The organism is Kitasatospora sp. NPDC024654 (assembly GCF_055559155.1).
Map to the genome: position 1 here is coordinate 1 of NZ_JBVHLF010000014.1, position 45,880 is coordinate 45,880.

A 45,880-nucleotide genomic window follows, 5' to 3' on the forward strand; every position below is an offset into this window, starting at 1 on the left:
CCCCCCCCCCCCCCCCCCCCCCCCCCCCCCCCCCCCCCCCCCCCCCCCCCCCCCCCCCCCCCCCCCCCCCCCCCCCCCCCCCCCCCCCCGCCGTTGGTGCCTGCGTCAGCCGTCGGTGCCTGCGTCAGTCGAGACCTGGGCTCGCCGTACGGGATTCCTTGGCGACAGGTTGGAAATGTGACATATTACTGACGTGGTTATGAGACCGTCCCACGATGTCGTGGTGGTCGGTGCCGGCGTGGTCGGCGCCGCCTGCGCCTACTACGCCGCCCGCGCCGGGCTGTCGGTCGCCGTCGTCGACCGGGGGCCGGTGGCGGGCGGGACCACGGGGGCGGGGGAGGGCAACCTGCTCGTCTCCGACAAGGAGCCCGGGCCCGAGCTGGCACTGGCGCTGTTCTCCGCGCGACTGTGGCGCGAGCTCGCCGAGGAGCTGCCCGCGGCGGTCGAGTACGAGGCCAAGGGCGGGCTGGTGGTCGCCGCGGACCAGGGTCGGCTGACGGCGCTGCGCAGGCTGGCGGCCGCGCAGGCATCGGCCGGGGTGACCGCTGCGGAGGTGTCCGCCGACGGGCTGAGGGAGCTGGAGCCGCACCTCGCGCCCGGAGTGGCCGGCGGGTTTCACTATCCGCAGGACGCCCAGGTCCAGCCGGCGCTGGCCGCCGCCCACCTGCTGCGCGCGGCGCGTCGGGCCGGCGCCCGGGTCCATCTGGGCGAGCGCGTCGACGCGCTGGTGACCGGGCCGGGCGGTGCCGTGCGCGGGGTGCGGACGGCACGGCGCACGTTGGCCGCCGGGGCCGTGGTCAATGCCGCGGGTACCTGGGGCGGCGAGATCGCGGCGCTGGCCGGAGTGACGCTGCCGGTGTTGCCCCGGCGTGGCTTCGTCCTGGTCACCGAGTCGCTGCCGCGGGTCGTACGGCACAAGGTCTACGCGGCGGACTACGTCGCCGACGTGGCGAGTGACTCGGCCGGGCTGCAGACCTCGGCGGTGGTCGAGGGGACACCGTCCGGACCGGTGCTGATCGGTGCCAGCCGGGAACGGGTCGGCTTCGATCCGGCGCTGTCGGTCGCCGTGCTGGCCCGGCTGGCGGCTCAGGCGGCGGCGCTCTTCCCGGTGCTGGCCGATGTGCGGGTGCTGCGTGCCTACCGGGGCTTCCGTCCGTACCTGCCGGACCATCTGCCGGCGATCGGCGCGGATGCGCGGGCGCCGGGCCTGTACCACGCCTGTGGGCACGAGGGTGCGGGGATCGGCCTGGCGCCCGCGACGGGGCTGCTGATCAGCCGGCTGTTGACCGGGGGGCAGGTGGAGTTGGACCTCGCGCCGTTCCGTCCGGAGCGGTTCGCGGTGGGCGGGGCGAGCGGGGGACGGGGCGGGTGAGCCGGTCGGGCCGTTCGTCCGGTCGGTCCGTCCGGTCGAGTGGCTGATCGCCTGACTGCTCGCTTGCCGCTCGCTTGTTGTTCGTGTGTTTGTTCTCGTGTTCGCTTGTTCGCTTGCGCAGAACGGAGAAGCCATGGCTCGTACCCCCGCCGCGCTGGTCGCGGCCGACCCGGGGCCGGCCCACAGCATCGAGTTCGACGGGCGTCCCGTGCCCGCGCTGCCCGGGCAGACCATCGCCGCCGCGCTCTGGGCCGCGGGCATCGTGGCCTGGCGGACCACCCGGGTGGCGGGCCGGCCGCGCGGTGCGTTCTGCGGGATCGGGGTGTGCTTCGACTGCCTGGCCATCGTGAACGGGCGTCCCAACCAGCGCACTTGCCTGCTGCCCGCCGAGCCGGGCGCCGTCGTCACCACGCAGGAGGGGGACGGGCATGCCGACCTCGGGGTCTGAGCGTGGCGGGCGGCGGCGGGCGGGTGGTGCGGTGGTCCACGACCTGGCGGTGATCGGGGCAGGTCCGGCCGGGTTGGCGGCGGCGGTGGCCGCTGCCGACCTCGGGTTGCGTTGTGTTCTGCTCGACGCGGGTGCCCGGGCGGGTGGGCAGTACTACCGGCACCCGGCACCCGAACTGAGGGTCGCCCGTCCGGACCGGTTGCACCACCACCGGCATGCCTTCGCCGACCGTGCGGACCGCCTGACGTCCCACTGCCGCTCCGGCCTGGTAGACCAGTTGACGCACCATCATGTGTGGGCGGCCGAACCGGGCGAGACCTGGCGGTTGTTCGCCGCTACCGGGCCGGATGGCACGGGCGGCGCTGTCATCGCCGCTCGGGCCGTGCTGCTGGCAACCGGTGCCTATGAGCGGCAACTCCCGTTCCCTGGTTGGACCTTGCCCGGCGTGGTGGGCGCGGGTGGGGTGCAGGCGATGTTGAAGTCGGGGTTGGTGCTGCCGGGGCGGCGGATCGTGGTGGCGGGGAGCGGCCCGCTGTTGCTCGCGGTGGCCGCGTCGCTGGCGGCGGCCGGTGCCCGGGTGCCCGCCGTGGTCGAGGCCGCCGACTACCTCGGCTACGCTCGCCGACCGGATGTACTCGTCGGCGTCCCGGGCAAGTTGGCGGAGGGGGCGGCGCACGGTACGGCGTTCCTGCGGCATCGCGTGCGGTTGCTGCGAGGCGGCGCCGTGGTCGAGGCGCACGGGGACGAGCGGGTCACCGCGGTGACGGTGGCACGGCTGGACGGCGACTGGCGCGTGGTGCCGGGGACCGCACGGCGAATCGCCTGCGACGCGCTCGCGGTGGGGCACGGGCTGGTCCCGCAGATCGAGCTGGCCGTCGAGTTGGGCGCGGCCACGCGGGTCACCCCGGACGGCGCGGTCGCACTGCGCGTCGACGGACGGCAGCGCACCAGCGTGCCCGGTCTCTGGGCGGCGGGCGAGTCCTGCGGTGTCGGTGGCGCTGAACTGGCGTTGTGCGAAGGTGAGTTGGCTGCTCGGGCGATCGCCGGGGAAGTCGCCGGTCGGTCTGTCGATCCGCCTTCGGAACTGCTCGGCAGGCGGCGGCGGTTGCGGGCCTTCGCGGAGCTGATGGCCGCGAGCCACCGGCCGGGGCAGGGGTGGGCCGACTGGCTGCGTCCGGACACCGAGGTCTGCCGCTGTGAGGAGGTCACCGCCGCGGCGGTCTGGGCGGCCGTCGATGACCTGGGGGCCGGAGACGTCCGGACCGTCAAGTTGCTCACCCGGGCGGGGATGGGGTGGTGCCAGGGGCGGATGTGCGGCTCGGCCGTCGGTCTGCTCGCGGAGGGCGCTGGTGCTGCCGCAGGGGCGGGGGATGGGGCGGGGGCTGCTCCGGTGGCCGACCGCCGGCCGCTGTCGTGTCCCGTGCGACTGGGGGAACTGGCCGCGCTGGCCGAAAGGGGCGTGGAGGAGTGAGAGCGCTGCTCTCTGTTGCGACTGGCGATCTGTTGACGGAGCGGTGATCGGCAAGGTGGCCGGCGCTCTGCATGAAGAGCAGTGCTCCCGCCCGTGATCAGCGCTCCTCGACGGGAGCACTGCTCTCACCCTTGTCGCCCGCCCGACGAACGATATAAAATGTCACACCTCATTAAGGAGAAGCTCGTGGTCAACGCTTCGCTCGACCGCATCCGCCCGTGGCACGGCATCATGGTCGCCACCGCGCTTCCGTTCCGGGCCGACCTCTCGGTCGACTTCGACGCCTACGCCCAGCACGTCCGCTGGCTGGTCGACTCCGGCTGTGACGGGGTGGTCCCCAACGGTTCGCTCGGCGAGTACCAGACGCTGACGCCGGACGAGCGCGCCCGGGTGGTCGTGACCGCCGTCGAGGCGGCCGGCGACGGGGCCCGGGTGATGCCGGGGGTGGCGGGATACGGCAGCGCCGAGTGCCGCCGCTGGGCCGAGCAGGCCGCCGAGGCGGGCGCCGGCTCCGTCCTGCTGCTGCCGCCGAACGCCTACCGGGCCGACGCCGCAACCGTCCGGGAGCACTACGCCGAGGTCGCGAAGGCCGGGCTGCCGGTCGTCGCCTACAACAACCCGTACGACACCCGGGTGGACCTCACGCCCGACCTGCTCGCCGCGCTGCACGCGGACGGCAGCATCGTGGCGGTCAAGGAGTTCAGCGGCGACGTCCGGCGCGCCTACCAGATCGCCGAGTCGGCACCGGGCCTGGATCTGCTGGTCGGCGCCGACGACGTGCTGCTCGAACTCGCGCTGGCCGGCGCGGTCGGGTGGATCGCCGGTTTCCCCAACGCGGTACCGGAAGCGACCGTCGCGCTCTACCGGGCCGCGGTCGCGCACGACCTGACCGCCGCGCTGCCGCTCTACCGGGCGCTGCACCCACTGCTGCGCTGGGACTCCAGGACCGAGTTCGTCCAGGCGATCAAGCTCTCGATGGAGCTGGTGGGTCGGCCCGGGGGACCGACCAGGCCGCCGCGCGGTCCGCTGCCGGCGGAGGCCGCCGCCGAGGTGCGCGCCGCCACCGAGCATGCGTTCGGTCAGGCGTCGGGCCGGCCGGCAGCGGGTCTGCCGGCGGGTCTGCCCGCGGGCCGGCCCAGCTGACCGCGGCAGCGGCGGATGACAGCGGACGGACCTCGCCCCGCCGCGGGGACCGCCGACCCCACCACCGACGAAGGGTCACCGATGCGCACCCGTCATGTCTTCCACGCCGTCGACTCGCACACCGAGGGCATGCCCACCCGTGTGATCACCGGTGGGTTCGGTGTCATCCCGGGCGCCACCATGGCCGAGCGGCGAGTCCACTTCCAGCGGCACCTCGACCACTTCCGCACCCTGCTGATGTGCGAGCCGCGCGGCCACGCCGCGATGAGCGGCGCCGTGCTGCAGCCGCCCACCCGCCCCGACGCGGACGCGGGCGTGCTGTTCATCGAGGTCTCCGGTCTGCTGCCGATGTGCGGCCACGGCAGCATCGGCGTCGCCACCGTCCTGGTGGAGACCGGCATGGTCGAGGTGGTCGAACCGGTCACCACCGTCCGGCTGGACACCCCAGCTGGCCTGGTCACCGCCGAGGTGCAGGTCCGCGACGGCGCCGCCACCGCCGTGACGATCCGCAACGTCCCGTCCTTCGCGGTCGCCCTCGACCAGAAGGTCGGGCTGCCCGGTCGCGGCACGGTCGGCTACGACCTCGCCTACGGGGGCAACTTCTACGCGATCCTGCCGCTGGCCGCGCTCGGGCTGCCGTTCGAGCGCGCCCGCAAGCAGGAGATCCTGGACGCCGGGCTGGCCCTGATGAGGGCGATCAACGACGCCGCCCGGCCGGTCCACCCCGAGGACCCCGGGATCAGCGGCTGCCACCACGTCCAGTTGCTCGCTCCCGGTGCCACCGCCCAGCACTCCCGCCACGCGATGGTCATCCACCCCGGCTGGTTCGACCGCTCGCCCTGTGGCACCGGGACCAGCGCCCGGATGGCCCAGCTGCACGCCCGCGGCGAACTCCCGCTCGACCGCGACTTCGTCAACGATTCGTTCATCGGTTCGCGTTTCACCGGCCGCCTGGTCGCCGAGACGTCCGTGGCCGGCCGCCCCGCCGTGGTTCCCACGGTGACCGGCCGCGCCTGGCTGACCGGCACCGCCCAGTACTTCCTGGACCCCACCGATCCGTTCCCCGCGGGGTTCCTGCTGTGAGAGAAGGGTTTCCGCTGTGACCGTCACCTCCCGCAACCCCGCCGACCCGGCCGATCTGGTCCTCGAGACGCAGACCCGCGGCGCGTTCGGCACCGCCGCGGCCGTCGAACGGGCCAGGGCCGCCCAGCCGGGCTGGCTGGCGGCCGGCGCCGCCGCGCGCTCGGCCGCGCTGGGCCGGGCCGCCGACGCCGTCGAGGCGAACGCCACCGAACTCGCCGCGCTGACCGTCCGCGAGGTCGGCAAGCCGGTCACCGAGGCCCGCGGCGAGGTGACCCGCACCGTCGCGATCCTGCGCTACTACGCCCAGGCCCCTTACGCACCGACCGGTGCCGTGCACGAGCCGACCGCCGGCGCCGGCCTGCTGCTGACCCGCCGCCGCCCGTACGGGGTGGCCGGGTTGGTCACGCCGTGGAACTTCCCGCTGGCGATCCCGGCCTGGAAGGCCGCCCCGGCGCTGGCGGTCGGCAACACCGTGGTGCTCAAGCCCGCCCCCGAGGCCACCGCCTGCGCGTTGCGGCTGGCCGAACTGCTCGACCTGCCGGCGGACGTGCTGACGGTGCTGCCGGGCGGCCCGGAGGAGGGCCACGCCTTGGTCGCGGCGGCCGACGTGGTCTCCTTCACCGGTTCGACCGCCACCGGTCAGGCGGTCATCCGCACCGCCAGCAGCCGAGGCGTCCCGGTGCAGGCCGAGCTGGGCGGGGTGAACACCGCCCTGGTGCTGCCGGACGCCGACCTCGACCGGGCCGCCGCCCACCTCGCCGCGGCCGTCGCCGGCTACGCGGGCCAGAAGTGCACCGCCACCAGTCGGGTGATCGCGATCGGTCCGGCCTACCCGGCGCTGCGCACCGCGCTGGCCAAGGCGCTGGCCGCGACCCCGGCCGGTGACCCCGCGCGGCCGGAGACGGTCTGCGGCCCGGTGATCTCCGAAGCCGCGCTGGACCGCCTCACCGGTGCGGTCGACTCCGCCCGGGCCGCCGGTGCGAAGGTCCTGGCCGGTGGCGAACGGGTGCCGCTGGACGGCTGGTTCATCGAACCGACGCTGCTCGCCGACGTCCCGGACGGGCATCCGCTGCTGACCGAGGAGTTCTTCGGCCCGGTCGCCGTCCTGCTGCCCGCCACCGACCTGGACCAGGCCGTGGCGCTGGCCAACGCCACCCGGCACACCCTGGCCGCCTCGGTGCACACCGCCGACCTGGACGTCGCGCTGGCCGCCGCCGACCGCCTGGACGCCGGGATGATCCGGATCAACGCGCCCACCAGCGGTGTGGACTTCCACCTACCGTTCGGCGGGGCCAAGACGGCCTCCTACGGCCCGCGCGAGCAGGGCGCGGCCGCGCTCGACTTCTACACCGCCGAACGGACCATCACCCTGCTGCCCGACGGCGGCCCTCGGTGATCATCGAGACCATCGACTACCACACCGCGGGCGAGCCGTTCCGGATCGTCACCGGCGGCCTGCCGGCCGTCCCCGGCGACACCGTCGCCGAGCGCCGGGCCCGCGCGCTCGGCCCGGGCGGCGGCCCGCTGGACGGCGTCCGGCAGTTGCTCACCCGCGAGCCGCGGGGGCACGCGGGGATGTACGGCGGGTTCCTGGTGCCGCCGGACGACCGTGGGGCCCAGCTCGGCGTCCTCTTCTTCCACCAGGACGGCTACTCGACCGCCTGCGGCCACGGCACCATCGCGCTCGGCGCCTGGGCGGTGGAGAGCGGGCTGGTCGCGGCGCCCGAGGACGGCGGCGTGCCGGTGCGGATCGACGTGCCGTCCGGCCGGGTCACCGCGCTGGTGCACCGGGCCGGCGGTCGCACCACGGCGGTGGGCTTCCGGTCGGTGCCGGCCACCGTACTGGCCCGCGGGGTGCCGGTCGCCACCGCGCTCGGCACCGTACGGGTGGACGTGGCGGATGCCGGCGCCCGCTACGCCTCGCTCGCGGTCCCGGAGGTCTCCCCGGCGGCGCTGCCGGAGCTGGCCGCGCTCGGCCGGGCGGTCCGGGCGGTCCTGGTGGCGGAGTACGACCTGTACGGGGTGGTCCTGTACCAGGAGCTGCCCGACACACCGGCCGGCCCGCACCAGCGCAGCGTCACGGTCTTCGCGGACGGTCAGCTGGACCGCTCGCCGTGCGGTTCGGGGACTGCCGCCCGGCTCGCCCTGCTGACCGCCGACGGGCGGATCGCCGCAGGGCAGGAGCTGCGGCACGAGTCGGTGGTCGGCACCGTGTTCACCGGACGGCTGCTCGGCGAGAGCCCGCGCGGTCTGCTCACCGAGGTCACCGGCCAGGCGTACCGGACCGGCGAGCACCGTTTCGTGCTGGACCCGGACGATCCGTTGGGCACCGGGTTCCGGTTCGGCCCGGCGTCGCCGGGGCTCGGCGGAGGAGCGGTCGGGTGAGCGCACCGGGGCCGGTGCTGCCCGTCCTGCCGGCCGATCTGACGCCGGAGCAGGCCCGGGCGGTCATCGTCGGTGTGCTGCTCGACGGCCTCGACCCCGAGCAGGACCCGCCACGCGGTGCCGTCCCGGTGCCGGCCGGCGAGCTGCTGCTGATGCCCGCGGTGGGCGCGGCGCACGTCGGCGTGAAGATCGCGGGGGTGGTGCCCGGCAACCCCGGCCGTGGCCTGCCCCGGATCACCGGCGGCTACCTGCTGCTGGACGGCCCGACCCTGCGCCCGCTCGCACTGCTGGACGCCGCCGCGCTCACCGTGCTGCGCACGCCCGCCGTGACGGCTGCCGCTCTGGACCGGCTGGCCGATCCAGCCGCCGCGCACCTGGTGCTGTTCGGTGCCGGACCGCAGGCCCACGGGCACCTGGCCGCGCTGTGCGCGATCCGCGCGCTGGACCGGGTGACGGTGGTCGCCCGCCGCGCCGGACCGGCCGCCGCGCTGCTCGCCCGGGCCCGGGCGCTCGGCCTGCGCGCCGAGGCGGGCCGGCCGGACGCGGTGGCGAGGGCCGATCTGGTGGTCTGCTGCACGAGTTCCGGCCAGCCGCTCTTCGACGGTGCGCTGGTCCCGGACCACGCGGTGGTGGCGGCGATCGGCGCCCATCGGCCGCGGGCCCGGGAGACGGACACCGCGTTGGTCCGGCGGGCCGCGTGCTACGTCGAGGCCCGCTCCGCCGCCCGGCGGGAGGCCGGGGACCTGCTGCTGCCCTGGGCGGAGGGGGTGGGGCCCGGACCGGACGGCTGGGCCAACCTGGCCGAGCTGCTGACCGGCCGAGCCCCGGTACCCGGTGACCGCCCGCGTCTCTTCAAGGGCGTCGGGATGGCCTGGCAGGACCTCGCCCTGGCGGCGGCGCTGCATCGGCGGGCGGTGGCCGGGGCGAGGGCGGCCGGGCAGCCCCGCTCAGTAGACCTTGAAGCTGCCGGTGCCGATCACGTGGTTACCGAAGCCGGGCTTCACCGAGCCGTCGAGTGAGCCGTTGAGCGCCGCGGGGAAGACGCATCCCGGGTCGGCGTAGACGTGGACCGTGGAGTCGGTCAGGTTGTCCAGCAGGTGCGAGAAGGGCGGCAGCTTGTAGCAGGTCCCCTGCTGCGGGTTCTCGTAGATGTCCAGCGGTTGGAGCTCGGTGGAGAAGACCACCACCCGTCCGGTGGCTGCTTGGGCCGGGGCGGCGGCGACCCCCAACAGGGTGGCGGTGGCGCTCGCGGCCGCGAGGGCGGCGGTGATCACGGGACGACGCATCAGGGATACTCCTGGGGCTCTCTTCCGGACAGCCGGGAGGGCCTGAACGAGCAGTCCGACGAACGGACTTGCGGTCAGTGGCGCCTCTCGGGAATGGCCCAAGTCGATCACGGGAAGCGATGTTTTGTACGCGCTCCGCGCTGCCGCGTGTCGGCGTGTCGGAACGTCTGGCACCCGGTTGGCGGATCCGGCGCACTCCGCACCGGACGCGCGCCGGAGTCGGAGCGCTTCGCCGTCTCGATGATCACCGAAACGTGACATTGTACGCTGGTGCTCCGCACCTTCCGGAGGACCGCCGTGACCGAGCCGAAGCCCCGCACCCTCATCTCCGTCCAGGAACGCCTGCGCGACCAGGTCGCCCACGCGCTGCGGGCCGCGCTGATCTCGGGCGAGCTGCGGCCCGGTGTGGTCTACTCCGCGCCGGCACTGGCCGCCGACTTCGGGGTCTCCGCCACCCCCGTTCGCGAGGCGATGCTCGACCTGGCTCGGGAGGGGCTGGTCGAGGCCGTTCGCAACAAGGGGTTCCGGGTCACCGAGCTGACCGAGCGCGACCTGGACGACTTCACCGAGATCCGGGCCCTGATCGAGGTCCCCACGGTGGCCCGGCTGGCCAGCACCGCCACGCGTGAACAGCTTGCCGAGCTGCGCCCGGTGGCCGAGGAGATCGTCACCGCCGCCCGCGCCCACGACCTGATCGGCTACCTGGAGGCCGACCGGCGTTTCCACCTGGCACTGCTCGGCCTCGCCGGCAACGCCCGGCTGGTCGAGGTGGTCGGTGACCTGCGCAAGCGCTCGCGTCTCTACGGCCTGACCCGGCTGGACCAGCGCGGCGAGCTGGTCTCCTCCGCCGAGGAGCACCTGGAGCTCTTGGACTTGCTGCTGGCGGGCGACGGCGCGGCAGTGGAGGCCTGCATGGTCCGCCACCTGGGCCACATCCGCTCGCTCTGGGCCGAGGGCCAGGAGGAGGCCAGGGCGGAGCGGCCCGCGCTGCGACTGGGCACCACCTGACCAGCCGGCAACCGGCGGCCAGCGCCCAGCGGGCGATCGCTCCGCCCCAAAGCCGCCCCGTCTCGGACGCCCGACCTCGGAAAGTCCCGCCTCAGGTCGGCTCGTTCAGCCGGCCGTCCCGCATCAGCAGCACCCGGTCCGCCCGGTCCAGCAGCGCCCGGTCGTGGGTGACCATCACGGTGGCGGTCCGATGGGTGCGGGTCACCTCGCCGAGCAGCTCCACGATCCGCGCACCGCGCTCGTGGTCCAGCGCCGAGGTCGGCTCGTCCACCAGCAGCACCGACGGCCGGCCGAAGAGCGCCCGGGCGATGTTCACCCGCTGGCGCTCGCCGCCGGAGAGCTGGTGCGGGCGGCGTTGCTGTTTGCCGCCGGACAGGCCGACCGAGTCCAGCAGCCCGGCGGCCCGCGCCCGGGCCTCGCGGACCCGTTCGCCGCGCACGTCGGCCAGTACCAGCAGCTGCTCCAGCGCGGTCAGCGAGGCCAGCAGGTTCGACTGCTGGAAAACGATGCCCAGCTTCGCCCGGCGCAGCGCGGTGCGGGCCCGGTCGCCCAGCGCACCCGCGTCCTGACCGTCTATCAGGACCTGTCCGCTGTCCGGTCGCAGCAGGGTGGCGGCGACCGCGAGCAGGCTCGACTTGCCGGAGCCGGACGGCCCGGCGACCGCGGTGAACTCGCCCGGCCCGACCTCCAGCGAGACCCGGTCGAGCGCGGTCAGCCGGCTCTCGCCGTCCGGATAGCTGAGGGTGACCGCGCGCAGCGCGAGGCCGGTGTGGACGCCGTGCTCGGCGGCGACGGTGGTGGACGGAGTGGTCATCGGTTGGCTCCCAGAGCGGCGATCGGATCGACGGAGGTGATCCGGCGGACGGCCAGCGCGGCGCCCGCCAGCCCGAGCAGGACCATCGCGAGCACCGGGACGGCGACGCTGGACACGCTGAGGTCGAACGGCACCCCGTCGGAGGCGATCAGCCCGCCCACCACCCCGGCCGCCCCGCCCAGCAGCGCGCCGGCCAGCAGCACCGCGGCGGCCTGCGCCAGCGCGTCGCGCACCAGGTAGCCACTGCTCGCGCCGACCGCCTTGAGCACCGCGATGTCGGGCCGGCGCTGCACCGTCCAGACCGTGAAGAAGGCGCCCACGACCAGCGCGCTCACCGCGAACAGGAAGCCCTGGATCATCTGCAGGCTGCCCTGCTCGGCGGTGTAGCCGTCGATCGCGCTCGGCGCGTCCGAGCGTGGTACGGCCGCGGTGTTCTGCGCCCGGTCCACGGCGGCGAGGTCGGCGCCCGGGCCGGTGCTGACCGCCAGGGCGGTCGGCCGGGTCTGCCCGCTGACCGCCTCCCAGGTGGCGATCGTGGTCCAGACGGTGGGCGCGTGCTGGTAGGAGCGGTCGTCGGTGATGCCGGAGACGGTCAGGGCGCGCGCGCCGACCGTCACCGGGCTGCCGACCGACAGATGGTCCGCCGCGGCGGTGTCGCCGCCCACCGCGACCTGGCCGTCCTGCGGCGGGCCGCCGGAGAGCATCGGTGGCAGCAGCGCGGACGGCGTGCCGAGCACGCTGACCGAGGCGGCCGAGCCCTGTGCGGTCAGCCGGGTCAGCGCGATGCCCAGCGGCGTGACCGAGCGGATCCCGGGTGCGGCCGCCCAGCCGGCCTGCTGGCCGGCGGAGATGGTGCTGCTGCTGAACGAGGCGCTCGGCGCGGCCCCGGCGGGCGCGCCGAAGACGATCCGGTCGGCCGGCAGCCCGTCCACCGCCGAGGAGGCTGCCGACGCGAGCCCGCCGGTCAGACCGTAGAGGAAGACCACGAGCGTGGTGATGAGGGTGACCACGGCGCCCATCAGGGCGAAGCGGCCCCTGGCGAAACGGATGTCACGCAGGGCGACGAACACGGGGACCTTCCCGGTCGATTGGGTTCGGGTGGGACTCCTCCACCCTGTCGGGTGCGCGGGCCGCTGCCATCGGGGAGAGGTGTGCTCCGCGGATCCGTCGGTCGGTGCACTCGGGAATACATCGAACGGTTGATGCCCGCGGGCTCGGCCCGGCCGCTGCCTGCCCGTAACCTCGGGAGGCGTGGGCACCACCGATCCGATCACCAGAGACTCGACCGCCACTGATCCGGGCGACGACGAGATGGCCGCCGACCACGCGGGCCATTCTGCGAACACCCCCGCCCTGCGGCTGATGAACCTGGCCCTGCACGGGCTCTTCTTCACCCTCCTGGCGGTGCTGCTGGCGCGCGGTCTGCTGGACGGCACGCTCGGCGGGCTCGGTGGGGCCCTGACGGTCGGGCTCGGCGCGGTGTACGCGGCGGGCGGGTCGGTCGAGCGGTTCCGTACCGCGCGGCGCTGGGCGGCCGGCTGGCTGGCCGCGGTGATCGCGCTCTGGGCGGCGCTGGTGCTGGGCCATCCCGAGTTCGGTTATCTGGCCTTCCCGCTCTACTTCCTCTGCCTGCACCTGATGGCGCTGCGCTGGGCGCTGCCGTCGGTGCTGGGCCTGACCGCGGTCGTGGTGGCCGCCCAGGCCGGCACCGTCGGCGGGCTCACCACCGCCAAGGTGCTCGGCCCGCTGGCCGGCGCGGCGGTCGCGCTGCTCACCGCGTACGGCTATGCGGCGCTCTACCAGGAGAGCCGCGCGCGAAAACGGCTGATCGACGATCTGTTGTGGACCCGCGGCAGGCTGGCCGTCAGCCAGCGCGCGGCCGGCCAGCTGGCCGAGCGCCAGCGGTTGGCCCGGGAGATCCACGACACCCTGGCGCAGGGCCTCTCCAGCATCGTGCTGCTGGCCCGGGCGGCGGAGTCGGCGCTGCCGGCCGATCCGGCGACGGCCGCGCTGCGGATCCGCGAGGTCGGGCAGACCGCGGCCGAGAATCTGGCCGAGGCGCGCCGCTTCGTGCACGCGCTCACCCCGCCCGCGCTGGACGACGCGACGCTCAGCGAGGCGCTGCGCCGGCTGGCGGCCGGTTCCGGCGCGGTGTTCCGGCTGGACGGCGAGCCCTGTCCGCTGCCGGTGGAGGCGGAGGTCGCGGTGCTGCGGCTGACCCAGGAGGCGCTGGCCAACGCGGTGCGGCACGCCCAGGCCGCGCGGATCACGGTGACCTTGAGCTACCTGGACGAGGCGGTGACGCTGGACGTGTACGACGACGGCGTCGGGTTCGACCCACAGGCCGGGCCGGCGTCCGCCAGCGGGCAGGGGGGCTTCGGCCTCCACGGCATGCGGGAGAGGATCGCCGCGCTGGGCGGCACCCTGTCGGTCGAGTCGGTGCCCGGCGAGGGCACGGCGGTGGCGGTCTCGCTGCCCCTGCGGGTGGTCGGGACGGCTGGGAACACGCACAGCCGGGCGGCCGGAACCGTGCCCGCGCCGGGCGGCGAGCGTGCCGCGCGGACCGGGGTGGTGGTCCGGTGATCCGGGTCCTGCTGGTCGATGACCACCCGGTGGTCCGGCGGGGGCTGCGCGCGATGCTGGACGAGTTGCCCGGGCTCGCCGCGGTCGGTGAGGCGGCGGACGGCGCGGCCGCGCTGCGACTGCTGGCCGAGCCGGAGGACCGGCCCGACGTGGTGCTGATGGACCTGCAGATGGGCGACGGGATGCACGGCGTCGAGGCGACTCGGCGGATCAACGCGCTGCCCGACCCGCCCGCGGTGCTGATCCTCACCACCTACAGCACGGATGCCGACATCCTGGCCGCGGTGGAGGCCGGCGCGACCGGCTACCTGCTCAAGGACGCCCCACCGGAGGAGGTCGCGGCGGCCGTCCGGGCGGCCGCCCGCGGCGAGACGGTGCTCGCCCCACCGGTCGCCGCCCGGCTGCTCGGGCGGGTGCGGGCGGGGCGGCCGACGCTCTCGCCGCGGGAGGTCGAGATCCTGCAGCTGCTCGCGGCGGGGCTGGCGAACCGGCAGATCTCCAAGCGGCTCTTCATCAGCGAGGCCACCGTCAAGACCCACCTGGTGCACATCTACGACAAGCTCGGCGTGGACAGCCGGACGGCTGCCATCGCGGCCGGTCTCGCCAACGGCCTGATCCGACCGGTCTGATCCGAGCCCCCACGGACCGACCGGTCCGGGCGGGGCCGAGTGGGCTGCCCGTCCGGCTCGCCGGCGGCGGTCAGCAGACCAGGATCAGCACGGTCAGCACGAAGCGCTGCGGCGCCGGGTCGGCCGGGGCCTCATAGATCACCGTCACCGGAACGCTGGTGCCGGGTGCGGCCGCCGGGTCGATCCGCACCGCGAAGCCGCGGTTGCTGAAGGCCCAGGTGCTGGGCACCGTGTCGTCACAGGTCGCGGTGGTGCCGTCGGGCGAGAACCGGCACGGGTTGTACGCCGGCAAACTGCTCAGGAACTTCGAGCCCGGCGGGAGCTGGGCCACCACCTTGCCGCGGAACGGGTAGTCGTCGGACGGACCGAAGGTGCTCTCGGCCACCCCGAAGTCGGCGCCGCCGCCGGAGGTGGTCGGCTTGGGGGCCGGTGGAGCTCCAGGACCGCGTCGGTGACCGGGGAGGAGACGTCCAGCGACCAGGTGCTGTTCCGGTCGGCGGGGTTCTGGTCGGGAGCCCAGTCCACCTCGGCGGTGCCGCCGGAGTAGGTGGCCGGACCATCGACGGTGCCGATCGTCCTGGCGTGGACCTGGTAGGTCGCGCAGGCGCTGGGAGCCAGGTTCTGCGCGACGGGGAAGCGGATCCAGTTCCACCCGCCGTCCACCGGGCCGGGGGTGTACGGGCCGGCGCTCAGTCGCAGGCCGGGATCGGCGGGGCCGTTGATCACCAGGGTGGCGGAGGTGGGGGGCTCGGTGCCGTGGTTGCAGACCGTGGCCAGCAACGTCCCGACCTGGCCGGGAGCCACGGCGAACGGTGGCGGGCTGACGCTGACCGACAGGTCGCGGGCGTAGGCTGAGCGGGTGTTCACGCTCTCCGATCCGGTGGTACCGATCATCGCCGCGCCGATGGCCGGTGGCGCGTCCACGCCCGAACTGGTGGCGGCGGTGAACCAGGCCGGCGGTCTCGGATTCCTGGCCGCCGGTTACCGCACGGCCGGCGCGATGGCCGAACAGATCGCGCGCACCCGGGCACTGACGGACCGTCCGTTCGGCGTCAACCTCTTCGTGCCCGCGGCCACCGACCCCGCCGCGCTGGCCGGGCTGCCCGCCTACCGTGCCGAACTGCTGCCGGAGGCCGAGCGCTGGGGTGTCGAACTGCCCGAGCGGATCCCGCCGGACGACGAGGACTGGGCGGCCAAGCTGGCGGTGCTGCTCACCGATCCCGTCCCGGTGGTCTCGTACACCTTCGGGCTGCCGACCCGTCAGGAGGCCACCGCGCTACGGGCCGCGGGCACCGCGCAGGTGGCCACCGTGACCAGTGCGGACGAGGCGCGGGCAGCGGCCCGGCTGGGGATGGACGCGCTCTGCGTCCAGGGTCCCGAGGCCGGCGGGCACCGGGGCACCCACCGAGCCGGCGACGAACCGGGGACCGAGTCGCTGCCGGAGCTGCTGGCGCTGGTCCGCGCTGCGGTGGGCCTGCCGTTGATCGCCGCCGGGGGCCTGACCGCCGGCGCCGACCTGGCCGCCGCGCTGCGGGCCGGGGCCGTGGCGGTCCAGCTGGGCACCGCCTACCTGCGCTCCGACGAGGCCGGCACCTCACCGGTGCACCGCGCGGCGCTGGCCGACCCGAGGTTCGAGCAGACCGTGCTGACCCGCGCGTTCACCGGTCGTGTCGCCCGCGGGCTGCGCAACGCCTTCACCGACCGGCACGCCGGCCACGCCCCGCACGCCTACCCAGAGGTGCACCACCTCACCGCCCCGCTGCGCACGGCCGCCGCCCGCCGCGGCGACCCCGAGGCGTTGCACCTCTGGGCCGGGACGGGGCACGCCCGTGCCGGGGCCGGTCCGGCGGCCGGGATCACCGCCGCCCTCTGGCGGGCCGCCCAGCGGTAGCGGGCGGGTCGGTCACGGGTGCGACGAGTGGAGTGATGATCGGGCCGGGCTGGGAGCGCGGAGCGCCGGGGTCCGTCAGCGCAGCAGGGTGGCCATCCACTCCTCGATGGCCGGGACGGTGCGCGGCAGGGCGCCGGAGAGCAGACGGGCGCCCTCCGTGGTGATCACCAGGTCGTCCTCGATCCGGATGCCGATGCCGCGCAGTTCGAGCGGCAGGGTCTCGTCGTCCGGCTGGAGGTAGAGCCCGGGTTCCACGGTGAGCACGTGGCCCTCGGCCAGCACTCCGTCCAGGTAGGTCTCCGCCCGGGCCCGGGCGCAGTCGTGGACGTCCAGGCCGAGCATGTGCCCGCTGCCGCACAGGGTGTAGCGGCGGTAGAGCCCGCTGTCCTCGTGCAGCGCCTGTTCGGCCGGGATCCGCAGCACGCCCCAGTCGGCCAGTCCCTCGGCGATCACCCGCATCGCCGCCAGGTGGAAGTCGCGGAACCGGGCACCCGGACGCAGCGCGGCGATGCCGGCGTCCTGGGCAGCCAACACCAGGTCGTAGAGCTGCCGTTGGACGGGGGAGAAGGTGCCGCTGAGCGGCAGGGTGCGGGTGATGTCGGCGGTGTGGAGGCTGTCGGTCTCCACACCGGCGTCCAGCAGCAGGAGTTCACCCTCGCGCAGCCGGCCCTCGTTGCGGATCCAGTGCAGCACACAGGCGTGCGCGCCGGAGGCGGCGATGGTCTGGTAGCCGGTCCCGTTGCCCTCGGCCCGGGCCCGCAGGTTGAAGACGCCCTCGATCCACCGCTCGCCGCGCGGGTGGCGCAGAGCCTCCGGCAGGGCGCGCACCACGTCGGTGAATCCGGCCGTGGTGTGGTCCACCGCGAGTTGCAGCCGGCCGACCTCCCACTCGTCCTTGATCAGGCGCAACTCGGACAACACCGAGGCGAGTTGGCCGTCCCGGTCGGCGCCGGCGGTGGGGCGTCCGGTGGCCTGGTCGAGTACCGGGTCGACGCCGGCCAGCACCCGGGTGGCCGGTTGGGCGCCGGTCAGCAGCTTGGGCAGGTCGTCGAGATGGGCGGTCCGCAGGCCGGTCAGCCGGGCGGCCTCGGCCAGGTCGGGACGGCGGCCGACCCAGAACTCGCCGTAGCGGCGGTCGCGGTAGCACTCCGGGCCGTTGCGCGGCGAGCGGGGGCGCAGGTAGAGCGCCGGTTCGTGGCCGGTGGCTCCGGCGGGTTCGAGTACGAGCACGTGCCCCGCCTGGTCCTCGCCGCACAGCCCGGTGAGCCAGGCGTAGGCGCTGTGCGGGCGGAAGCGGTGGTCGATGTCGTTGCTGCGGGCCGTGAGTTGACCGGCCGGGACCAGCAGCCGCTCGCCGGGGAAGGCGGCGGAGAGTCGGGCGCGTCGTTCGGGCGTGAGATGGTGGCCCGGGACGCGGTCGTCGGCGGGTAGCGGGGTGGCGGCCCAGGAGGTGGCCATGAAGGCGTCCAGGGCGGGGGAGACCGGCAGGTCGTGGCTGCCGGTGTGGAGCGGGGCGGGCTGCTGCGGCGACATCTGACGGCTCCTCGGGGAGTGGGCGGCCTCCTGACGCTGTGAAATTTCACATTACTATGTTACTCGGCTCTGTGGCGCCACTAGGATGAACGGGTGACTGCTGATCAACCCGCCCTGCTGCCAACCGGACCCGCGACGCTGCCGTCCGTCGTGCGCTGTCGCCGGTGCGGGCGGGTGCTGCGAGATCCGGAGGCGCGGCTGCTGCGGCTGGGCAAGGAGTGCCGCGGGCCGGAGCAGGCGGTGCGGGTGGTGCCGGGGGAGCAGGACCCGCTGCCGGGCGTGTGACCCGGGCGCGATGACCCGCCGACGTACCCGCGGTGTTGCCTGGTGGTCTCGTGGTGGGTTACAAGTAGGCAGCATGACAGCTGGGTTGCCGCTGGAACCGGTCGAACTCCCGCCCGAGCCGATCGTCGGGGCCGCGGCCCTGTTCGCACTCGACCCCGCGGTGGCCCATCTCAACCACGGGTCGTACGGCGCCGTGCCGCTCCCGGTGCAGGCCGAGCAGCAGCGGTTGCGCGCCGAGCAGGAACGGGATCCGGACGGCTTCTTCGGCACGCTGCCGGCCCGGATCGCGGCCGCCCGGACGGCGGTGGCCAGGGCGCTCGGCATCGACCCGGCACGGCTGGCGCTGGTCAACAACGTCACCGAGGCGGTGGCGGTGGCGCTGGACAGCGTGTCACTCGCGCCGGGCGAGGAGATCCTGGTCACCGACCACAGCTACGGCGTGGTGGCCCGGGCCGCCGAGCGCCGGGCCGCGGAGTGCGGGGCGGTGCTGCGGACCGTCCGCCTCCCGCTGGACCTCGCCGAGCCGCCCGACCCGCAGAGCGCGCTCGACGGCTTCGCGGGGCTGGTGTTGGCCGCGGTCGGGCCGCGGACCCGGGTGGTGATCCTGGACCGGGTCACCTCGCCCACTGCCCGCGCGGTCGCCACCGGTCCGTTGCTGACCGCGCTGGCCACCCGCGGCGTGGTCACCATGGTGGACGCCGCGCACGCGCCCGGGATGCTGCCACTCGCCCCGGAAGTCGCCCTCGCCGACTTCTGGTTCGGCAACCTGCACAAGTGGGCCTTCGCGCCCCGACCCACCGCCCTCCTCGCGGTGGGCCCGGCCTGGGCGGAGCGGATCCGTCCGCTCACCTACTCCTGGGAGCACGAGCGCGGTTTCCCGGCCGCCGTCGAGTGGCGGGGGACCTGCGACTACACGGCCTGGCTGGCCGCGCCCGGTGGACCGGCCCTGCTGGCGCGGCTCGGCCCGGAGCGGGTGCGCGAGCACAACGAACGGCTCGCCCGGCACGGGCAATGGCTGCTGGTGGAGGGGGCGGGGCTGCGGCCGTTGCCCGGCTCGGTCGGTGTCTCGATGCGGGCGGTCCGGCTGCCCGCCGGCGTCGCGGAGACCGAGGAGGCGGCCCGCGGGCTGGTGGCGACGGTCCGGCAGCGGCTCGGGGCACGGATCGCGGTGCGGCCCTGGGCGGGCGGCGGAGTGCTGCGGATCAGTGCGCAGGTGTACAACCGGGCCGCGGAGTACCAGGCACTCGCCACCGGCCTGGCCGGGCTGTTGAAGGGCTGAGCGGCCGAGCGGCAGGAAGCCGCGAGGTCACAGCTCCAGCGCGGACTCGATGCCCTTCAACTGGTGCCGGGCCATCGCCAGGTTCGCCCGGGAGCGGCTGAGCGCCAGGTAGAGGAAGAGCCCGCGGCCGCTCTTCGTGGTCAGCGGGCGGATCAGGTGGTACTGGCTGCTGAGACTGATCAGGATGTCCTCGATCTCGTTGTCGTGCAGGTTGAGCATCTCCATGGTCCGCATCTTGGCCCGGACCACGTCGGTGTTCCCGGCGGCCGCGATGTTGAGGTCCAACTCGGTGTTGTCGCCGAGTGCTCCCAGGGCCATCCCGCTGCCGTAGTCGACCAGCGCGGCGCCGATCGCGCCGTCAATGGTCAACGCTTCCTTGAGTGCCGTCTCCAGGTTCGCCATCGGGCTGTCTCTCCTGCTCGTCGGTCGATCGCGTGCTCGGTCGGGGTCGTGATGTGCACCGACTGTAGGGAGGGTGGCGACGTACGGTTGACGTTTGATCGCAGGCGACAAAACTCGGCCATCTTGTGCTCGATATCATCGGATATGTGCTCGAATCTGTCCGGGAAAACTGTGCGATCAATGTCGGTCCGGCCGGGTAACCTCTCGCTGAGATGCTGGAACACCACACCGACCGCACCAGCTGCGTCCCGGCCCCGGCGGTTGCCGGGGTGCCGCCCGCGCAGCCACAGGCGTCACCGTCTGTGCCCCACCACCACGGGAAGAACGAGGTGACGCCCATGAGCAGCGCCCTGTCCGACGATGACGCCCTGAGCCCCGCCGAGGCCTACGCGGCCGCCCGCCGGCGTGCCCAGGAGCAGGCCACCGCCCTGTACGGCTTCCAGGAGCTGTACGACTTCCCGCTCGACCCGTTCCAGCTGGAGGCCTGCGAGGCGCTGGAGCAGGGTTCCGGCGTCCTGGTCGCCGCGCCGACCGGCTCCGGCAAGACCATCGTCGGCGAGTTCGCCGTCCACCTCGCGCTGGCCGCCGGGCGCAAGTGCTTCTACACCACCCCGATCAAGGCCCTCTCCAACCAGAAGTACGGCGACCTGGTCAAGCGGTACGGCGCCGCCAGGGTCGGCCTGCTCACCGGTGACAACACGGTCAACGGCGACGCGCCGATCGTGGTGATGACCACCGAGGTGCTGCGCAACATGCTCTACGCGGGCTCCTCGACCCTGGCCGGCCTCGGCTACGTGGTGATGGACGAGGTGCACTACCTCGCCGACCGGTTCCGCGGCGCGGTCTGGGAGGAGGTGATCATCCACCTGCCCGAGTCGGTCACCCTGGTCTCGCTCTCCGCCACGGTCTCCAACGCCGAGGAGTTCGGCGACTGGCTGGACACGGTCCGCGGCGGCACCAAGGTGATCGTCTCCGAGCACCGCCCGGTTCCGCTCTGGCAGCACGTGATGGCCGGCAGCCGGATGTACGACCTGTTCTCCAACCCGGACGCGGACGGCCGCCCGAAGAACGCCCCGCGCAACCCGGCCAAGGCGGTCAACCCGGAGTTGGTCCGGCTGGCCCGGGCCGAGGCCGACCGCAACCCGCGGTTCCAGCGCGGCCGCGGCCGCTCGATGTCCAACGGCCGTCCGGGCCGGGTCTGGACCCCCGGCCGGGTCGAGGTGATCGACCGGCTGGACGCCGAGGGCCTGCTGCCGGCGATCACCTTCATCTTCAGCCGGGCCGGCTGCGAGGCCGCCGTGCAGCAGTGCCTGGCCTCCGGGCTGCGGCTCAACAAGGACACCGAGCGCGCCCAGGTGCGCGCGCTGGTCGAGGAGCGCTGCGCCGCCATCCCCGACGAGGACCTGCACGTCCTCGGCTACTTCGAGTGGCTGGACGCGCTGGAGCGCGGCGTCGCCGCCCACCACGCGGGCATGCTGCCGCGGTTCAAGGAGGTGGTCGAGGAGCTGTTCCTGAAGGGCCTGGTGAAGGCGGTCTTCGCCACCGAGACGCTGGCGCTGGGCATCAACATGCCCGCCCGCTCGGTGGTGATGGAGAAGCTGGTCAAGTGGAACGGCGAGATGCACGCCGACATCACCCCCGGCGAGTACACGCAGCTCACCGGCCGGGCCGGCCGGCGCGGCATCGACATCGAGGGCCACGCGGTGGTGCTCTGGCAGCGCGGTCTCGACCCGGAGGCGCTGGCCGGGCTGGCGGGCACCCGGACGTACCCGCTGAAGTCGTCGTTCCGGCCGTCCTACAACATGGCCGTCAACCTGGTCTCGCAGTTCGGCCGGCACCGCTCGCGCGAGCTGCTGGAGACCTCGTTCGCCCAGTTCCAGGCCGACCGCTCGGTGGTCGGCATCGCCAAGCAGGTGCAGCGCAACGAGGAGGGCCTGGAGGGCTACCGCGACGCGATGACCTGCCACCTGGGCGACTTCGAGGAGTACATGGGTCTGCGCCGGGCGCTCAAGGAGCGGGAGAACGAGCTGGCCCGGGAGGGCAGCAGCCAGCGCCGGGCCGCCGCGGTCGAGGCCGTCGAGGCGCTCAAGCCGGGCGACGTGATCCACGTCCCGAGCGGCAAGTTCGCCGGGCTGGCACTGGTGCTCGACCCCGGCCTGCCGCCGGTCAGCCGCAGTGGCCGCGGCGGACCGCGCCACCCGGACTATCAGGACGGCCCGCGTCCGGTGGTGCTCACCGCCGAGCGGCAGGTCAAGCGGCTCGCGATGATCGACTTCCCGTACCCGGTGGTCGCCGTCGACCGGCTGCGGATCCCCAAGTCGTTCAACCCGCGCAGCCCGCAGTCCCGTCGCGACCTGGCCTCCGCGCTGCGCACCAAGGCCGGCCACCTGGAGCCCGAGCGCTACCGCAAGGGCCGGGCGGCGGCCGCCGACGACCCGGAGATCGCCCGGCTGCGCGGCGAGCTGCGCCGGCACCCGTGCCACGGCTGCGACGAGCGTGAGGACCACGCCCGCTGGTCCGAGCGCTACCACCGGCTGCACCGCGACACCGAGGTGCTGGAGCGCCGGATGCGCTCGCGCACCCACACCATCGCGCGCACCTTCGACCGGGTCTGCGCGCTGCTCAGCGACCTCGGCTACCTCAAGGGCGACACCGTCACCGCGGACGGCAAGCGGCTCGGCCGGCTCTACGGCGAGCTCGACCTGCTGGCCTCGGAGTGCATCCGGGAGGGGGTCTGGAAGGACCTCTCGGTGGCCGAACTCGCGGCCTGCGCCTCGGCGTTGGTCTATGAGGCGCGGCAGGCCGACGACGCCGCGGCGCCCCGGGTGCCGGAGGGCGGCGCCAAGGAGGCGCTGGGCCGGATGGTCCGGATCTGGGGCCACCTGGACGCCCTGGAGGAGCAGCACCGGATCTCCACCGCCGAGGGCGTCGGCCAGCGCGAGCCCGACCTGGGCTTCGCCTGGATCGCCTACCGCTGGGCGCTCGGCCACGACCTGGACTCGGTGCTGCGCGACGCCGACATGCCGGCCGGCGACTTCGTCCGTTGGACCAAGCAGCTGATCGACGTGCTGAGCCAGATCCAGGACGCCGCCGGCGAGGACGCGGGGCTGCGCACCACCGCGCGCAAGGCGGTGGACGCGCTGCGCCGCGGCATCATCGCCTACTCCTCGATCGGCTGAACCACCGTTCGCCGCACGGCGGTCGGGCCCGGAACCGGTCAACACGGTTCCGGGCCCGTTCAGTTGGCCGGTGCTCAGCCCAACCGGAAGGTGGCCTGCACCGGGTAGTGGTCGCTCGGCGCGTTGGTGTCGAGCTGGCCCGCCGTCCAGCCGGCCTGCGGGTCGAAGTCGGTCCGCACGGACGGCAGCGCCGACGGCACCGGGCGGCCCGGGGCGTTGAGGTAGCCGAGGTAGTCCAGGTCGTCCTGGTAGTCCTTGGCGAAGCTCTCCACGCCCGACATGTACTGGCACCAGGCGGAGACCGGGCAGTCATGGTGGTCGGCTGGCCCGGATCGGTGGCCGGGGTGCCGAGCACACCGCCCACCGCCGCCTGGGCGTTGGCGTAGTCGCCGCGGCTCTGGCCGTGGTGGTACTCGACATTGAGGTCGCCACCGAGATTGAGGTCGCCACCGAGGAGCACCGGCCCGGTCGATCCGACGATCCAGTTCACCCAGCCCTGGATCTCGCCGAGTTGGGCGAGCCGGGTGGCCTGGGTGGTGTCGGTGGAGGTGTTGCTCTGGTCGGCCTGCAGGTGGGTGCCGACCACCCAGGTCGGGGCGCCGCCCTTGTTCACCTCGGCCAGCACCGCGCCCTTGTTGGCGTCGTAGTCCCAGGTGCCGGAGGTGGAGTTGGAGAAGACGTGGGCGTACCGGGCCGAGATCGGGTACTTGGAGAGGATCATCGTCCCGCCGTTGATCACGAACGGGGAGTTGGAGCAGTTGCCGCTGATGCCGCTCCAGCCGCCGCCCGAGCAGGTCTGGCCGACCACCGGCGTGTGGTACGGGTAGAGGTCGGCGAGCCCGCCGACGATGTCATCGGTCGAGTCGTGGTTGAACAGCTCGTCCAGGACCACCACGTCGGCGCTGTGCTGGCGGATCACCGATTCGATCACCGGGGTGCGCCGGGCGGCCTGCTCGTTCTGGCTCCAGTCGACCACGGCGGTGCCGAGATCGACGTTCCAGGCGAGGACCGAGAGGGTGCTGCCGCTCGGCGCGGCCGCGGGGGCCGCCGCGACGGCGGTCGGTGCGGTGGTGCCGCCGAGCAGGGCGGTCGCGGCGACGGCGGAGGCGAGCGCGACGGCGGTACGGCGCAGGGACATGGTGACGGCTCCTGACGACGGGTCAGCTGCGAGCGGGACAGCGGAACCGTAGTCACCGACCGGTACATCCGGAGGAAGACCAACCGATCGGACCATGGCAGAAAGATGTCTGCACAACCTTGCGCCGCACCCCTTGGCAGGCGGCCCCGGTTCAGCCCGCGAGCGCGGCCAGCACCCGGTCCAGCGAGCTTCCCAGGCCCCAGCGGGTGGACAGCTCCTCCAGCGTCATCGGGTCCAGCGGCTCGCCGGGCAGCGCCGGGTCGAGCGCCGGCAGCGGCAGGTCGGTGGCCACCCGGACCACCGTCGGCGCCACGTCCAGATAGGCCGAGCCGGCCAGCAGGTTCTTCCGCCGGGCCGGGGTGAGTTCGGAGAGCGGGTCGAGCGCCGCCTGCCGGATCCCGGCCAGGTCGCCGTACTGGGCGATCAGCTGGGCCGCCGTCTTCTCGCCGATGCCCTTGACCCCGGGCAGCCCGTCGCTCGGGTCACCGCGCAGCGCCGCAAGGTCGGCGTACTGGGCGCCGCCCACCCCGTACTTCTCGCGCAGCAGCGCCTCGTCGGTGAGCTGCGCCTGGCCGACGCCCTTGACCGGGTAGAGCACGGTGATGCCGCGGGCGTCGTCGACCAGCTGGAACAGGTCGCGGTCGCCGGTGACGATCTGCACCGGCCCGGTGGCCCGGGCGGTGAGGGTGCCGATCACGTCGTCCGCCTCGTAGCCGGGCACGCCGACCCGGGCGATGCCGAGCGCGTCCAGCACCTGCTCGATCACCGGCACCTGCGGGGCCAGTGTGTCGGGGATCTCCTCCTCGCCCTCGGTGGCCTCGGCGGCCAGCCGGTGGGTCTTGTAACTGGGGATCAGGTCCACCCGCCACTGCGGGCGCCAGTCGGCGTCCAGGCAGGCGACCAGCTGGTCCGGGCGGTGGTCCTGGACCAGCCGGGCGATGAAGTCCAGCAGGCCGCGCACGGCGTTCACCGGCACGCCGTCGGGGGACTTCACGGATTCCGGGACGCCGAAGTAGGCGCGGAAGTAGAGGCTGGCGGTGTCGAGCAGCATCAGTCGCGGTGCGGTCACCCGCCGATCATCCCGCATGCGCGCCCCCGGCCGGGCCGCACTGCGGATCGGGGAGTCGGACCGCCGCGCCGGAGACCCGGACCCGTGGGTCGCCGGCCCGCAGCCCGACCCCCAGCACGCCCGGTCGGCCCAGGTCCTCGCCCTGGTGCAGGAGCAGCTCGGCGGTGTCCGGCGCCTCGCCCAGCTCGCGCAGGTAGGCCCCGAAGGCCGCCGCCGCGGCGCCGGTGGCCGGGTCCTCCACCACCCCGCCGACCGGGAACGGGTCGCGGACGTGGAACTCCGTCGCCGAGGCGCGCCAGACCAGCTGCAGGGTGATCAGGTCACGGGCGGTCATGAGGGCGGCCAGCCGGTCGAAGTCGTAGTCCAGCCGGGCCAGCCGCTCCCGGGTGGCGGCGGCCAGCACCAGGTGCCGGGCACCGGCGTAGGCGATCCGCGGTGGCAGCGTCGGGTCCAGCTCGTCCGCCCGCCAGTCCAGGGCGGCCAGCGCCTCCTGGACGTCGGCCGGGTCGACCTCCAGCACCCGTGGCTCGACGCTGGTGAGGGTGGCCCGCAGCACGCCGTCCCGGTCGGCCGCGACGGTGACCGGCACCGGGCCGGCCGCGGTGGCGAACACCAGCTCGCCCGGAGCGGAGCGTTCGGCGATCGCGATCGCGGCCGCCACCGTGGCGTGCCCGCAGAACGGCACCTCGCGGGTCGGCGCGAAGTACCGCGCGGTGAAGTGGCCGGGCCGGCCCTGCGGGTCGGGGGTGAGGAAGGCCGTCTCGGAGTAGCCGAGCCCGGCGGCGATGGCGAGCTGCTGCTCGTCCGTCAGGCCGCTCGCGTCCGGCACCACCCCCGCCGGGTTGCCGCCGACGGGGGTGGTGGTGAACGCGGCGTACCGCAGCACTGTGGTCATGATCGGACGAACCGACCGGTGGGCGCGGGCATTCCGCCGGCTCAGTGCGAGTGCGGGCCGCTGCGGTGCACCGGGCCGTGCGAGTCCGCGCAGTGCTCGGCGGCGAGTGCCTCGGCGGCGTCGCTGATCTGCAGCAGTTGCTGGTCGTCGTCCTCGCCGACGTGGTCCACCTGGAGGGTGGCGTGGGTGATCCGGTACTCGTCGCGCAGCCGGCGCTGGAGGTCGCGGCGGACGGCGTGGCAGTCCCCGCCCGGGGCGACCAGGATGTGCGCGGAGAGCGCGGGCTGGCCGGAGGTGATCTCCCAGACGTGCAGGTCGTGGATCTCCTCCACCTGCGGGGTGGCGACCAGCCGGTCGGCCAGCGCGTCCGGGTCGACCCCGGCCGGGGCGGCCTCCAGGAAGATCCGCGCGGAGTCCCGGATCAGCCCGGTGCCGGCCCGCAGCATCAGCGCCACCACGACCAGCGAGGCGATAGCGTCGGCCCGCAGGAAGCCGGTGGTGAGCATGACGGCGCCGGCGACGGCCGTGGCGATGAAGGCGTACAGGTCGGTCAGCACGTGCTGGAAGGCGCCCTCGACGTTCAGCGAGCTGCGGTTGGCCTTCGACATGCACCAGGCGGCGGCCACGTTGACCACGATCCCGACCAGCGCGGTGACCAGCACCAGCCCGCCCTGGACCGGCGGCGGCTCGATCAGCCGGCGGACCGCCGCGTAGCCGAGCCAGAGCGACAGCACCAGCAGGGTGATCCCGTTCGCCTGGGCGGAGAGGATCTCGGCCCGCTTGAGGCCGTAGGTGTAGCCGCCGCGGGCCGGCCGGGCGGCCAGCCGCATGGCGGCCAGGGCCAGCACGATGGAGGCCGCGTCGGTCAGCATGTGCGCCGCGTCGGAGAGCAGGGCCAGCGAGTGGGCGGCCAGGCCGATCGCGACCTCGCCGGCCATGAAGACCACGATCAGGGCGAGCGCGCTGGTCAGCCAGCGCTGGTCGGCGTCGGCGGCCACGCCGTGCGAGTGGCCGTGGCCGTGGCCGTGGTGGTCCGCGTGGTCATGCGCATGATCATGAGGTGCGTGCTGGTGGTCGTGGTGGCCGGCCATCGCGGTCGTCTCCTGAACGCTGGTGGTGGTCAAGGACGGGTGCCCTGCACGGGAAGTGAACCGCAGATCGGACGAAGATCCAAAGGCTGCACTGGTGACCGTTGTCGTTCCGATCTGTACACCGACGGACCCCTTACCCAACGACCTCCGCGGGCACGGCCCGTTCGGCGGCGGCCACGCCGGCCGCCCGGACCAGGGCCTCGGTGAGCCGCGGGTCATCGCCCTGCTCCGGGTGCCACTGCACCCCGAGGACGAACCCCGCGCCCTCCACGGCCTCCACCGTGCCGTCCTCGGCCAGTGCCGAGACCCGCAGCCCCTCGCCGATCCGGTCGGCCGCCTGGTGGTGCAGGGTCGGCACGGAGAGCACGGGCTCCGGCAGCAGCTCGGCCAGCAGCGTGCCGGGCAGCGGGCGGACCGGGTGGTGGTCGTAGCGGCCACCCTCGACGGCGCCGTGCCCGTGGTGGCCGACCAGGTCCGGCAGGTGCTGCACCAGCGAGCCGCCGCAGACCACGTTGAGCAACTGCATGCCGCGGCAGATCGCCAGCAGCGGCAGCCCGGCGGCCAGCGCCGCGCGCAGCAGCGCACCCTCGAAGGCGTCCCGCTCGGGCTCCGGCGGGTCGGTGTGCGGGTCGGCCGGCTGCCCGTAGAGCGCGGGGTTGACGTCGCCGCCGCCGCTGACCACCAGGCCGTCCAGCGGGGCGAGCAGCTCCGGCGCGTGTTCCGGGGCGTTCGGTGGCAGCAGCACGGGCAACCCTCCGCAGGCCCGGACCTGGCCGGCGTAGTGCTCCGGCACCAGGACGACCGGGCGGGCCCGCCAGGACCCCCAGTTCACCGCGACGCGGTAGGCGCTGATTCCGATCAGTGGCTTCTGGTTCATACCTTCGGATCCTGTGCCGCGCGCTGACGCCACGTCAATCCGAGCCGGGTGCGGTGGGGCGAACGGGTGGACGCCGCGTCAGAAACGGGCGCGCGCCGTGCCGGACCGGCCCCGGCGCGCTCTACCGTGCGGGGGTGCCCCGGCGCTCCCGCCGGGGCGGGCCCGGCTGCCGGAGGAGCGCTCGCCATGACCGTGCTGGACCCGGGCGCGACCCACTGCCGGCGGCTGGTCGGCCGGACCGCGGTGGTCACCGGGGGTGGGAGCGGCGTCGGCCTGGCCACCGTCCGCCGATTGGCCGCCGAGGGGGCCCGGGTGGTGGTGGCCGACCTGGACGAGGACGCCGGCGCGGCGGCGGCCGAGCAGGTCGGCGGGCTCTTCGTGGCGACCGACGTGACCGAGCCGGCGATGGTGGAGGCGCTCTACGACACCGCCTACGAGACCTGTGGCGGCGTGGACATCGCCTTCCACCACCCGTCCGGGCCGGCGGCGGACGGGCACTCGATCCTGACCACCGGGCCGGCCGCCTGGCAGCGGGCCCAGCAGCTGCACCTCGGTTCGGTCTACCTCTGCTGCCAGGCGGTGCTGCCCTACATGCGGCGGCACGGGCGCGGCTCGATCGTCAACACGGCCGGCTTCCCGACCCGGCCCGACGCCGCGGCCGAGCAGATCTCCGCCACGACGGCGCGGGGCGGGGTGCTGGCGCTCTCCCGGGCGCTCGGGGTGCAGTTCGCCCGGGAGGGCATCCGGGTCAACGCGCTCGTGGCCGGCCCGGTGGAGCACGGCCAGCACCCGCGAGCCCCCGGCGAGCGGCCGGCACGGATCCCGCTCGGCCGGTTCGCCCGGCCCGCGGAGATCGCCGCGGCGGTGGCCTTCCTGGCGAGCGACGACTCGTCGTTCATCACCGCGAGCGAATTCCTGGTGGACGGCGGGCTGGCGGCGGCCGGCGCGGGGGCGTTCTAGCGGGGGGTCCGGGACGGCCGGCCGGACTCTCACCGTAATCTCATCCGAAATGGCCCGTTCGTGGGGCTCAGTTGATTTCGCGTTTATCCGTCGAGCCATACATTTTCTGCTGTGAGTGACGCGAAGATTCCGGCCGGGTGGTACCCGGACCCGCAGGACACCAGCAGCGACCCCCGGCCCGAGCGCTGGTGGGACGGCATCGGCTGGACGGCCACCACCCGTCCCGGCGGCGCGGCGGACGAGGACACCGCCGTGCTCGACGGTGCCCGGGTGATCGAGGGTGAGGTGCTGGACAGCGGCCACACCGTGCGCTTCCCGGAGCCGCCGGCCGGGGACGGGTCCACCGCCGCGGGGGCGGGGGAGCCGGGCTCGGTGCCGTTCCCGTTCGCCGACGCGGTGATCACGAAGCAGCGGCCCTCCGTGCTCAGGCGGCTGGCCAAGCCCGTGGTGGTGGCCGCCGCGGTGGCGGGCCTGCTCGGCCTCGGCATCGGCTCGGGGGTGACCTACCTGGCCGTGCACAAGGACGGTGGACGGGCGGTCGCCCAGCCCGCCCCGCAGCAGAACGGCGGCAGCGGCGGCACGGGTCCCCGGCACTTCGGCGGTGGCGGCAGCGGCGGCTCGGGCGGGTCCGGCGGTGGCGGTGGCATCCCCGGCTTCCCGGGCCTCCCGGGCGGTGGCGGCGGGGACGGCTCCGGCGGCAGCGGCGGCTCCAACGTCGCCGTGGACATGGTCGACGGCATCTCGCTGCCGGTTCCGGCCGGCTGGCAGGGCGGTACCGCCGGCGACGGCACCGCCGCGCTCACCATCGGCAGCTACACCTGCCCGGGCGGCGGCGGGAGCAGCGGGTCCGGCGGCGGTGGCAGCGGCGGCTCGGGCGGTTCCGGCGGCAACACCTGCTCGCTCGGCGGGGTCACCACCGGCAGCGTCCAGGGCACCGACCCGCAGACCGTCGCCAAGTCGGACATCGCCACCGCGGCCCAGCAGTCCTACGGCGCGATCAAGGGCCACCAGGAGCTCAAGTCCGAGCCGGTGACGGTCGACGGTCGCAGCGGCTACCTGGTGCGCTGGCAGGTCACCGCGCCGGTGGGCAACAACGGCTACGTGGAGACCGTGGTGTTCCCGGCCGCGAGCGGCAAGAACCTGATCGCGGTGCACTTCGGCTTCGACATCGCCCAGAACGCCCCCGACGTGTCGGTGATGGACACCATCGTCCAGGGCATCACCGACTACTCCGGCTCGGCCGGCGGCTCCGGCGGAGGGTCGGCCAGCTCCACCTGACGCGTCCCGCCGCGTCCCCCGAACACGCGCCCCGCCGCCTCCCCGGTGCAGCGGGGCGCGTCCACGTCCGCCCGCCCGGTGGTCTACAGGAACGCGTGGCCCTCGCCCCGGTAGGTCGGCACGGTGTCCACCACCCGGTCGCCCTCGACCAGCCGGAGCTCGGCGAAGCGCTCGCACAGCTCCCCGGCCTTGGCGTGCCGGAACCAGACCCGGTCACCGATCAGCAGGTCGTCCGCGGCCGGGCCGAGCAGCGGGGTCTGCACCTCGCCGGCGCCCTCCTGGGGGTCGTAGCGCAGCCCCGGTGGCAGGTACGGCACCGGCGAGCGGTCCGGCCCCGCCGCGCCCGAGGCCGGGTAGCCGCCGCCGAGCACGGTGACCACGCCCACGCCCGGCCGGCGGACCACCGGCTGGGCGAAGAGCGCGGCCGGACGGCCCCGGAACGCGCGGTAGTTGTCGAACAGCCGCGGCTGGTAGAGGCCCGAGCCGGCCGCCACCTCGGTCACCGCGGCCTCGGCGACCGTGCTCTCCACGCTGCCGGTGCCGCCGCCGTTGACGAACTCCAGGTCGGCCACCTGGCGCACCGCCCGCACCGCCGCCCAACGCCGGTCGGCCAGCTCGGCGCGCGCCCGGTCCTGCATCAGACGGATCACCCGGGACCGCACCGGCCGGCCCGCGACCTTGTCGCCGACCCCCGCGACGTGGCCCTCGTACGCCATCAGCCCGACCACCCGGAACCCCGCGCGCCGCTGCACCAGTTCGGCGAAGGCGGCCAGCTGCTCCGGAGTGCGCAGCGGCGAGCGCCGGGCGCCGACCCGAACCCGCCCGCCGAGCAGGTGCAGCGCGGTGTCCAACTCCAGGCAGACCCGCACCTGTTCACCGCCGGCCCGGGCCCGGTCGACCAGGTCAAGCTGCGCCGGGTCGTCCATCAGCACGGTGACGGCGGCGGTCAGCTCCGGGTCGGCGGTCAGCTCGGCGAAGCCGGCCCGGTCGGCCGACGGGTAGGCCAGCAGGACGTCCGTGAAGCCGGAGCGGGCCAGCCAGAGCGACTCGGCGAGTGTGAAGCTCATCAGCCCGGCGAAGCCGTCCATAGCCAGCACCCGCCCCAGCAGCGCCCGGCAGCGCACCGACTTGCTGGCCACCCGGATCGGCTTGCCGTCCGCCCGGCGCACCAGGTCGGCGGCGTTGGCGTCGAAGGCCGCCAGGTCGACGATGGCCAGCGGGGCGTCCAGGTGCGCGGTCGCCCGGTCGTAGCGGGCGCGGTCGGCCGCCGGGGAAACCCGGGAAACTCGGGAAACCGCCGGGGAGACCACCGGCGAGGAGGTGAGGTGGGCCATGCGCGCAGACTGCCACAGGGCTGATACCCGTGGGTAGGGTCCGGACCGGCTCAGCCGACCACGGCGGCCCGCACGCAGAGCACGTCCGGCAGGTGCGCGGCGAGCAGCGCCCAGCTCTCGCCCTCGTCCGCGCTGCCGTACACCTCGCCGTTGCGGTTGCCGAAGTAGACCCCGGCCGGCTCGGCGTCGTCGGTGCGCAGCGCGTCGCGCAGCACCACGCCGTAGTGGTTCTCGTCCGGCAGACCCTCGCCGAGCTCCTGCCAGCTGCCGCCGGCGTCCTCGGTGCGGTAGATCCGGCAGCGGCGGCCGGGCGGTAGCCGCATGAAGTCGGCCTCCAGCGGTGCCAGATAGGCCGTGCCGGCCCGCCGCGGGTGGGTCGCCACGGCGAAGCCGAACACCGCCAGCAGGCCGCCCTCGGCCGGCCGCCACTCGGTCCCGCCGTCGTCGCTGCGGAACACCCCGCCGTGGTTCTGCAGGTAGAGCCGGTCCGGGTCGGTCGGGTCGGCCGCGATCTTGTGCACGCACTGACCGAACTCCGGGTACGGATCGGGCAGGAAGCTGACCCGGATGCCGCCGTTCGACGGTGCCCAGCTGCGCCCGCCGTCGCGGCTGCGGTAGACGCCGCCGGCGGAGACCGCCACGGTGAGCGCGGCGGCGTCCCGCGGGTCGGTCAGGACGGTGTGCAGGCCCTGCCCGCCGAACCCGGCGCCCCAGGCCTCCCGCTGCGGGTGCGTCCAGAGCGGTTCGACCAGTGCGAAGGTCTCCCCGCCGTCCTCGGAGCGGAACAGCGCGGCGGGCTCGGTCCCCGCGTACACCACGCCCGGAGCCTCCGGGCCGGCCGGTTGCAGCTGCCAGACCCGGGTCAGCGAGGCGCCGGTGTGCTGGGGGAACCGCACGGCGGCCCGCGCCGGCTCGTGCCAGGTGACCCCGAGGTCGTCGGAGCGCCACACCGACGGGCCCCAGTGGCTGCTGTCGGCCCCCGCGAGCAGCCGGGTCCGCCCGCCGCGCCGGTCGACGCCGACCGAGTAGACGGCGTTCATCGGAAAGTGCGGTCCGCTGAGGTCCCAGGCCCGCCGGTCCCGGCTGCGGCCGAGGAAGAGGCCCTTCCGGGTGCCCACCGCGAGCAGTACGTCGGTCATGGCAGCCACTCTGCGCGGGCCCGCGCGCCGTAGCGGCTAGGCTCACCGGGTGGACCGCAAGAACATCCCGAACCCCGGTTTCGCCGACGACGACGGCTCGGCCGACCCGGCGTTGGCCAAGGCGCTGGCCGACTGGTCGCACGACCCGGCCGCCGAGCCCGCGCTGCTGGCCGCGTTGCCCGCCGCCCGCCTGATGGTGCCGATCGTGGCCCTGCTCGGCGAGGTGGAGGTGGACGCCGAGGGGCTGAAGCACGAGAAGACCAGCGACATGGCGGTGCCGGTGATCGAGGCACCGGACGGGCGGCGCGGGCTCCCCGCCTTCACCTCGCTGGAGACGCTGGCCCGCTGGCGGGCCGACGCCCGCCCGGCGCCGGTGGCCGCGCCGCAGGCGGTGCTGGCCGCCTACTCGGAGCGGGCCGACACGCTGCTGATCGACCCGGCCGGCCCGGTGACCTACCAGCTCACCGGTGCCCGGATGCGCGCGGTGGCCGAGAACCGGGTCTGGCTGCCGCCGGTCGAGGACCCGGACGTGCTGGCCGCGCTGCGCCCCCTGTTGGCGGCCGAGCCGCAGGTGCTTCGGGCGCAGCTGCGGCCGGGCGAGCAGACCGACGCGGTGCTGGCGCTCGGGCTGGCCGAGGGTGCGCCGGTCCAGGAGCTGGCCCAGCGGCTGGCCGGGGAGCTGGCGGCCGACCCCACGCTGCGGGTGCGGCTGGGGCGCGGGATGGACCTCGCGCTGCTGCCCGCGGGCGCCGAGCCCGCGGGGCAGCTCTTCTACCAGCGCTGAAGGTCTTCCACCAGCCCGGAGGGCGCGGCGTCAGGAGTAGACCGGCCCGGTGAACTTCTCGCCGGGGCCGGCGCCGGGGGCGTCCGGGACCAGCGAGGCCTCGCGGAAGGCGAGCTGGAGCGAGCGCAGCCCGTCGCGCAGTGGCGCGGCGTGGAAGTTGCTGATCTCCGGCGCGCCGGCGGTGACCAGGCCGGCCAGCGCGGTGATCAGCTTGCGGGCCTCGTCCAGGTCCTTGTCGGCCTCGCCGCCCTCGGCCAGACCGCACTTGACGGCCGCCGCGCTCATCAGGTGCACCGCGACCGTGGTGATCACCTCGACCGCCGGTACCTCCGCGATGTCGCGGGTCAGGTCGTCGAAGCCGATCGCGTCGTCGGCTGCGGAGTCGGCGGGGCGGTCGCCGGTGGGCTCGGTGCTCAAGGGAGGCTCATTCCATAGCGGTGGATCCGTACCCCCGGAGCGTACAAGGGCGGGTCCGGCGGGTGGGAATACCGCCCACCCCCGGAACGCTGGTATGCTTCGAGACTGACCGGCCAGGTTCCGTCATGGTGCCCGGCCAGCAAGTGGAGGCTCCACTGCGGAGGCCCGAGAGGGCAACCCGAAAGTCTCCCACCTGATCGGCCTCGCGGTCGACGGGTCCCGGTCCGCGACGGTAGCCGCAAGGCTGCGAGTCGCCAGGTGCCGCCCGGAAGGGCGCGCCCCCGGTCGTGTGGAGCCCCGCCTGTATACCGAGCGGGGCTTTTTTCGTGCCGCGCTGCGTACGCCGTAGGCAGCGCAGCACGAATGAAGCCCCGCCCAGTGGTCGAAGTCCACTACGTGCGACCGCCTGCCTGACGGCCGCATCGCAGAAGGTGCAACCGAGGAGGCCCCATCAGCACCGAGCCCCGCATCAACGACCGGATTCGCGTCCCCGAGGTGCGACTCGTCGGTCCCAGCGGCGAGCAGGTCGGCATCGTGCCGCTTGCCAAGGCGCTGGAGCTTGCGCAGGAGTACGACCTCGACCTGGTCGAGGTCGCGGCGACCGCCCGGCCGCCGGTGTGCAAGCTCATGGACTACGGCAAGTTCAAGTACGAGTCGGCCATGAAGGCCCGTGAGGCGCGCAAGAACCAGGCGCACACGGTCATCAAGGAGATGAAGCTCCGGCCGAAGATCGACCCGCACGACTATGACACCAAGAAGGGTCACGTCGTCCGGTTCCTCAAGCAGGGCGACAAGGTCAAGATCACGATCATGTTCCGTGGTCGCGAGCAGTCCCGTCCCGAGCTGGGTTTCCGACTGCTGCAGCGGCTCGCCAACGACGTCCAGGACCTGGGCTTCGTGGAGTCCTCGGCCAAGCAGGACGGCCGTAACATGATCATGGTTCTCGGCCCGCACAAGAAGAAGACCGAGGCGATGGCCGAGGCCCGCGCGGCGGCTGACGCCCGCAAGGCCGAGCGCCAGGGCCGCACCAGCGGCCAGGACGACGTTGACACCGCTGACGACGCCGTGGACGCGGCCGTCGAGGCGGAGGAGAACGAGGCGACGGACGGCGAGCAGGCCGCCCCCGCCGAGCAGCCGACCGAGGTCGCTCAGGACGCCTGAGCCCCCGGGCTCCGGACGGTCCGAGTGGTCCGGCCACCACGGTTCCGGGGCACCCGCCCCGGCGACCGGAAACACCCAGCGCCCGGGTCCGCGCAGCTGCCTGCGCGGACCGGGGCGGACCGACGAGGAGATACGGCGATATGCCGAAGCAGAAGACGCACAGTGGCGCCAGCAAGCGCTTCAAGATCACGGGCTCGGGCAAGGTGCTGCGCGAGCGCGCCGGCAAGCGCCACCTCCTGGAGCACAAGCCCTCCACGCTGACCCGCCGTCTGACCGGCAACGCCGAGATGGCCCCCGCCGACGCCAAGAAGATCAAGAAGCTTCTCGGCAAGTGATCGCCCGCCGCGGTGGCGACACCGCGGAGTCCGGCTGATCCTTCCCGACCTATTCGAATGACGGACCACGTGAAGTAGTCCGTGGTCCAACCCAAGGAGTAATGAAGTGGCACGCGTCAAGCGGGCAGTGAACGCCCACAAGAAGCGCCGGGTCATCCTCGAGCGGGCCAGCGGTTACCGCGGCCAGCGGTCGCGCCTGTACCGCAAGGCCAAGGAGCAGGTCACCCACTCGCTCGTCTACAACTACAACGACCGCAAGAAGCGCAAGGGCGACTTCCGGCAGCTCTGGATCCAGCGCATCAACGCCGCTGCCCGCGCCAACGGCATGACCTACAACCGCTTCGTGCAGGGTCTGAAGGCCGCCAACATCGAGATCGACCGCAAGATGCTGGCCGAGCTCGCCGTCAACGACACCACCGCGTTCGCCGCGCTGGTCGAGGCCGCCCAGAAGGCGCTCCCGGCCGACGTCAACGCGCCGAAGGTCGCTGCCGACGCCGCCTGATCCACTCCGGATCGCCGCTGAGCACTCCAGACCCGCAGGTTCCCCGTGAGCCTGCGGGTCTGGCCGCTTCGGCACCCGTCCCGGGCCGCACTTGCGCCGAGGGCCCGTCCGGCGGATCCTTCCGGGCCCGCGACGCCGGGCGCCCAACGCCGTGGGCCGATCCGGAGAGACCCGCCGGACAGGCCCCAGCCCCCAGATAGCGAGATCACCGCACCCCCATGGTCAGCATCGACACCCCTCTGCTCAGCTCGCTCCGCTCGCCGCGGGTGGTCGCCGCCCGCAAGCTCGCCCGGCGGGCCCAGCGCGGCAAGGACCGCCGCTTCCTCGCCGAGGGCCCGCAGGCCGTCCGCGAGGCGGTGGGCTACGGGCTGCTGCCGGGCAGCGGGCAGCACGCCGTGGTGGAGATCTACCTCACCCGCGAGGCCGCCGAGCGGCACACCGACATCACCGCGGCCGCCCGGGCGGCCGGCCTGCCGGTGCTGACCGCGACCGACGAGGTGATCGCGGACATCTGCGACACCGTGACCCCGCAGGGCATCGTGGCGCTCTGCCGGTTCCTGGACACGCCGTTCGAGGAGGTCCTCCGGGCCCGCCCGCGGCTGGTCGCGGTGCTCGCCAACGTCCGCGACCCGGGGAACGCCGGGACGGTGCTGCGCACCGCGGACGCGGCCGGCGCCGACGCCGTGGTGCTCACCGACGCCTCGGTGGACCTCTACAACCCGAAGGCCGTCCGGGCCTCGGTCGGCAGCCACTTCCACCTGCCGGTCGCGGTCGGCGTGCCGGTCGAGCAGGTGGTGACCGGGCTGCGCGCGGCCGGCGTGCGGGTGCTGGCCGCCGACGGCGCGGGGGAGCGCGACCTCGACCAGGAGCTGGACGAGGGCAGCCTGGCCGGGCCCACCGCCTGGATCTTCGGCAACGAGGCCTGGGGCCTGCCGGAGGAGACCCGCGCACTGGCCGACGAGGTGGTGCGCGTGCCCATCCACGGACACGCCGAGAGCCTCAACCTCGCGACGGCCGCCGCCGTGTGCCTCTACGCTTCGGCCCGCGCCCAGCGTTCGTCGGCAGGGTGTCGCGAGCCGGGCACGGAGCGCTAGGGTCGGACTGACCGCAGGCAGGGCACGGACGCGGGTCGGAGCGGGAGGACGCCCATGGTCGGCAGTGCGGAGGGTCCCGAGGCCGCGGCAGCCGGTCTGCTGCTGGACCCGGACGAGTTGCCCGACGGGCTGGTGATCGCCGACGGTCTCGGCCGGGTGGTCTGCTTCAACCGTGCCGCGGCCCGGCTCACCGGGATCTGCGCCGAGGCCGTGCTCGGCCTGCCGCTCGACCAGGCGCTCCCGCTGGAGGACCTGGACGGCCGCCGCTGGTGGCAGCTGACCGACCCGTACGGCGGCCCCGGCATCCGCACCCGCCAGCCCGAGCGCAACCTGCTGCTGCCCGGCGGCCGCGAGGTGCTGGTCACCGCCCAGTACGTGCGGACCGTCCCGCGCGGCCCGCTGCGCCAGCTGGTGGTGGCGCTGCGCGGCACCGAGGCGCGCCGGCGCACCGAGCGGGCCCACGCCGAGCTGATCGCCACCGTCGCGCACGAGCTGCGCTCCCCACTGACCAGCGTCAAGGGGTTCACCGCGACCCTGCTGAGCAAGTGGGAGCGGTTCACCGACGGCCAGAAGCGGCTGATGCTGGAGACCGTGAACTCGGACGCCGACCGGGTCACCCGGCTGATCGCCGAGCTGCTGGACATCTCCCGGATCGACGCCGGCCGGCTGGAGATCCGCAAGCAGGTGGTGGACCTCGCGGCGGCGGTGCGCCGGCACGTCGAGGGCAAGGTGGCGGCCGGCATCCCGGCCGAGCGCTTCGACATCCGGCTGGCCGAGGAGCTGCCGCAGCAGTGGGCCGATCCCGACAAGATCGACCAGGTGTTGGCCAACCTGCTGGAAAACGCGGTGCGGCACGGCGAGGGAACTGTCACCATCGAGGTGGCACCGGCGAAGGAGACCGTCGAGGCCGCGACGTGGGAGCACCCGGGCACCCCGCCCCGGGTCCTGGAAGGGACAGCGGTCACGGTGAGCGACGAAGGCAGCGGCATCCCCGAGGAGTCGATGCCGCGCGTCTTCACCCGCTTCTGGCGCGGTAGCAAGCGCGGCGGGACCGGCCTGGGCCTCTACATCGTCAAGGGCATCGTCGAGGCCCACGGCGGCACCATCCGGATCGACCGCGCGCCCGGTGGCGGCGCCCGGTTCCGATTTATCCTGCCCGCCGGGGTGCCCGACTTCATGCTCTGAGCCTTCTGGCGCTCGGAGTGCCGCGGGCCCGGCGGGCGGACGGCAGCCGGTCGGTGTGCGCCCTGCGACTACACTCGACCTGGTGTAACGCCCTGTGCGGCTGAGCCGCGGACACCCTCCCCGTGCACTCGACGGGAGCGGCCTGCCCGCGCCCCGGCCACGCAGGGTGTGGGCGCTGGAACGTATCCGAGCACGGACGAGCAGGGAGCACGGAAAGTAGAGATGTCGGCACCCAATAAGTCGTACGACCCGGTGGAGGTCGAGGCATTGAAGCCCGAAGCGGTCGAGCGTGCCCGGGACGAGGCGATCGCGGCCTTCGCCGCCGCCGGCTCCCTCGACGAGCTGAAGCAGGCCAAGGTCGCGCACACCGGTGACCGCTCGGCGCTCTCGCTCGCCAACCGCGAGATCGGCGCCCTCCCCCCGCACGCCAAGGCGGCGGCCGGCAAGCTTGTCGGCCAGGCCCGCGGCGCGGTCAACCAGGCGCTGGCGAAGCGTCAGGCCGAGCTGGAGGCGGAGCGCGACGCGCGCGTGCTGGTCGAGGAGGCGGTGGACGTCACGCTGCCGTTCGACCGCGCCCCGCGCGGTGCCCGGCACCCGCTGACCACGCTGGCCGAGCGGATCGAGGACACCTTCGTCGCGATGGGCTACCAGATCGCCTCCGGCCCCGAGGTCGAGGCGGAGTGGCTCAACTTCGACGCGCTCAACCTGGGCCCGGACCACCCGGCCCGCTCGATGCAGGACACCTTCTTCGTGGCCGCCGCCGACGGCTCGCCCGACTCCGGCATGGTGCTGCGCACCCAGACCTCCCCGGTGCAGATCCGCGCGATGCTGGAGAACCAGCCGCCGATCTACGCGGTCTCGGCCGGCCGGGTCTACCGCACCGACGAGCTGGACGCCACCCACACCCCGGTGTTCCGTCAGGTCGAGGGCCTCGCGGTGGACGAGGGCATCACCTTCGCCGACCTCAAGGGCACCATCGAGCTGCTGGTCCGCGAGCTGATCGGGGACGGCCTGGAACTGCGCTGGCGGCCCTCGTACTTCCCGTTCACCGAGCCGAGCGCCGAGGTGGACCTGCAGTGCTTCGTCTGCCGGGGCAGCAGCGTCGGCAACCCGGACGCGCCCTGCCGGACCTGCTCCTCGGAGGGCTGGATCGAGCTCGGCGGCTGCGGTGTGGTCAACCCGCGGGTGCTGGTCGCCGCCGGGGTCGACCCGGAGCGCTACAGCGGCTTCGCCTTCGGTCTGGGCCTGGAGCGGATCCTGATGAATCGTCACAACGTCGCCGACATGCGCGACATGGTCGAGGGTGATGTGCGCTTCACTCTCCCGTTCGGGATGGAGATCTGATGCGCGTCCCGCTTTCCTGGCTGCGCGAGTACGTCGACCTGCCGGCCGGCGAGACCGGTCGTGACATCGCCGAGAAGCTGATCCGGGCCGGCCTGGAGGTCGAGACCGTCGAGCAGCTCGGCGCCGGCCTCAAGGGCCCGCTGGTGGTCGGCGAGGTGCTCTCGATCGAGGAGCTGACCGGCTTCAAGAAGCCGATCCGGCACTGCTTCGTCAACGTCGGCGACGCCAACGGCACCGGCGAGCCGCAGGAGATCGTCTGCGGCGCCCGCAACTTCGCGGTCGGCGACAAGGTGGTCGTGGTGCTCCCGGGCGCCGTGCTGCCCGGCCCGTTCCCGATCGCCGCGCGGAAGACCTACGGCCACACCTCGGCCGGCATGATCTGCTCGGCGCGCGAGCTCGGCATGGGCGACGACCACGACGGCATCATCGTGCTGCCCTCACACTACGAGCCCGGCACCGACGCCATCGAGCTGCTCCAGCTGGTCGACGAGGTGCTGGACATCGCGGTCACCCCGGACCGCGGCTACTGCCTGTCCATGCGCGGGGTGGCCCGCGAGGCCGCCGCCGCGTACGGACTGCCGCTGGCCGACCCGGCGCTGCTGGACACCCCGCCGGCCAACTCCTACGGCTACCTGGTCAAGGTCGCCGACCCGGCCGGCTGCGACCGCTTCGTGGCCCGCACCGTGGTCGGCATCGACCCGGCCGCCAAGTCGCCGATCTGGCTGCAGCGCCGGCTGCAGAAGATGCACGTCCGGCCGATCTCGCTGACCGTCGACATCACCAACTACGTGATGCTGGAGGTCGGGCAGCCGCTGCACGCCTACGACCGCAACCGGGTGGACGGACCGATCCAGGTCCGCCGCGCGGAGGCCGGCGAGGTGCTCACCACGCTGGACGGCGTCAAGCGCGAGCTGTCCACCGAGGACCTGCTGATCTGCGACAACTCCGGGCCGATCGGCCTGGCCGGGGTCATGGGCGGCGCCTCCACCGAGATCCTCGACCCGGTGGCCGACCCGGAGACCGGCCAGGTCACCGGCTCCACCGAGGTGATCATCGAGGCCGCGCACTTCGACCCGGTCGCGATCGCCCGCACCGCCAAGCGGCACAAGCTGCCCTCCGAGGCCTCCAAGCGCTTCGAGCGCGGGGTCGACCCGGAGGCGGCCCGGGCCGCCGCCCAGCGCGCGGTGGACCTGCTGGTGCTGATCGCCGGCGGCACCGCCGAGGCCGGCGTCACCGACATCGCCGCCCCGCACCCCGTGCGCACCGTCACCATCGCGGCCGACCTGCCGGACCGGGTGGCGGGCACCGAGTACGGCCGGGAGACCGTCACCCGGCGGCTCCAGGAGGTCGGCTGCACGGTGGTCGGCGCCGACGTGCTGGAGGTCACCCCGCCGACCTGGCGGCCCGACCTGACCGACCCCAACGACCTGGCGGAGGAGGTCATCCGGCTGGAGGGCTACGACAACGTGCCCGCCCGGATGCCGGTCGTCCCGCCGGGCCGCGGCCTGACCCCCGAGCAGCGGCTGCACCGCCGGATCGGCGTGGCGCTGGCCGGTGCGGGCTACGTCGAGGTGCACAACTACCCGTTCCTGGGCGACGCGGCCTTCGACGGGCTGGGCCTGGACGCGGACGACGTGCGCCGCCGCACCGTCAAGCTGGTCAACCCGCTGAACGACGAGGAGCCGGCGCTGCGCACCACGCTGCTGCCGGGCCTGCTCGGCGCGCTGCGCCGCAACGTCGGCCGGGGCAACACCGACCTGGCGCTCTTCGAGGCCGGTCTGGTCTTCCTGCCCGACGCCGAGCCGGTCACCGCACCGCGCCCGGCCGTCGACCGGCGGCCGAGCGACCAGGAGCTGGCCGCGCTGAACGCCGCGCTGCCGCACCAGCCGCGCCGGATCGCCGTCGCGCTGGCCGGCGAGCGGCTGCCGTCCGGCTGGTGGGGCAGGGGTGGCCAGGCGAGTTGGGCGGACGCGGTCGAGGCGGCCCGTACGGTGGCCGGTGCGGCCGGCGTCGAGCTGACCGTCCGCTCGGCGCAGTACGCCCCCTGGCACCCGGGCCGCTGCGCGGAGCTGCTGGTGGCCGGCACCGACCGGGTGGTCGGGTACGCCGGTGAGCTGCACCCGCGGGTGGTCAAGGCGCTGCACCTGCCCGAGCGCACCAGCGCGATGGAGCTCGACGTCGACCTGCTCACCGCGGACGGTGCGCCGCTGGTCGAGGGCCCGACGGTCTCCGGCTTCCCGGTGGCCACCCAGGACGTCGCGCTGATCGTGGACGCGTCGGTGCCGGCCGCCGAGGTGGAGGCCGCGCTGCGCGAGGGCGCTGGCGAACTGCTGGAGGCCATCCGGCTGTTCGACGTCTTCACCGGTGAGCAGGTGGGCGAGGGCAAGAAGTCGCTGGCGTACGCGCTGCGCTTCCGGGCCACCGACCGCACGCTGACCGCCGACGAGGCCTCCGCGGCCCGGGAGAGCGCGGTCGCCGCGGCGCTGGCCCGGACGGGGGCGGTGTTGCGCGGGGCGTAGCCGTTCTCCGCGGATAGGGCCCGGACGCACATTGGTGCTCCCGGGCCCTTCTGTGTTGGGGGATATGTCGTGGGACGGATGGGAACAGGTTTGCTAGGGTCCGGGGTGTGCCCAAGTTGAACCAGATCATCGCCGTCGAAAAGGGCGTCAAGTCGAAGTCGCAGCAGGAGCTGACGCAGGCCCACCAGGACCTGCAGAAGCCCGCTCTGCTCGCCGGCATCTCCCGGACGTACCAGCCCAAGGACGAGGAGGGCGAGCAGCTGCCGCCCGAGTCCACCCGGGTGCAGATCAAGGCCGAGGACGTGCTGCGGTCGGCGGCGACGACGCTGACCCGGCTGTTCGACGTCACCGCCACCAAGGACTGGGCCAACCGGTCGGCGGTCGCGGACGTGATCGTCGACGGTTCGGTGCTGCTGGCCGAGGTGCCGGTGCCGTACCTGCTCTTCCTGGAGAAGCAGTTGACGGACCTGCACGCCTTCGTGCGGCGGCTCCCGGTGCTGGACGCCGCCGAGTCGTGGAACCTGGACCCGTCGACGGACGCGTGGAAGACCGACCCGGTGCGCACCATCCGCACCAAGAAGGTGCCGCGCAACCACGTGAAGGCCGAGGCCACCGAGAAGCACCCGGCCCAGGTCGAGGTCTACTACGAGGACGTCCCGGTGGGTTACTGGACCACCGTGAAGTTCTCCGGCGCGCTGCCGGCCCGGCGGGTGAACGAGCTGCTGGACCGGGTGGAGAGGCTCCAGCAGGCGGTCAAGTACGCCCGTGAGGAGGCGAACAGCGCGGAGGTCACCGACCGGCGGGTCGGCGACGCGATATTCGGCTACCTCTTCCGGTAGGTTCCGGAGGATTCGGTAGCCCCATGAGCGCCCCTCGTGCGAGCGGGGGGTGGCGCGAAGAGCGCAAGCTGACACTGAACAGTGAAGCTGACAGGGGTGTGGTGGAGGTTCAACTCCTCCCTCCGGCAGCCAAGTCTGCCGGGGTGGCCCAAGTCCGGTAGAGGCGACCCCTCAATCTCAGACTCTCGCTCCAGTCTCAGCATTCGCCGCCGATCGCCGAACCGACCGGGTGTGGACGATCATCGACGGGTGCGGGTTCGAATCCCGCCCGAGCCTCTCCTCTTGGCTTGGTTGTTTAACGGTAGAACACGTCGATCTCAGAATGATCCGTACCCTTCAACGGTCCGGCGTGCGCAATTGGGTGGCATTCCAGGGGCCCGGGAGCTGGATACGCTCCCGGGCCCCGTCACTTCTGCCGGATCGCCCGGCGCAGCCGCTCGGCGACACCGGTGAGGATCGGCTCGCCGTGGCCGAAGCAGGCGGTGGCGACGTCCAACCCGCTCTGCCGTTCCAGGGATTGGGCGGCCCGGTCGGGGTCGGTGTTGAACACCCCGAGCATGGTGTGGTTCTGGACGTTGGCGATGGTGTCGCCGGTGAACAGGACGCGCGGGCCGGGGAGATGGAGCGCGATGCTGCCTGCGGTGTGCCCGGGAACCTCCAAGACCTGGGCACCGCCGCCGAATTCGAGCGTGTCGCCCTCGACCAACTCGCGGTCCACCCGGAGCGCCCCGACCGGTGGCGGGAGCGGGATGCTCGCCATCAGCTCTCGTTCCCAGCCCGCCAACACCGGCTCGGGCATGGCCTGTTCGCCCCGAAGGACCGCCGCCTCGCCCCGCCCGGCCAGGATCTCGCCGCCACCCCAGGACGCCGCCTCCGCGGCACCCCCGGTGTGGTCGTCATGCCCGTGCGTGAGGACGACCCGCCGCACCTCCGCCGGATCCCGCCCAATGGCGTGGATCGCCTCCGCGATGGCGGGCGCGGACCCGGCGGGGCCGGAGTCGATCAGCGTGATCCCCTCGCGCTCGCACCACAGGTAGGCCTGGCCCACCTCGAAGCGGAGCATGTGCAGTTGGGGGAGTACCTCGACGATGTCCATGCCGCCAGGCTAGGACGGGTTCCGCGCGGTGGACGGCCCGTTCACCGGGAGCGCGGTGGCGGGGGGCTGCTGTGCCGGGCCGGTCGGGGACGGTTTCGCGGTGGGTCCGCGGTGCCATCGGGCACGGTGCGGCCGGGCGCCTCGGGCCAGGGGCATCCGGACCGGGGCCTCGGGGGCGCGCAGCAGGTGGGACAGCTGCTGGACGCGGCACTGGAGGTGGTGCGCGCGGCCCGGGGCGCGGTGGGGGCCGCCGCACGCCGGTGCTCGGGCCGGGAGTCGGTACTGGCAGGCCTGGGACGCGCTGGTCGCAGCGGCGCGCGGGTGACCCCGCGGGAATAGGTGAGCTCTGCAACCGGTTGATTGATGCGTAAGCGAATCACCCGGAGATCGTCGTGCCTACCAAGTCCGCCATCAGCATCCACGTCTACAAGATCAATTCAGCGACCGGCCGGCGCTGCGAGATCCGCCGACTCCGCCACCCAGGCGGCCCTGCCGAGACCTTCGCCCCTCGCTGGCCCGACTGCACCTGTCCTCGGCACCGCGAACGGGCATGACGAAACCGCCCCCGCCCGGCGCGAGGCCGGACGGGGGCGTAGCCGCCTAGGAGGGGTCGAGCCGGGCGGTGAGCCGGTCGGCCCGCATGACCGGGCCGTCCGGGCCGGTGGAATCGGTCACGCGGCGCCCCGGTCAGGACACGGGGCGCTGCCAGGTGGCACGCCAGGTGTCCGGACCGACAATGCCGTCCACCGCCAGCGGCCAGCCGTGAGCGGTGGAGTCCTGCTGGAACTGGCGGCAGATGCTCGCCGAGTCCGGTCCGTACCAGCCGTCCACGGTGATCGCCCAGCCGCGGTCCCGCATGCGTTGCTGCCAGGTCTGCACGTTCCCGTCATGCAGCATCGGGGTGCGCACCCACAGGTACTCGCCGGGCCACGCCGGGCCGGCGGGCTGCGGCGCGGGCGGCGGAGTCGGCTGGAAGCCCAGCGCCCAGGAGCGCAGTTCGGCAGTGCTGCCCAGGTGGCAGTAGTCCTGGTCCACCCCGTTGCTGCTGTACTGGTGGAACAGCCAGCCGGCGCTGATGCCGGGCTGCCCGGCGGGCAGGCCGCTCGTGGCTATCCACAGGAAGTCCTGGAAGAACCCGGTCGTGTCGATGTTCTGCCAGTAGTCCAGATTGCAGTACAGGCCGACCGGCTGGTGTGGCGCCGCGGCCTTCAGGTGGCGGAGGAACGCCTCCTTGTAGGCGAGCTGGGTGGCATGCGGCACGGCCGAGTTGGTGGCGTCGTAGCCCTCCCAGTCCAGGCACAGCAGCTCGCCGGGCGGCGGCTGTGCCAGCGACAGGAAGTGGTCCGCCTCGGTCTCCGGCGCGTGGGTCATGTCGGGGTAGTGGTAGTAGCCCACGACCAGGCCGGCGGCGCGGGCGGTGTCCCGCTGCGACTGCCACTCGGGGTTGGTGTAGGCCATGCCCTCGGTGATCTTGACGAACGCGAAGCTCAGGCCGGCCGTGTTCGGCTGCGCGGGCTGGTAGCTGGCCCAGTCCTGGCCGTAGATACCCATCAGTCCTCCAGCGGTGGGGTGTCGGTGACGGTGGGATAGGTCAGATCCTCAATCGGGCCACGCTCTTCGCGCGGCAAGCGCACTTCCTCGAGGACCGCGTCGTGCGTCTCGCGGGCCCGGAGGGCGCAAGCCCGGCCAAGGACGTTTTGACCGAGTATCGGCAGCGGCAAACTCCACAGCTGGATGCCCGTGCGGACGTCGTCCCTCGATCCCACTGGCTGGGGCACGCCTCGGCATCACGTTCGGGGCGCACGCCCGTTTCACGCCCGACCAGGGGCAGCGTGGACGGACCGCGGTCGACGCGTGACTCCCGGCTCGACCCGCTGCCCGAAGTCCCCCGTCCGGGACGGATCTTCACGTCCGCTCCACGGGAGTGCGGAACGACTGGAAGCCAGAGGCCCGGGGGGGGGGGGGGGGGGGGGGGGGGGGGGCTTCTGTCCGAGAGGTGCGCCCACCACGGGAGAGCGGGGGGTGGCAGCCA

At 73.9% G+C, this 45,880-nt stretch carries 43 protein-coding genes; 26 read left to right on the forward strand and 17 right to left on the reverse strand.

Translation table 11 applies throughout. The features are described from left to right. Positions 1–199 precede the first annotated feature (199 nt). From ACZ38L_RS11285 to ACZ38L_RS11320, 8 genes are all read left to right on the forward strand, one after another. Complete coding sequence (locus ACZ38L_RS11285) at positions 200–1,372, forward strand: NAD(P)/FAD-dependent oxidoreductase (RefSeq protein WP_465691551.1); 1,173 nt, start codon at positions 200–202, stop codon at positions 1,370–1,372. 133 nt (positions 1,373–1,505) lie between these two features. Beyond that, positions 1,506–1,820, forward strand: coding sequence for a (2Fe-2S)-binding protein (locus tag ACZ38L_RS11290; protein ID WP_465691553.1), 315 nt, complete (start codon positions 1,506–1,508; stop codon positions 1,818–1,820). Beyond that, the gene (locus ACZ38L_RS11295) at positions 1,801–3,291 is read left to right on the forward strand and encodes an FAD-dependent oxidoreductase (RefSeq protein ID WP_465691555.1); all 1,491 of its coding nucleotides are present in this window, start codon (positions 1,801–1,803) and stop codon (positions 3,289–3,291) included. The genes ACZ38L_RS11290 and ACZ38L_RS11295 overlap by 20 nt, the downstream gene beginning before the upstream one ends. A gap of 231 nt (positions 3,292–3,522) precedes the next feature. Beyond that, positions 3,523–4,434, forward strand: a complete 912-nt coding sequence (locus ACZ38L_RS11300) for a dihydrodipicolinate synthase family protein (protein WP_465691763.1) — start codon at positions 3,523–3,525, stop codon at positions 4,432–4,434. Positions 4,435–4,515: 81 nt separating this feature from the next. After that, the gene (locus tag ACZ38L_RS11305) at positions 4,516–5,517 is read left to right on the forward strand and encodes a proline racemase family protein (RefSeq protein ID WP_465691557.1); all 1,002 of its coding nucleotides are present in this window, start codon (positions 4,516–4,518) and stop codon (positions 5,515–5,517) included. A gap of 16 nt (positions 5,518–5,533) precedes the next feature. Further along, positions 5,534–6,913, forward strand: coding sequence for an aldehyde dehydrogenase family protein (locus ACZ38L_RS11310; RefSeq protein WP_465691559.1), 1,380 nt, complete (start codon positions 5,534–5,536; stop codon positions 6,911–6,913). Then, positions 6,910–7,902: a proline racemase family protein gene (locus tag ACZ38L_RS11315; RefSeq protein WP_465691561.1), complete on the forward strand. Its 993-nt coding sequence runs from the start codon at positions 6,910–6,912 to the stop codon at positions 7,900–7,902. The genes ACZ38L_RS11310 and ACZ38L_RS11315 overlap by 4 nt, the downstream gene beginning before the upstream one ends. Next, positions 7,899–8,921: an ornithine cyclodeaminase family protein gene (locus ACZ38L_RS11320; RefSeq protein WP_465691563.1), complete on the forward strand. Its 1,023-nt coding sequence runs from the start codon at positions 7,899–7,901 to the stop codon at positions 8,919–8,921. The genes ACZ38L_RS11315 and ACZ38L_RS11320 overlap by 4 nt, the downstream gene beginning before the upstream one ends. Here the strand turns inward: ACZ38L_RS11320 and ACZ38L_RS11325 are convergent. Next, positions 8,850–9,188, reverse strand: a complete 339-nt coding sequence (locus ACZ38L_RS11325; protein WP_465691565.1) for a hypothetical protein — start codon at positions 9,186–9,188, stop codon at positions 8,850–8,852. The genes ACZ38L_RS11320 and ACZ38L_RS11325 overlap by 72 nt on opposite strands. A gap of 297 nt (positions 9,189–9,485) precedes the next feature. Here ACZ38L_RS11325 and ACZ38L_RS11330 point away from each other — a divergent pair, with 297 nt between their 5' ends. Continuing rightward, positions 9,486–10,196, forward strand: coding sequence for a GntR family transcriptional regulator (locus ACZ38L_RS11330; RefSeq protein ID WP_465691567.1), 711 nt, complete (start codon positions 9,486–9,488; stop codon positions 10,194–10,196). Between the two features lie 91 nt (positions 10,197–10,287). Here ACZ38L_RS11330 and ACZ38L_RS11335 read toward each other — a convergent pair whose 3' ends face one another. Together ACZ38L_RS11335 and ACZ38L_RS11340 are read right to left on the reverse strand one after the other, a co-directional pair. Then, entirely contained in the window at positions 10,288–11,010 is a 723-nt protein-coding gene (locus tag ACZ38L_RS11335) for an ABC transporter ATP-binding protein (protein ID WP_465691569.1), read from the reverse strand. Then, positions 11,007–12,080, reverse strand: coding sequence for an FtsX-like permease family protein (locus ACZ38L_RS11340; RefSeq protein WP_465691571.1), 1,074 nt, complete (start codon positions 12,078–12,080; stop codon positions 11,007–11,009). Before ACZ38L_RS11340 ends, ACZ38L_RS11335 begins: the two co-directional genes overlap by 4 nt. 241 nt (positions 12,081–12,321) lie before the next feature. Between ACZ38L_RS11340 and ACZ38L_RS11345 the strand changes: the two genes are divergently transcribed. After that, positions 12,322–13,593 carry a sensor histidine kinase gene (locus ACZ38L_RS11345; RefSeq protein WP_465691765.1) on the forward strand — a complete coding sequence of 424 codons (1,272 nt, stop codon included), beginning with the start codon at positions 12,322–12,324 and terminating at the stop codon, positions 13,591–13,593. After that, the gene (locus tag ACZ38L_RS11350) at positions 13,590–14,222 is read left to right on the forward strand and encodes a response regulator (RefSeq protein ID WP_465691573.1); all 633 of its coding nucleotides are present in this window, start codon (positions 13,590–13,592) and stop codon (positions 14,220–14,222) included. The genes ACZ38L_RS11345 and ACZ38L_RS11350 overlap by 4 nt, the downstream gene beginning before the upstream one ends. 70 nt (positions 14,223–14,292) lie before the next feature. Here the strand turns inward: ACZ38L_RS11350 and ACZ38L_RS11355 are convergent, their stop codons facing one another. Next, on the reverse strand, positions 14,293–14,553 hold the full coding sequence (locus tag ACZ38L_RS11355; protein WP_465691575.1) for a hypothetical protein: 261 nt from the start codon (positions 14,551–14,553) through the stop codon (positions 14,293–14,295). Then, positions 14,520–15,089, reverse strand: coding sequence for a hypothetical protein (locus tag ACZ38L_RS11360; protein WP_465691576.1), 570 nt, complete (start codon positions 15,087–15,089; stop codon positions 14,520–14,522). Before ACZ38L_RS11360 ends, ACZ38L_RS11355 begins: the two co-directional genes overlap by 34 nt. Between ACZ38L_RS11360 and ACZ38L_RS11365 the strand changes: the two genes are divergently transcribed. After that, the gene (locus tag ACZ38L_RS11365; protein ID WP_465691578.1) at positions 15,082–16,113 is read left to right on the forward strand and encodes a nitronate monooxygenase; all 1,032 of its coding nucleotides are present in this window, start codon (positions 15,082–15,084) and stop codon (positions 16,111–16,113) included. The genes ACZ38L_RS11360 and ACZ38L_RS11365 overlap by 8 nt on opposite strands. Before the next feature lie 75 nt (positions 16,114–16,188). Here ACZ38L_RS11365 and ACZ38L_RS11370 read toward each other — a convergent pair whose 3' ends face one another. Further along, the gene (locus ACZ38L_RS11370; protein ID WP_465691580.1) at positions 16,189–17,646 is read right to left on the reverse strand and encodes an aminopeptidase P family protein; all 1,458 of its coding nucleotides are present in this window, start codon (positions 17,644–17,646) and stop codon (positions 16,189–16,191) included. A 93-nt stretch (positions 17,647–17,739) separates the two neighbouring features. On the opposite strand from ACZ38L_RS11370, the gene ACZ38L_RS11375 reads away from it, so the two are divergent. Together ACZ38L_RS11375 and ACZ38L_RS11380 are read left to right on the forward strand one after the other, a co-directional pair. Continuing rightward, positions 17,740–17,931, forward strand: coding sequence for a DUF6011 domain-containing protein (locus ACZ38L_RS11375; RefSeq protein ID WP_465691582.1), 192 nt, complete (start codon positions 17,740–17,742; stop codon positions 17,929–17,931). 73 nt (positions 17,932–18,004) lie between these two features. Then, positions 18,005–19,210 (forward strand): aminotransferase class V-fold PLP-dependent enzyme, encoded by a 1,206-nt coding sequence (locus tag ACZ38L_RS11380; RefSeq protein WP_465691584.1) that lies wholly within the window; start codon positions 18,005–18,007, stop codon positions 19,208–19,210. A gap of 27 nt (positions 19,211–19,237) precedes the next feature. Here ACZ38L_RS11380 and ACZ38L_RS11385 read toward each other — a convergent pair whose 3' ends face one another. Continuing rightward, positions 19,238–19,612 carry a hypothetical protein gene (locus tag ACZ38L_RS11385; RefSeq protein WP_465691585.1) on the reverse strand — a complete coding sequence of 125 codons (375 nt, stop codon included), beginning with the start codon at positions 19,610–19,612 and terminating at the stop codon, positions 19,238–19,240. Between the two features lie 338 nt (positions 19,613–19,950). On the opposite strand from ACZ38L_RS11385, the gene ACZ38L_RS11390 reads away from it, so the two are divergent. Further along, positions 19,951–22,791, forward strand: a complete 2,841-nt coding sequence (locus ACZ38L_RS11390; protein ID WP_465691586.1) for a DEAD/DEAH box helicase — start codon at positions 19,951–19,953, stop codon at positions 22,789–22,791. On the opposite strand, the gene ACZ38L_RS11395 is transcribed toward ACZ38L_RS11390, so the two are convergent. The 5 genes from ACZ38L_RS11395 to ACZ38L_RS11415 all read right to left on the reverse strand — a co-directional run bounded on the left by ACZ38L_RS11395 (position 22,766) and on the right by ACZ38L_RS11415 (position 27,861). Further along, positions 22,766–23,929: an endonuclease/exonuclease/phosphatase family protein gene (locus ACZ38L_RS11395; protein ID WP_465691587.1), complete on the reverse strand. Its 1,164-nt coding sequence runs from the start codon at positions 23,927–23,929 to the stop codon at positions 22,766–22,768. The two genes, ACZ38L_RS11390 and ACZ38L_RS11395, sit on opposite strands and share 26 nt — an antisense overlap. A 151-nt stretch (positions 23,930–24,080) precedes the next feature. Further along, positions 24,081–24,980 carry a 5'-3' exonuclease gene (locus ACZ38L_RS11400; protein ID WP_465691767.1) on the reverse strand — a complete coding sequence of 300 codons (900 nt, stop codon included), beginning with the start codon at positions 24,978–24,980 and terminating at the stop codon, positions 24,081–24,083. A 25-nt stretch (positions 24,981–25,005) separates the two neighbouring features. After that, entirely contained in the window at positions 25,006–25,893 is an 888-nt protein-coding gene (locus ACZ38L_RS11405; RefSeq protein ID WP_465691588.1) for a PhzF family phenazine biosynthesis protein, read from the reverse strand. A gap of 41 nt (positions 25,894–25,934) precedes the next feature. Further along, the gene (locus ACZ38L_RS11410) at positions 25,935–26,984 is read right to left on the reverse strand and encodes a cation diffusion facilitator family transporter (RefSeq protein ID WP_465691769.1); all 1,050 of its coding nucleotides are present in this window, start codon (positions 26,982–26,984) and stop codon (positions 25,935–25,937) included. A 133-nt stretch (positions 26,985–27,117) separates the two neighbouring features. Further along, on the reverse strand, positions 27,118–27,861 hold the full coding sequence (locus ACZ38L_RS11415) for a gamma-glutamyl-gamma-aminobutyrate hydrolase family protein (RefSeq protein ID WP_465691589.1): 744 nt from the start codon (positions 27,859–27,861) through the stop codon (positions 27,118–27,120). A 186-nt stretch (positions 27,862–28,047) separates the two neighbouring features. Here ACZ38L_RS11415 and ACZ38L_RS11420 point away from each other — a divergent pair, with 186 nt between their 5' ends. Together ACZ38L_RS11420 and ACZ38L_RS11425 are read left to right on the forward strand one after the other, a co-directional pair. Further along, the gene (locus ACZ38L_RS11420; RefSeq protein ID WP_465691590.1) at positions 28,048–28,821 is read left to right on the forward strand and encodes an SDR family oxidoreductase; all 774 of its coding nucleotides are present in this window, start codon (positions 28,048–28,050) and stop codon (positions 28,819–28,821) included. A 111-nt stretch (positions 28,822–28,932) separates the two neighbouring features. Beyond that, complete coding sequence (locus tag ACZ38L_RS11425) at positions 28,933–30,099, forward strand: DUF2510 domain-containing protein (protein WP_465691592.1); 1,167 nt, start codon at positions 28,933–28,935, stop codon at positions 30,097–30,099. An 83-nt stretch (positions 30,100–30,182) separates the two neighbouring features. On the opposite strand, the gene ACZ38L_RS11430 is transcribed toward ACZ38L_RS11425, so the two are convergent. Both ACZ38L_RS11430 and ACZ38L_RS11435 read right to left on the reverse strand, forming a co-directional pair. Continuing rightward, the gene (locus tag ACZ38L_RS11430; RefSeq protein ID WP_465691594.1) at positions 30,183–31,433 is read right to left on the reverse strand and encodes an alanine racemase; all 1,251 of its coding nucleotides are present in this window, start codon (positions 31,431–31,433) and stop codon (positions 30,183–30,185) included. 50 nt (positions 31,434–31,483) lie between these two features. Continuing rightward, the gene (locus ACZ38L_RS11435; RefSeq protein WP_465691596.1) at positions 31,484–32,572 is read right to left on the reverse strand and encodes a WD40/YVTN/BNR-like repeat-containing protein; all 1,089 of its coding nucleotides are present in this window, start codon (positions 32,570–32,572) and stop codon (positions 31,484–31,486) included. Between the two features lie 49 nt (positions 32,573–32,621). Here ACZ38L_RS11435 and ACZ38L_RS11440 point away from each other — a divergent pair, with 49 nt between their 5' ends. Further along, positions 32,622–33,356: an SseB family protein gene (locus tag ACZ38L_RS11440; protein WP_465691598.1), complete on the forward strand. Its 735-nt coding sequence runs from the start codon at positions 32,622–32,624 to the stop codon at positions 33,354–33,356. Between the two features lie 30 nt (positions 33,357–33,386). Here the strand turns inward: ACZ38L_RS11440 and ACZ38L_RS11445 are convergent, their stop codons facing one another. Beyond that, a complete protein-coding gene (locus ACZ38L_RS11445; RefSeq protein WP_465691600.1) occupies positions 33,387–33,773 on the reverse strand; it encodes a DUF1844 domain-containing protein in 387 nt (128 codons plus the stop codon). 450 nt (positions 33,774–34,223) lie between these two features. Between ACZ38L_RS11445 and infC the strand changes: the two genes are divergently transcribed. From infC to ACZ38L_RS11485, 8 genes are all read left to right on the forward strand, one after another. Continuing rightward, on the forward strand, positions 34,224–34,934 hold the full coding sequence (gene infC, locus ACZ38L_RS11450) for a translation initiation factor IF-3 (protein ID WP_465691772.1): 711 nt from the start codon (positions 34,224–34,226) through the stop codon (positions 34,932–34,934). A 140-nt stretch (positions 34,935–35,074) separates the two neighbouring features. Beyond that, positions 35,075–35,269: a 50S ribosomal protein L35 gene (rpmI, locus tag ACZ38L_RS11455; protein WP_396565026.1), complete on the forward strand. Its 195-nt coding sequence runs from the start codon at positions 35,075–35,077 to the stop codon at positions 35,267–35,269. Between the two features lie 106 nt (positions 35,270–35,375). Beyond that, positions 35,376–35,771, forward strand: coding sequence for a 50S ribosomal protein L20 (rplT, locus tag ACZ38L_RS11460; RefSeq protein WP_396565028.1), 396 nt, complete (start codon positions 35,376–35,378; stop codon positions 35,769–35,771). Positions 35,772–35,989: 218 nt separating this feature from the next. After that, positions 35,990–36,865, forward strand: coding sequence for a TrmH family RNA methyltransferase (locus ACZ38L_RS11465; RefSeq protein ID WP_465691603.1), 876 nt, complete (start codon positions 35,990–35,992; stop codon positions 36,863–36,865). A 54-nt stretch (positions 36,866–36,919) separates the two neighbouring features. Then, complete coding sequence (locus tag ACZ38L_RS11470; RefSeq protein ID WP_465691605.1) at positions 36,920–38,050, forward strand: sensor histidine kinase; 1,131 nt, start codon at positions 36,920–36,922, stop codon at positions 38,048–38,050. Positions 38,051–38,272: 222 nt separating this feature from the next. After that, entirely contained in the window at positions 38,273–39,394 is a 1,122-nt protein-coding gene (gene pheS / locus ACZ38L_RS11475) for a phenylalanine--tRNA ligase subunit alpha (protein WP_465691607.1), read from the forward strand. Beyond that, positions 39,394–41,913 carry a phenylalanine--tRNA ligase subunit beta gene (pheT, locus tag ACZ38L_RS11480; protein ID WP_465691609.1) on the forward strand — a complete coding sequence of 840 codons (2,520 nt, stop codon included), beginning with the start codon at positions 39,394–39,396 and terminating at the stop codon, positions 41,911–41,913. The genes pheS and pheT overlap by 1 nt, the downstream gene beginning before the upstream one ends. 107 nt (positions 41,914–42,020) lie before the next feature. Next, positions 42,021–42,752, forward strand: coding sequence for a DUF7873 family protein (locus ACZ38L_RS11485; RefSeq protein ID WP_465691611.1), 732 nt, complete (start codon positions 42,021–42,023; stop codon positions 42,750–42,752). 406 nt (positions 42,753–43,158) lie between these two features. On the opposite strand, the gene ACZ38L_RS11490 is transcribed toward ACZ38L_RS11485, so the two are convergent. Beyond that, positions 43,159–43,848 carry an MBL fold metallo-hydrolase gene (locus ACZ38L_RS11490; RefSeq protein ID WP_465691613.1) on the reverse strand — a complete coding sequence of 230 codons (690 nt, stop codon included), beginning with the start codon at positions 43,846–43,848 and terminating at the stop codon, positions 43,159–43,161. A 687-nt stretch (positions 43,849–44,535) separates the two neighbouring features. Continuing rightward, positions 44,536–45,399, reverse strand: a complete 864-nt coding sequence (locus ACZ38L_RS11495; RefSeq protein ID WP_465691616.1) for a GH25 family lysozyme — start codon at positions 45,397–45,399, stop codon at positions 44,536–44,538. Positions 45,400–45,880 lie beyond the last annotated feature (481 nt).

What these genes read in the sequence shown, in the direction of transcription:
- ACZ38L_RS11495 (WP_465691616.1), bottom strand. Translation starts at nt 45,399, where the DNA reads ATGGGTATCTACGGCCAGGACTGGGCCAGCTACCAGCCCGCGCAGCCG.
- ACZ38L_RS11345 (WP_465691765.1), top strand. Translation starts at nt 12,322, where the DNA reads ATGGCCGCCGACCACGCGGGCCATTCTGCGAACACCCCCGCCCTGCGG.
- ACZ38L_RS11400 (WP_465691767.1), bottom strand. Translation starts at nt 24,980, where the DNA reads ATGCTGCTCGACACCGCCAGCCTCTACTTCCGCGCCTACTTCGGCGTC.
- ACZ38L_RS11295 (WP_465691555.1), top strand. Translation starts at nt 1,801, where the DNA reads ATGCCGACCTCGGGGTCTGAGCGTGGCGGGCGGCGGCGGGCGGGTGGT.
- ACZ38L_RS11410 (WP_465691769.1), bottom strand. Translation starts at nt 26,984, where the DNA reads ATGGCCGGCCACCACGACCACCAGCACGCACCTCATGATCATGCGCAT.
- ACZ38L_RS11415 (WP_465691589.1), bottom strand. Translation starts at nt 27,861, where the DNA reads ATGAACCAGAAGCCACTGATCGGAATCAGCGCCTACCGCGTCGCGGTG.
- ACZ38L_RS11395 (WP_465691587.1), bottom strand. Translation starts at nt 23,929, where the DNA reads ATGTCCCTGCGCCGTACCGCCGTCGCGCTCGCCTCCGCCGTCGCCGCG.
- ACZ38L_RS11300 (WP_465691763.1), top strand. Translation starts at nt 3,523, where the DNA reads ATGGTCGCCACCGCGCTTCCGTTCCGGGCCGACCTCTCGGTCGACTTC.
- ACZ38L_RS11370 (WP_465691580.1), bottom strand. Translation starts at nt 17,646, where the DNA reads ATGTCGCCGCAGCAGCCCGCCCCGCTCCACACCGGCAGCCACGACCTG.
- ACZ38L_RS11380 (WP_465691584.1), top strand. Translation starts at nt 18,005, where the DNA reads ATGACAGCTGGGTTGCCGCTGGAACCGGTCGAACTCCCGCCCGAGCCG.
- ACZ38L_RS11420 (WP_465691590.1), top strand. Translation starts at nt 28,048, where the DNA reads ATGACCGTGCTGGACCCGGGCGCGACCCACTGCCGGCGGCTGGTCGGC.
- ACZ38L_RS11390 (WP_465691586.1), top strand. Translation starts at nt 19,951, where the DNA reads ATGAGCAGCGCCCTGTCCGACGATGACGCCCTGAGCCCCGCCGAGGCC.
- ACZ38L_RS11470 (WP_465691605.1), top strand. Translation starts at nt 36,920, where the DNA reads ATGGTCGGCAGTGCGGAGGGTCCCGAGGCCGCGGCAGCCGGTCTGCTG.
- ACZ38L_RS11290 (WP_465691553.1), top strand. Translation starts at nt 1,506, where the DNA reads ATGGCTCGTACCCCCGCCGCGCTGGTCGCGGCCGACCCGGGGCCGGCC.
- pheS (WP_465691607.1), top strand. Translation starts at nt 38,273, where the DNA reads ATGTCGGCACCCAATAAGTCGTACGACCCGGTGGAGGTCGAGGCATTG.
- ACZ38L_RS11405 (WP_465691588.1), bottom strand. Translation starts at nt 25,893, where the DNA reads ATGACCACAGTGCTGCGGTACGCCGCGTTCACCACCACCCCCGTCGGC.
- ACZ38L_RS11335 (WP_465691569.1), bottom strand. Translation starts at nt 11,010, where the DNA reads ATGACCACTCCGTCCACCACCGTCGCCGCCGAGCACGGCGTCCACACC.
- ACZ38L_RS11430 (WP_465691594.1), bottom strand. Translation starts at nt 31,433, where the DNA reads ATGGCCCACCTCACCTCCTCGCCGGTGGTCTCCCCGGCGGTTTCCCGA.
- ACZ38L_RS11285 (WP_465691551.1), top strand. Translation starts at nt 200, where the DNA reads ATGAGACCGTCCCACGATGTCGTGGTGGTCGGTGCCGGCGTGGTCGGC.
- ACZ38L_RS11325 (WP_465691565.1), bottom strand. Translation starts at nt 9,188, where the DNA reads ATGCGTCGTCCCGTGATCACCGCCGCCCTCGCGGCCGCGAGCGCCACC.
- rpmI (WP_396565026.1), top strand. Translation starts at nt 35,075, where the DNA reads ATGCCGAAGCAGAAGACGCACAGTGGCGCCAGCAAGCGCTTCAAGATC.
- ACZ38L_RS11385 (WP_465691585.1), bottom strand. Translation starts at nt 19,612, where the DNA reads ATGGCGAACCTGGAGACGGCACTCAAGGAAGCGTTGACCATTGACGGC.
- pheT (WP_465691609.1), top strand. Translation starts at nt 39,394, where the DNA reads ATGCGCGTCCCGCTTTCCTGGCTGCGCGAGTACGTCGACCTGCCGGCC.
- ACZ38L_RS11465 (WP_465691603.1), top strand. Translation starts at nt 35,990, where the DNA reads ATGGTCAGCATCGACACCCCTCTGCTCAGCTCGCTCCGCTCGCCGCGG.
- ACZ38L_RS11435 (WP_465691596.1), bottom strand. Translation starts at nt 32,572, where the DNA reads ATGACCGACGTACTGCTCGCGGTGGGCACCCGGAAGGGCCTCTTCCTC.
- ACZ38L_RS11305 (WP_465691557.1), top strand. Translation starts at nt 4,516, where the DNA reads ATGCGCACCCGTCATGTCTTCCACGCCGTCGACTCGCACACCGAGGGC.
- ACZ38L_RS11490 (WP_465691613.1), bottom strand. Translation starts at nt 43,848, where the DNA reads ATGGACATCGTCGAGGTACTCCCCCAACTGCACATGCTCCGCTTCGAG.